Consider the following 55499-nt stretch of genomic DNA (forward strand, 5'->3'; position numbering starts at 1 on the left):
AAATTCCGACCAGGATCTTTCCCCCGTAGCTGGCGATCGGCAGTGAGAAGTGGACACGGTCTCGATTCCAAAGCCGTTTCCCATGCCATTCGCACCGGTAGTCGAGCTTGCGGTAGCGGACCAGTCGCTGATTCCACGCCTGGGTGTCCTTGTGTGTGGAGGGGCTCTCGGGGGAGACATCCAGACCCCGGCCAGCGAAATCTTGGATTACCTTGTTTCGATCACCCTGGTGACGGGCCAGCGAATCAGCGAAATGATCGTTAATGCCCTCCAATGTGATGAGCAGCCACGGAAGGACTTCGGTGTACGACGCACTGAAGCGCCCGAAGTTGAGTGCTTCTGCAAAGATTAGATTCGGGAAGGCCGCCGGTGCCAACTCGAAGAACTTTTCCGGGTTGGATGCCTCTCGCCGCAGAACCCCGCGCCAGAAATCTGGAATATGGTTAGGTGACGTCAGTAAGTGCAGCTCGAGATCTGTCGGCTCCAGTTCCCTGCGTACAGTCAGCCATCCGCGATTCTCGTGCATCGACGAGGCGATCAGAGTCGACATCGCGTGACCCTCGGCCGCCAACGCAAGCGCGTGGCAAAACCCGAATGAGCGTTCGGCAGCAAGTCCGCCGATTTCGACCTGCTGAGGAATGTCCCGATCCTCCGGGTGGAGGAGTCTGCACTTATCGATCAGTTTCGCGAGACGCAATCGGGTGTCACGGGGCACCTGCAGGTTGTGTGTGCCGTGAAGGTCGTATATGTGGACTGACTCCCAGCATTCGATTTCGTATGCGTGGTCCATCAGGCCGACGTGCTTGCCGACCGTCAGCGGTTGCAGGATGTCTGAGAGGTTGTCAACCTCGCTGGCGAGCTCGATCCCAGACCGGCCGCACCAGTTGAGACTGTCCTCGTCGATGACCACTCGGTATCGGTCAGCGGCGTCGGCGGACATGAGCCAGCGCTCCCAAGTCGGTTTCAAGCTGATCGAAGAACCCTGCGGGCCAGTTACTCATCTCGCCCAGCTCATTGACGTTTATCGGCAGAGGACCGTTCTCATCGAAGTAGTGCACGACCATATCGGCGGGGGCGAGCGATAGGTCCTGCGCTACGCCGAGCCGTGCACCATTGAGGACATGGTCGCTGTGCGTCTCGACGATGACTTGCGCCCCGCTCCCTGCGACCCGGGCGAGGAATCGCCCCAGGCGCGACTGACCCATGGGATGCAGATGGGCCTCCGGGTTTTCAATGAGCAGCAAGTCGCCCCTGCGAGCGAGTAGACCTGCAACGATGATCGGCAACGCGTACGAGACACCGAACCCGGTATTGGCCGGCCTGATCGTCTCAGCGATTTGATCGGTTTCCTGGAACCGGATCGTACTGGCCATTACCCCTGGCGCAAGCTGCGCGGTAATACGCACCGGCCGGATGATGTCGGATGCCCATGCCTCTGCCTGCAGTCGAAGTTGCGGACTTTTCGCCTTCGCGTGGCGCAAGGCTTGCGGCACTGACCGACGGTGGCTGGCCGACCGGGTTTCTCGTAAGGCCAAAACCTGTGCAGTGAACTCGCCCCGCACACCCACACCGATGTCGTTCGGTTGCTGAGCGGAGACGGCCAGAAACTCTCGCGGTCCCAGTCTTTCGGCAGCCAGATAGGTGAACGCAGCCGGTGCGTTGCCGATCCCCGGCGCTGCATCGCTCGGCGAGCCTACGATCTCCAGATAGAGCGCCTCGTCGTTATGCTCGGGTACAGAGAGCTGATACTCCCACACCTTTGCGACAGCGGAGTTGTGGATCGCGATCTTGATCGTCGGTCCAGTTGCAGACCTGCTTAGGACATCAGCCGCCGTGCCCAACGCAAGCTCGTAAGGTCCGTTGAGTTGGATCGCTCCAGCGCTTGGGACGGCGGCAAGCCGCGCAAGTAGCAAAGCTTGCAGCACGGTACTTTTCCCGCCTCCGTTGACGCCAGTTAGGATAGTTAGCGGGCGCATCGGAAGGGATGCGTGGCTGAAGCATTTCAGGTTGGTGATGTCGAGTACGTCGATCACGATCTGCCCCGGGCATCTTCGTCAGCAGCATGGAAGCGGTAGGAAACTCGCCGCCTGTCGGCGGTTGATGATGTGATTGATTCGAGATACTGCATGTCGTAGGTCATTCGATCTCGTGCGGCTGTAACGATCTCTTTCTGGCGTGTCTTTAGATCATCCGCCCGCTGCTTCGCCATCACGATCGACCACGTCTCGAATAGCGCCCGATTGATCGGTCGGCGGCCTGAGGCGTTTACTGGCCACTTTCTGAATGCGTGCTCGCCGAACACCAAGTACGTGTTTGACATCGCCCGGCGGAATGCTTCCTCCAGTTCCAGGACCTTGTTATCGGCGAAGTCGTTTGGGTCGTCCAGGAGTCGGGTAGTGCGCATGAGAAAGCCCTCCATCACCGGATATCTCATGTATTCGTCGAGGCCGAAGATTTGAAAGGCTGCGAATCGCAAGGCCATCTCACGGTCGTTCATGCGAATGTGATCCGTCAACCCGTTGGTGGCTCGATCGAACTCAGGTGTGTGTGTCATGCGTTTTAGAATCTCGCGGCTGCGGGTCTTGCTCATGCAGTGCCTGATCTCCTGGGCGTTGAGTGGCGTACCGCCCGTATTGATGCGTCGGAAGATGTCATACATGACGTCCGATGGCGTCGTCGGATCAATGACATTCACGACGAGTTGTGTGTTGTGGATTCTGCGCTGCCAGACCAGATCTAGGTCGTCGAATCGGCGGCCGTTGGCATCATGCAGGTACTCGAGCGACTGCAGGGCGAACTGTGGCCCGCGAACAAACGCATGTAGGGTTGAGAGGCGCTGCAGGCCGTCGACCACATGCAAGACACCATCGGAGTCTTCGGCGAAGTAGAAGGCTGGCAGCGGGATCTGTAGCAGGAGCGACTCGACGAGCAGCGACTTCTGCTGTGCCCTCCAAACCTGGCCGCGCTGGAAGTCGGGGGCGAGCTCAAGCGAGCCTTCGTCGATCTGGTCCAGAATGTTCCGGAGTGAAAAGGAACTTGTGGTGACCCTTATGCTCTCAGGATTCCACGGCCGGTCGATTCTCGCGTCGTCGGTGTTAGCTTGCTCGACCTCAACACCGGTGGCTTGTCCCTCGAAAACATCTTCGACTACAGCGGGTGGCTGCTGAGCGCTCTCCGAAACCATGGCGGCATCCTACGGCGGTTGTGTAAGACTTGCGGCAGCCGTCGGCTGCGCCGTCGACACTCCTGGCGTGCGCCATGAAGCTATGGCGCTGCTAGCTGAGGATGTAAATCCGTTCGCTTCGACAGCGGAGGACTGGCTAGGGTCCTCCTCGTGCATCGCATCATCACTCCGCCGGCCGCCGCTTAGCGGACGGCTGTTGTCGTGCCCAGGTCGTCGGCCTGGGCTTCTTCGGGCTGTTCGCAGACGCCTCGACCATTCGTTGCGAACAGCTTCCCGGAGTGTCCGATGCACCACCGTCTCTCGGCGAGGCATGCCCTCGTCGCCGTCATCGCCGCCGCCGTCGCCTGGGGCACCGGTGGCCCGACCGGCGCCCTTCTCACCCAGCAGGGCCTCACACCACTCGCCGTCTCCTTCTGGCGCCTGGCATCCGCCGCCCTCTGGCTGATCCTTGCCCGCCTCCTCACTCGCCGTGGCCCAGCTCGTCCGTTGGTGGCGGCCGGCTCAGTGCGTCATGTGCTGAGCGGCTTGGGTTTGGCCGTTTGCCAGCTCGGCTACTTCACCGCCATCCCGCGCGTCGGCGTCGGTACGGCCACGGTGATCGCCTTGGGTGCCGCGCCGATCCTTGTCGCCGTCGCCGCCCGCGAACGACTGACGCCGGCCCTGTTCGCGGCCGTCGCCGGCCTCGGCCTGCTGTCGGCAACCGCCGGGACGGCCAGTCTCACCGGCATCGCAGCAGCCGTAGCCTCTGCCGCGGGCTACACGCTGACAACGCTCCTGAACCGCAACACCCCAGACCCCGTCACCGCCGCACTCCTGGGCTTCATCGTCGGCGCCGTCTTCCTCGCCCCCTTCGCCACCCTCCCGGCCACGCTCACCGGCTGGCTACTGATCGCGTACTTCGGCCTGATCCCGACCGCGTTCGCGTACACGCTTTTCTACACGGGCCTGAAGACCCTGAAAGCCTCGACGGCTGCCACCGTCGCCCTGCTGGAGCCGGTCGTCGCCGCGGCCATCGGAATCCTCGCCTTCCACGAACACCTCACCGCCCCAGCCCTCGTGGGAGCCGCAATCCTCTTAGCAGCAATCGCCGCTCAGTCCCACCGCGCCCGCAACTGAACACCCCAGCGCCGCAGACCGGCGCCGCCACCAACCGAGGCGGCGCCTGTCCGCGGGTGAGTCGGCTGCCCAACCCGGCCCGGTCGCCGAACTCAACCCTCACGGGCGCGCCGACTGCCCAACGTGACCACCGCTGTCCGTACGAGCCGGCAACCACACCCGGCGGATCAGCTGACCGCCGAACCTGGCCACTGCCGCCGTACCGAACCCCGCGCGTGACCGCCCAACCCGGCCACTGCCGCCGTACCCAACCCAGGCGGGAGACCCACCGCCCAACCCGACCACCGCCGCCGTACCCGACCCCCGCGGGTGACCTGACCGCCGAACCCGACCACCGCCGCCGAGCGAAGCGACGGCGCCAGGGGGTGCGGGTGGCAGAGCCCCCGCCGGCGGCAAGCGAAGCGCAGCCGCACAACACGACGAAGGCGACCCGGTCCACGCTCTCCGCGGACACGAGTCGCCTATCGACTTCGTGGACGATACTGGGATCGAACCAGTGACCTCTTCCGTGTCAGGGAAGCGCGCTACCGCTGCGCCAATCGTCCGTCTGGAACCTGATTGAGGTTCTCGAGGTGGAGACGGGATTCGAACCCGTGTACCCGGCTTTGCAGGCCGTTGCCTCGCCTCTCGGCCACTCCACCACTGAGGCCTTTTCCCTTGTGAGGACGGTGGCCTGCCGAACCCTCTCCGAGCGGACGACCGGGTTCGAACCGGCGACCTCAACCTTGGCAAGGTTGCGCTCTACCAACTGAGCTACGTCCGCGCTTCGCTCCGGGGCGTTTCCGCTCGGTGCGAGAGCAGAACAGTAGCGCACTTTCCGCCCGGACAAAAACCGGATTCCGCTGTGTCGCGACGAGCGCGAGGAGCGCCCCATCCGTCACACGAGTCCCATCCGTTCTGTCCACTCGCCACGCCGCCGGATCACCCCTTCAACGTCACCAGATCGACGTTTTCCAGGTACTCCGGGTCGCCCCGGAGATCGATCGCCGCGACACGCCCGCCGGCCACGGTGAAAGAGAACACAATCAGCGGTTCGCCCCGCCGCATCCACACCAGCCCGGGCCAGCCGTCGACGAGAACCAGCTTCGCCGCCGCGGCCCGCCCGGAGAACTCGTGTGCGACGCGCTCCGCGCCCGCGAGCACCTCCGCCGCCGGCCCGCCGTACGCCGCGGCGCCCGCATCCGCGCGGACGACGACCTCCGGGTCGAGCACGCGCAACAGTCCCGAGAAGTCGGCGCCCCGCGCCGCGGCGAGGAACGCGGTGACGACCTCTTTCTGTCGCTGTACGTCGACGTCGGCCGGCTCCGGCGTACCGCGGACGCGCCGTCGCGCCCGGCTGGCGATCTGTCGCGCGGCGGCCGGCGACTTCCCGATGATCGGCGCGATGTCCTCGAACGGCACGGCGAAGAGGTCGTGCAGCACGAACGCGAGCCGCTCGGCCGGCGACAGCGTCTCGAGCACGACGAGCAACGCCAGCCCGACCGAATCCGCCTGTACTGCTTCGAGTTCAGGATCCGGTACGACGTCGTCCGCGAGCCCCGGCGCGTGATCGCCGACCGGCAACTCGGGTCGCCCGCGCCGCGCACGCAGCATGTCGAGACAGATCCGCCCGACCACGGTGGTCAGCCAGCCGCCCAGATTGTCGATCGTCGCGCTGTCGCTGCGGCTGAGCCGGATCCAGGTTTCCTGGACCGCGTCCTCGGCCTCCGGCTCGGACCCCAGGATCCGGTACGCGACGGCCCGCAGCCGGTCCCGGTTCTGCTCGAACCGCGTCGCCAGCCAGTCGTCCCCGCTCATCACGACCACATCCTTCACCTGTCACACTGACCGGCCGAGCGCCGTCAGATGATTGACGGACCACGAGCGCCGCATGTGACAGAGGAGCAAGCGATGACGGCAGCACCCCGCCCGTTGGACGTGCGCAAGCAGGACACTTTGGCCCGTCTCGAGCAGGACGTCGACGCCTGGGTGTCCACCGCTTCGCCGGACGGTACGCCGTACCTGATGCCGCTGTCGTTCCTGTGGAGCGACGGGACGCTGCTGCTGTCGACCGCGCGGACCAACCCGACCGGCCGCAACCTGCTGGCGAACCCCGTCGTACAGCTGACGCTGGGGGAGGTGCGCGACGTGATCCACGTGACCGGCACCGTCGAGGTCGCCGAGCCGTCGGACGCCGAGGGCGAGGCGTTCGCGGCGAAGGCCGGCTTCGATCCGCGCCCGCTCGCCAACTACCCCTTCTTCCGCGTGACGCCGATGCGGATCCAGGCCTGGCGCGAGGTGAACGAGCTGAAGGAGCGCGTGCTGATGGACGACGGCGCTTGGGTCGTCTGAGCCACGGGCCCGGGTTAGTCTCCGGTCATGGCGCAGGGGGACATCGACAAGATCGCTGAGCAGACCGGGTTCTCGGGGGTCGTCTGGACAGACCGAGGAGGCCAGGTCGAGTTCGCGAAAGCCTATGGGCTGGCGAACCGCGCCTACCGCGTTCCCAACTCGCTGGAGACCAGGTTCGGCATCGCCAGCGGGAGCAAGGGATTCACCGCCCTCGCGGTGCTGTCCTTGGTGGAAGACGGCGTGCTGGCGCTGAGTACGACCGCGCGATCCCTGCTCGGCAAGGATCTGCCGCTGATCGCGGACGACGTCACTGTCGAACATCTGCTCACGCACACCTCCGGTATCGGCGACTACCTGGACGAAGAGGCCGACACCGAGATCACCGAATATGTGATCGGCGCGGCGCACGAACTGACTACCACTGAGGCTTTCCTGCCCTTGCTGGACCGGCATCCGACCAAGTTTCGCGCCGGTGAGCGGTTCGGCTACTGCAACGGCGGCTTCGTCGTCCTTGCCCTGCTCGCGGAACGGGTCAGCGGCGTCGGGTATCACGAGCTGGTCCGGGAGCGCGTGCTCGGCCCAGCCGGTATGACCAGGACCGAGTTCCTCCGCTCCGACGAGCTACCCGCCGACGCGGCCGTGGGGTATCTGCCGCTGGACGTGCCCAACCTCATCTACCGCGGGTGAGCTGACTGGCGGCGTGGGTGAGCGGGCCGGCAACCCCAACTCATGCTGGTGAGGCGTCCCTGCGAACCTGACGCGTGCGGGTGAGGTGACCGCGCGGACAGCGCAGGTAAGTCGTCCGGCAATCCCAACCCACGCAGGTGAGCTGACCGCCCGACCCGACCACCGCCGCCGAGCTGACCGCCTGACCCGACCACCGCCGCCGAGCTGACCGCCCAAGCCAACACCGCCGCCGAGCGAAGCGACGGCGCCAGGGGGTGCGGGTGGCGGAGCCCCCGCCGGCGGCAAGCGAAGCGCAGCCGCACAAAACGACGAAGGCGACGCGGCTCGCGCTTTCCGCGAGCACACGCCGCCTATCGACTTCGTGGGCGATACTGGGTTCGAACCAGTGACCTCTTCGGTGTGAACGAAGCGCGCTACCACTGCGCCAATCGCCCGGGGTGGTGCTGATGTTTCTTATGTGGTGTTGCGGGTGAAACCATAGCGCATGATGAAGCGACGATCTAATCGGGCCGGGCTACTCTTGCTGCAGGACGGAGATCCCGTCGCGTTGGAGACGTGATTGTGACTTTCTCGCACGACACCGAGCAGGCGCTCGGGACGCTGGTCCGGCTCGTCAACACCATGCCAGGACCGAACAGTCAGGTCGACTCGCTGGAGACCCTGGAGGATCTGGAGAAGTTCGTCCAGGAACGGGAGTTCAGCGCGGTCGACATGCTGACGGAGAAGGACCTGGCCGAGGTCCGGGACCTGCGCCCGCTGTTCGCGCCGGTGTTCACCACGGATTCCGACGCGTCCGCGGCGACGATGATCAACGCGATCATCGCGCGTGGGACGTCGACTCCGCGGCTGACCAACCACGACGGGCATCCGTGGCACATCCACTACTCCCGCGACGGCGCGTCGCTGGCCTGCCGGATCACCGTGGAGTGCGGGATCGCGCTCGCCCAGGTGATCTCCGCCGGTGAACGCGAACGCCTGCGCCGCTGCGAGGCGCCGGACTGCGACGACGCCTTGATCGACCTGTCACGTAACCGTTCGAAGCGGTACTGCGATGCCAGGACATGCGGCAACCGCTTGCACGTCGCGGCGTACCGCGAGCGCCGCAAAGCCTCCGGCGAATAACCCGGGCTCGAACACGCGCCGGCCTGGGGAGGATCGTCCGCCCGATCAGGGACGAATTCCTCCCCAGGCCGGCGTCTGTCAGGGGTTTGTCAGGGGTTGGGGTTCTCCGCGGAGCGTTCCGCGAAGATCTTCGCGACCTGTGCGGTGATGGTGCCGGGCGCCGGCAGGTCGCGGTCGTCGACACGCTGGATGCCCTGGACGTCACGAGTTGTCGATGTGAGGAAGATCTCCTCTGCCTCGAACAGCCGCTCCAGCGGCACGTCGCGCTCGACGCCGCCGAACCACTCCAGCACGAGCGCACGCGTCACACCGGCCAGTGCGCCCGACTCGAGCGTCGGCGTGACCAGCTCACCGTCGTACACGCAGAAGATGTTCGAGCCGGTGCCCTCGCTGAGGTTGCCGATCGTGTTCGCGAAGATCGCCTCGCTGCCGCCGCGTTCCTTCGCGTAGGCGAGCGCGCGGACGTTCTCGGCGTACGACGTGGTCTTCAGACCGGCCACGGCGCTGCGCTCGTTGCGTACCCACGGCACGGTCACGATCGCCGACACCGGCGACGGACGCTTGATCTCCTGCGTCGCGACCACAACGGTCGGCCCCGACGTGCCGCGGTCCGACGACAGCGGTGAGACCCCGCCGGTGTACGTGATCCGCAGCCGGCCGAACGGGATCTCCGGGTCGGCCTCGACCACGGCGTCGATCCCCGCCTCGATCGCGGCGACGTCCGGCGCCGGGAGGCCGAGCCCGACCGCCGAACGGACCAGCCGGTCGAGATGCCGCCGGACCGCGAACGGGCGGCCGCTCTCGATCTTGATCGTCTCGAAGACGCCGTCGCCGGTGGTCAGCCCGTGATCAAGCGGCGAGACGGTCGCCTCGTCGTCGAGCAAGGCGCCGTTGAGCCAGATACGCATGTGGTGCTCCTTCCGGGAATCACCTTAGTGCGCAGGCGATCCGGGGCCGCGAGGCAGCCCGGAGGTGAGCAGCCGATGACCGTACGTCGACCGGTGGGGGACCCCGGTTTTTGAACTGGGGCGGAGATGGGCTAATGTTCTTCTCGCGCCGGGGACATCGAAACCGGGCGCAATGCGGACGTAGCTCAGTTGGTAGAGCGCAACCTTGCCAAGGTTGAGGTCGCCGGTTCGAACCCGGTCGTCCGCTCGGAGAGGGTTCGGCAGGCCACCGTCCCCACAAGGGAAAAGGCCTCAGTGGTGGAGTGGCCGAGAGGCGAGGCAACGGCCTGCAAAGCCGTGTACACGGGTTCGAATCCCGTCTCCACCTCGAGAACCTCAATCAGGTTCCAGACGGACGATTGGCGCAGCGGTAGCGCGCTTCCCTGACACGGAAGAGGTCACTGGTTCGATCCCAGTATCGTCCACGAAGTCGATAGGCGACTCGTGTCCGCGGAAAGCGCGGACCGGGTCGCCTTCGTCGTGTTGTGAGGCTGCGCTTCGCTTGCCGCCGGCGGGGGCTCCGCCACCCGCACCCCCTGGCGCCGTCGCTTCGCTCGGCGGCGGAGGTCGGGCTGAGCAGTCAGCTCACCCCGGGGGTTGCGTCCGCTAGTTCTCCGGCTGTCGTCGGGTCGGGCGGGCGGCTCACGCGCCCGGTTAGGCCTTGCTGGTTGCGTGCGGTTCGGTGGTCGGCGTTCGGGGCTGGGCGTCTGTATCGCTCGGCTCGTAGGTGACCCTGAGCCGGGACGGGTGGTCGGCTCGTCTGCGGGGGTTGGGGATCTGCGGCTCGACAGTACGTATGTGTCCACTGTGACCGGGTGCGAGGCTGGCGGAGCGTGAGGGCGGCCGGGGACTGCCGGTATCTCCTGTCGAGCTGCCGGTTTACAGGGTGGGCGGGTGAAGGAAGCGGCGGTTGGTGGTGGGGGTGATTTCTTGCATGCCGGCGGATCGCATGACGTGGGCCGATGCGTGGTTGCGGGGGTGGCATTCGCCCCAGACGGTGCCTACCTGCAATTGGGCGAGGGCGGCGGCCAGGGCCTCGGTGGCGTAGCCGTGGGAGCGGTGGGCGGGGTGGATGGCGTAGCCGAAGCTCCAGTCGGCGGCGGGGTCGTCGCTGGCGCCCACGCCCAGCCAGCCGACGGGGTTGGCGTCGGATCGGCGGGTGAGGATCAGTTGTAGGTGCGTGCCGTCCTGACTGGAGCCGTTGGCGTGAAGGTCCAGCCATTCACGGACGGCCGGTACGTCGCGTGGGCCGTAGTCGTCCATGAAGCAGGCGAGGCGGGAGTCGGTCCACAGCTCGCACAGCATCTGGAAGTCGGACTCGATCGGCCAGCGGAGCGCCAGCCTACGGGTGATCAGCGGCAGCTCCATACAGCGGCAAGCTACCGAAGTCTTCGCCGATCGGCCACCTTATTTCGAGCAGCATCAAACAGGTGTACGATCTACATCAAACAATGCAGAGGATGGTGAGATCGTGCGGGCGCTGGAACAACCTTCGTCGGACGGACCGGGAGCGATGCGATTCGTGGACGTCGCGGTGCCGACGCCGGGGCCGGGTGAGGTGCTCGTGAAGGTTGGTGTCGCCGGCGTGAACTTCGCCGACGTGATGCAGACGCGAGGCACGTACGACGGTGGGCCCAAGCCGCCGTACGTCGCCGGTTTCGAGGCGGCTGGGGAAGTGCGCGCGCTGGGGGAGGGCGTGACGACCGTGGCCGTGGGGGATCGCGTGATCGGGACGGGGGCCGGGGCGTTTGCGGAGTACATGGTGATGGCCGAGGACGCGTTGGTGCCTGTGCCGGCCGGGTGGAGTGATGAGGAAGCGCTCGGGCTGGTGCTCAACTGGGCCACCGCGCTCGTGTCGCTACGACTGGGGCAGCTCGGAGCGGGTGACAACGTGCTGATCCATGCGGCGGCCGGGGGTGTCGGGCAGGCTGCGGTGCGGATCGCGAAGTACTACGGCGCGACCGTCATCGCGACGGCGTCCGCCGCGAAGCACGACGTCGTACGGCGGCTTGGCGCGGATCACGTCATCGACTACCGGAACGCCGATCTGGTCGCCGAGGTGCGGAGGCTGACGGACGGCCGCGGGGCTGACATCGTGCTCGAATCCGTCGGCGGTGACACGTTCCGGCTGAGCGTCGAGGTCGCGCGCCGGGTGACGGGGAAGGTCGTCGTGATCGGTGCCGCGGCGGGCGAAGCCGCGATCAGCAACTGGGAGCTCAACTTCCGGCACCCGGTGCACGTGATCGGCCAGCACCTGACCACCACGATCCGGCACGCGCCGGAGCTGTTCGCGAAGGTCCTCGCCGAGCTGGACGAGCTGATCGAGGCCGGCGTCTACCCACCCGGCCGCCCGACCGTCTACGACCTCGCCGACGCTCCGAAGGCGCTGAGTGAACTCGAGGCCCGCGCCACAATCGGCAAACTCGCACTCAAGCCTTAGTCGACGATCGACTGCGCGACCCGGAAGCCCAGGTCCTCGATCGCGAATGTCGGGTGCGAGCGTCGGCGGACGGTGGAGCCGATCGAGCGTTCTTCGTCGGCGAAGCCGCCGCCGCGGAAGATCCGGTACGAGCCGTAGGTTTCCGGGTCGTACAGGTCCCAGCACCACTCCCACACGTTGCCGAGCATGTCGTGGAACCCCCACGCGTTCGGCGTCCGCAGGCCGACCGGATGCGGATGTCCGCCGGAGTTCGCGGCGTACCAGGCGATCTCGTCGAGTGGCCCGTAGCGATAGCCGGGCCTGCCGGCGGTGCACGCGTACTGCCACTCGGCCTCGGTGGGCAGGCGGTAGCCGGGCGAGGACCGATCCCACGCGACCTGCTCACCGTCAATCGCATACGCGGGCGGCAACCCGGCGTCCGCCGACATCTGGTTGCACAAGGCAACTGCGTCGTACCAGCTCACGCCGGTGAGCGGCACGCCGTCCCGCGCGACTGGGTACGGAGCAAGCCGGAACGCCGGCAGATCCACAGGCCAGCGCCTGCCGACCCGATCGTCGCGCAGGAACAGCAGTCCAGCTGGTACGTCGAGCATCCCGCAACCGTAAGCGGATCAGTAGAACTGGCGGACCTTCGGCCACAACGTGGACCAGGCCTCGGCGGGCGCGGAGCACAGGACGAGCGCGGTCCCGTCCTCGTCGTTGGCCACGATGCTGTCGATCGTGCCGACCTGCTCGCAGTCCCGGAAGTACGACTCGAAGATCGGCGTCCGTTCGATCTCGACGAGCAGGACCGGGCCGGTGTTGGTGTCCGGTGGTCGCGCCCAGTCCCAGAAACTCATGTGCGGGGAGTACGGCGACGGCAGCCCGTGACCGGGCCCGTAGCGCACGAGTGCACCGGCCTCGCCGTAGTTCCCGCTGAACAGCGTCGCGGTCGATCGATCACCAGGAGGGATCCGATCCCAGGCATCGGCGACGGACGCGGCGAAGGCCGGCCAGCCGATCTGCTCGCCCTGCTCCTTGTTCACCGGAATGACGAAGTCCGCGGCCGACGCGGGCAGCACCGGAAGGGTGAACACGGCGGAGGTCAGCGCGGTCAGAGTCAGACCTACTACGGCTACAACTCGGTGCCGCTCGATCCAGCGAAGTGTCGGCTCACAGCCAGCCGCCACGAGCACCAGCAGCAGCGGCAGGGCGTAGTACGACTTGCCGCCGGCCGCTAGGACGATGACGCACAGCACCGGGTAAGCGAGTGCGACGGGCCGCGCCCACGGCAGCTCACGCCAGATGCGGCGGAACCCGGCGATCCAGACCGGGACCAGGAACGGTGACAGCTGCAAGATCTGGAGTGGGACGAACATGATCCGGTTCTCGGTGCCGTCGTCTTCACTGATGCCGCCGGCCACCTTGAGCTGCGGCCAGTCGTGCTGGAACTGCCACAGCACGTTCGGCAGGGCGATGAGCCCTGCCACGGCCACACCTGCGAGGAGCCACCACGAACGCAGGACGCCGCGCGGACCGACGATCAGCAGCGATACGAACAGGGCGCCGATCGGCAGCACGACGAGGTACTTGTTCTCCAACGCGATCCCGGCCGTCACACCGAGTGCGAGCCACCAGCGGCCGTCGCCCGTCCGTAGCAGCTTCACCGCGAACAGGCCGATCAGCATCCAGGCGAGCAGGTCGTACGTCGCGGTGGACACGAGATGCCCGACGCCGAGGACGAAGCCGGAGACGGCGGCGCAGACCGCGGCCAGGATCTGCCCGCGTCGTTCGCTGCCGAACTCGCGGGCGATCAGGGCGACGACGACGATCGTCGCGACGGTGCTCAGCGTCGACAGCACCCGCAGCCCCATCACGGTGTCGCCGAAGACCGCGGTCGAGACGCGCGCGATGAACGGGGTCAGCGGCGGCTGGTCGACGTACCCCCAGCTGAGGTGCCGGCCGGCGACCACGAAGTACAGCTCGTCGCGGTGGTAGCCGTAGCGGCCGGACAGCGCGGTCAGCACCGCACCGACGATGAGCGCAACGGTCGTCACGGGCCGGGCCGCGAATGCGGCCACCGGAGGGCGCGTCATGACGGAATGGTGCCAGCCGCAAGGGTTAGCCCGCATCCTCGGGATCGCCAGTTGGGTGGTCAGCATCGGAGCGCGGAGATTCACGTCGAGCGAGGCCGTCCAGCGCTCGACCGAGGCGTCCGGGAAGCACGGCTGCAGCACTGCGCCGCCGCCGGCGTTGTTGACCAGGATCTGCGGCCGGCACGCCATCAGCTCGCGCACGGCGTCGTCGTCGCGCAGATCGACCTGGACGAACCGCGCCGTCGGCCCGATCAGCGCGCGGGTCTGCTCGCCGCCTGCCGCGTCGAGGTCGGCGACCACCACCGCCGCGCCCGCGGCGCCCAGCCGGGCGGCGATCGCCCGGCCGATCCCGACGGCCGCTCCGGTGACCACTGCAGTCTTGCCTGCGATGTCCATGGTCGGCACGGTGCCACCGCCCACCGACAGTTCCCGTGGATGATTGGATATGTCAACCGGACAAGTCATGAGGGGTAGGCGCTGTGGCACTGCTGTACGAGCGGATCTGTGCTCACGTGCTGGAGCAGCTCCGCCGCGGCACGTTGCGGCCGGGCGACCGGGTGCCGTCGGAGATGGAACTCGCCGCGCAGTTCGCGGTCAGCCGGATCACCTCCAAGCGAGCCCTGGAGGTGCTGCGGGAGGCCGGCCTGGTCGAGCGTGTCCGCGGCAAAGGGACGTTCGTCGTACCCCGGCTGCCCGACCTCACCGAGCTGACCGTCCCGCTCCGGTCGAACCCGCGGCGCGAGGCGCTGTCGATCGCCTACATCGTGCCGTCGATGTCGGAGGCGTTCGGGCTGGATCTCCTCAACACCATCGAGGAGCGCTGCGCGGAGCACGGCGCGCATCTGCTGGTGCGCCGGACCCACGGCCGTCAGACCGACGAGGAGAAGGCCGTCGACTCGCTGGTGGCCACGGTGGACGGTCTGATCGTGTTCCCGGTGTACGGCGACTTCTACAACGCCAGCCTGCTGCGGCAGGTGCTGGACGGCTTCCCGGTCGTGCTGGTCGACCGCCAGCTGTCCGGTATCCCCGTGTCCGCCGTACTGACGGACAACGTCGCCGCCGCTCGAGCGCTAACGCAGCGGCTGCTGGCCCAGGGACATGAGCACATCGCGTTCGTCGCGCCGCCGCCAGTGAACACGTCGTCGATCGAGGAGCGGCTGGAGGGTTTCCGCTCCGCCTTCGACGATCGTGGCCGTCCGTACGAGCTGACCGACCTGCGCAGCACGCTGCCCGGTTCGACGACCACCGAGAGCGTTCGGGCGGACATGGACACCATCCGGGCGTTCCGCGAGCAGCGGCCCGAGGTGACGGCGTACTTCGCCTGTGAGTACAACCTGGCCCGCATGGTCGACAGGGCGCTGGGCGGCGATCGGGTGGTCGCGTGCTTCGACTCGCCGGGCGACTCCATCGGCGGACCGCCGTACCTGCACGTGCGCCAGAACCAGACGGAGATGGGCCGGCTCGCCGTGGACCTCCTGCTCGCCCAGCTGCGCGGCGAACCGGTGCCGACGCTGTCGTACGTACCGTTCGAGCTGATCGACGCGGAGACCTGACTTTCGGCAGTACGGCGCGCGTGCTGCGACTGTGTAGCGTCTACGCCATGAAGTGGCGGCGCCTGGGGGACGCGGGTCTGTGGGCCGCGCTGAGCCTTCTCGTGCTCGCGGAGAGCGGCGCGCGCCACGATCCGTACTGGTTTCGTGCCGCCTGCCTCGCTGTCCTGGCCGTCGCTGTCTTCGGTCGGCGGATGTGGCCGCTGGTCGCTCTGTGTGTCGTGGCGTGGACGGAGATCGTCGTCCTCGCCTTCGCGCTCGGTACGACGAACGGCGTGCAGATCGCGCTCGTACCGGCCATCAGCTTGCTGAGCTATCTCGCCGGTCGCAGGGAGACACAGCTCAAGCATTTCGTCCTGCTCTGCAGCTGGTCGCTGCTCGGGATGCTGGTGCTTGCCCTGACGATGCGCAGGGGAGCGCAGGCGACAGAGGCGATCCTGACCTGGCTGATGCTGCTCCTGCTCGCATTGCTCCTGGTTGTGCTGCCTTGGTTGATGGGCCGGTACCGGGCGCAGCAGGCCTTGCTGGCGTCGGCCGGCTGGGAGCGGGCCGAGCGGATCGAGCGCGAACAGCGGATGGAGATCGACCAGGAGCGGCTGCGCGAGCGGTCCCGGATCGCCGAGGACATGCACGACTCGGTCGGTCACGAGCTCAGCCTGATCGCGCTGCGCGCGGCCGCCCTCGAGCTCGACCCGTCGCTCCCGGAGGAACACCGGCGGGCCGCGGGTGACCTCCGCGAGTCGGCGGCGACCGCTACCGAGCGATTGGGCGAGATCGTCGGCGTACTGCGGGACCAGGACGCACCGACCGTGCCGCACGACGAGACGGTGCGTGCGTTGGTGGACAGGGCGGCAGCGTCCGGTCTGGCGGTGCGGCTGACAGAGGTGATCGACGGCGTACTGGCGCCGATGGTCGACCGCGCCGTACACCGCGTCATCCAGGAGTCGCTGACGAACGCGAGCAAGCACGCACCTGGTGCGACCGTCACCGTCAGCGTGACGACGCACGAGGACGACGTACGGGTGACGGTAGTGGACACCGGTGCCACCCGGGCAGTGGCCGCGCCGTCAGGTGGGCGTGGGCTCGACGGGTTGCGTGAGCGGGTCCGGCTGGCCGGCGGCTCGCTCGCTGCAGGACCGCGTCCGGGTGGCGGCTTCGAGGTCAGCGCCACGATGCCCCGCGCCGGCGGCCGACCGGAGCCGCCCACTGCCGCGGTGGAGCGCGCCACGGTACGGCGTAGCGCACAGCGTGGCCTGATCACCGCGATTGCCGCGCCCGTGCTGCTGGGCGCGGTCGTCGGTGCGGTTGCCCTTGGCTACTACCTCGTCGCCGGCTACAGCGCGATCCTGCGTCCGGCGCAGTACGACGCGCTCACCATCGGCCAGTCCGAGGTGGACGTCGCGAAGGTGCTGCCGCGGATGCAGATGATCGACCCGCCGGGGGAGGGCTATCAGGCTCCGGCCGGCTGGAGCTGCCGGTACTACCGCCCGGCGGCCCCGTTCTCCGCCAATTACGTCTACCGCTTGTGTTTCGCCGACGGCGCACTGGTCGCCAAGGCCGTCGTACAGAGCGGATCTGTTCCACCGACACCGGAAGGCAATCGATGATCAGGGTGATGCTCGCCGACGACGAGGCGATGGTGCGGGCCGGGGTCCGCGCGATCCTCGGCACCGACGACGAGATCGAGGTCGTCGCCGAAGCGGCCGACGGCGTCGAGGCCGTCGACGCGGTACGGCGGCACCGGCCGGACGTCGCCGTACTCGACATCCGGATGCCGCGGCTGGACGGACTCGCCGCCGGTGCGGAGATCCGGCGGACCGTACCGGAGACGGCGGTAGTCGTCCTCACCACGTTCTCGGAGGACGCCTACATCGCCCGCGCGCTCGGCGACGGCGCGAGTGGCTTCCTCCTCAAGTCGGGCGATCCGCGCGAACTCATCGCCGGGCTGAAGGCGGTCGCCGATGGCGCAGCCTACCTGTCTCCCAAGGTCGCGCAGCGGGTGATCGCCGAGCTGAGCGCCGGCGCCGGCGGCGGCGCGATGGCGCGGGCGGCGGCCGCCAAGGAGCAGGTCGGCACCTTGACGCCGCGCGAGCTCGAGGTGCTCGGACTGCTCGGTGCCGGACTGTCGAACGCCGAGATCGCCGCGCGGCTGTTCCTGGTCGAGGGGACCGTGAAGGCGTACGTCAGCGCGATCCTGCTGCGGCTGCGGGTGAAGAACCGGGTCCAGGCCGCGATCGTCGCCTACGAAGCCGGGCTGGTGACGGGCTGACGCACAGTGGGGCACTGGTGCGGAACCGTCACCGGACGCTCCGGGTGGTGACGTGGTGAGGACACCCGGTCATGGGATAGTGGACCCTCCCGGGGGGCCTCACATCCTCCGGGCACCCAGCAAGCCTCAGGGGCCACGCGCCCCCTCTCACAGAATCGGGGATCCAGGTCGTGACCGACTCGCACAACTCCGGACAGCACAAGGACCGGGAAGCGGCGGCGGCCGAGGTCCGGAGAATGTGGCAGCCGACCCCCTCCTGGACCCAGCCGGACCCGAACCAGTCGCCCGACGCCGACCAGGTCGAGGAGCCCGACGAGCAGGAGGACGCGATCTCGCGGACAGACTCGTGGGGAGTGGCTCCGAAGCCCGTGGACCAGCCGGCGCCGTGGACCCAGCCGCAGAGCCAGCCCGCGCCGTCCTGGACGCAGCCGGCCGCCGAGTCCGGTGCGGCGTCGTGGAGCCAGCCTGAGGAGCAGGACGACGAGTTGGCTGTTGACGGCGAGGCGACGGCGACCGGGGCGGCCGACAGCGCTGCTCCGGAGGCCGGCCAGAGCACCCCGGTGTTCGGGGGGTCCTCGTTCCACGGCTCCGGGCACGACCAGGGCGGTCAGCCGCAGGGTGGCCAGCTCCCGCAGGGGCCGGCGCAGCACGCCGCCGGCCAACCCGGCCAGACCGGTCAGCCAGGCCAGACCGGTCAGCCTGGCCAGCCCGGTCAGCCTGGCCAGCCCGGTCAGCCCGGCCAGCCGCTGTCGCAGGCTGCTCAGCAGTTCTTCCCGCAGGGCGTCCCTGGTCAGCCTGCGCAGCAGCCGCCGCAGAACCTGTCGTACCGTGCCGACGAGCTGATCCAGGCGCTGCCGTTGCCGCGGGAGGCTCCGGCCGAGCGCGGTGTGCGCAGCGTGCTGAAGCTGCGCCCGGGTAGCTCGGAGCGTTCCGAGCGGATCGCGCGGGCGACCGCCGCGACGGCCTTCCGGCGTCCGGTGACGATCGTCGTGGCGAACCCGAAGGGCGGCTCCGGCAAGACGCCGACCACGCTGCTGCTGTCCGGTGCGCTCGGTCAGGCGCGCGGCGGCGGGGTCGTGGCCTGGGACAACAACGAGCTGCGCGGCAACATGCACCTGCGCACCCACGACACGAACTCGCGCTCCACCGTCACCGACATGCTGCAGGCGATGCCGATGCTGACCCAGCCGGACGCGCGGCTCGGGGACGTCGCGGCGTACCTGCGGCACCAGGTCGCCGGTCAGTACGACGTGCTGACGTCCGCGACCACGACGTACGCGCAGATCGAGGCCAAGGACTTCGATCAGATCCACCGCCTGCTGAGCCGGTTCTACAAGGTGCTCGTGATCGACACCGGCAACAACGAGGGCTCCAGCAACTGGCGCGAGGCGATGAAGGCGGCCGACGCCCTCGTCATCCCGATCAAGTGGAAGAGCCTGTCCTGCGCGGCCGCCGTACAGATGCTGGAGGAGCTCGACAACCAGGGCCCGGAGGCGCAGCGGCTGATCCGCCGCGCGATCATCGCGGTCTCGAACGGTCCCGGCGACGTGAACAAGGAGGTCGAGAAGCAGCTCCGGCCGTACTTCGAGTCCCGCGCCGCCGCCGTCGTCGACATCCCGACCGACATCCACATCGCCGCCGAAGGCCCGCTCGACCACTCCGCGCTGCAGCCCGGCACCCGCCGCGCGGCGCTCGAGCTGGCCGCCAGGGTGTCCGAGCAGATCACGATCGCGCTGAACACCCCGCGCTGAGCGGGGTCAGCACTCCCCGGAGCTGGTTCCGGCCGGCACGAGGGCGCTGATGCCGAAGACAGTGCTGCTCCTGCTGTGCTTGGCCTGGCAGAGCTGAAGTCCGTCGACGTAGGCGCGCGCTCCGGCTGCCTCTCCGGCCGCGAACCACCGCGTCGCCAGCGGTCTCCGGTCGCCGGTCGGCTCACCGTCGCCGGTGAGTGCCGCGAAGATGTGCTCCTGGAGGGTGCGAGCCGCCGTCCAGGAGCCGGCCCGGATCCCGATCACGTGGATGCCGTCGACGCTGCTGATCGCGGTCGCCAGGTCCGTGCCCCGGATGCAGTTCTGGACGGTGCTGCTGTTGGAACCGGTGCAGGTGAACCCGTCGGCGGTGGCGGCGCCGGCCACCTGCTCGGCGGTCCCGGCGAACGCATGATCGGGGAGCGTCGGCCACTTCCAGCCCTTCCGCTCCAGATCCATTCCGCCGAAGCCCTCGAGCCCGGCGCTCAGCACGGTGGCCGATGCCCAAGCGGTCCGGTGCTCGCCGCTCTTGGCGAGCAGGCCGGTCAGCTCACCGGCGCCACTGGCTCCGGCGAAGTCCCCGACGATGGCCTCGAGGTCCGGCTTGGCCTGCGGGGCGTCGGCCGACTCGGTGTACGCGATGTCGAACGACGCCGAGACCAGCTGACCGTCCGGCGTCGCGGTGAAGTCCGCCTTGACGTCGTGGGTGGCGTCCTTGCGGTAGCAGCCCCGGACCACCAGCGGCTTGTTGTCCGGGTACAGGTCGGAGCACACCAGCCCGCGCTTGCGCAGTGCCTCAGTCAGGACCTGCGCCTGGCCTGTCGCCTGCCCGGCGGTGTCCGGTACGACGTACTGCGCGTCCGGCCCGCCCTGGTCCGAGCTGCAGGCCACGAGGAGCAGCGCCACCGAGGCGACGAGGATCTTGGGACTACGGAGGATTCCGGGCACGACCACACAATGTGACAGTCCGCGGGGTCGGTCAGCGGTCGATCAGGTCGGGCTCACGCTCGACCTGAGGTTGAGCTTTGCGGAGGCGGTGGCGGACCAACTCGACGACGAGTGTGACCGCCAGCGCGAGGCCGATCCCGAGGACGACGCCCTTCAGCGGGTTGTCCTCGAAGGCCTTGCCGCCGATGTAGCCGACGAGGGTGCAGTAGAGACCCCAACTGACGGCGGCCAGGGCCGCGAAGGGCGTGAAACTGCGCAGCGGGTAGCGGACCGATCCCATCGTCAGCGTGACCGCCGTCCGGCCACCGGGGACGTAGCGGGCGACCACCAGGACCAGACCGCCACGCTCGGCCAGCGCGCGGCGGGCCCACAGGACAGCGGCGTGCCGCTTGGTGCCCGGTTTCATCCGATCGAGCAACCGTCCGCCGGCGCCGCGACCGAGCGCGTACGACACGTGGTCGCCGACGAACGCGCCGATCGCGGAGACCGCGATCACGGCGTACAGGTTCGGCTCGCCGGTGGCTGCGGCGAACACGCCGGCGGTGACGACCAGGGTCTCGCTGGGGATCGCCGGGAAGAACCCGTCCAGCGTGGCGAACCCCCACACCGCGAGATAGATCCACCACGAAGACATCAACTCTTCGGCGAAGTGCAGGAGCGCGTCACTCATAGCTCTGAACCTAGAAATTCCACCCCGTGCGCCACATCGGACGAGTGGCTGGTCCCGCCCCCTACTTTCGTCAGGTGAGTCGATACCATCTGCACGTGAACGAAGGAGCGAATGTGTCGGAAGTCAAGGTCCGTCTGATCGGCGTCGAGGGCGAGGCTGAGCGGAGTGTGACCGAGACGACGACGATCGGGGAGCTGTTCGCCGGGATCTTCGGCCAGGACCGCTCCGCCATCGCCGCCCGGGTCAACGGTGAGCTGCGGGACCTGTCCCGGGTGGTCGCCGATGGCGACGAGATCGAGCCGGTCAAGGCGTCGTCGGAGGACGGCCGGGCGATCATCCGGCACTCGACCGCGCACGTCCTCGCCCAGGCGGTGCAGGACCTGTTCCCGGAGGCCAAGCTCGGCATCGGCCCGCCGGTGGAGAACGGGTTCTACTACGACTTCGACGTGCCGACGCCGTTCACGCCGGAGGACCTGACCAAGCTCGAGAAGAAGATGCAGCAGATCATCAAGGAGCGGCAGCGGTTCAGCCGCCGGGTGGTCTCCGACGACGACGCACGCACCGAGCTGGCGTCGGAGCCGTACAAGCTCGAGCTGATCGGCATCAAGGGCTCCGCGGCGGACGCGGCCGAGGGCGCGAGCGTCGAGGTCGGCGGCGGCGAGCTGACGATCTACGACAACATCCGGCGCGATGACAGCGTCGCCTGGAGGGACCTGTGCCGTGGTCCGCACGTCCCCGCCACGGGGTACCTCGGCAACTTCAAGCTGATGCGCACGGCGGCGGCGTACTGGCGGGGGAGCGAGAAGAACCCGCAGCTGCAGCGGATCTACGGCACCGCGTGGGAGTCGCGCGACGAGCTGAAGGCGCACCTGACCCGGCTCGAAGAAGCTGCCAAGCGCGACCACCGCAAGCTGGGCACCGAGCTCGACCTGTTCAGCTTCCCGGACGAGATCGGCTCCGGCCTGGCCGTCTTCCATCCGAAGGGCGGTGTGCTGCGCAAGGTGATGGAGGACTACTCCCGCCAGCGGCACGTCGAGGACGACTACGAGTTCGTCTACTCGCCGCACATCACCAAGGGCCAGCTGTTCGAGACCTCCGGGCACCTCGACTGGTACGCCGACGGCATGTACCCGCCCATGCACCTGGACGAGGAGCGCGGCGCGGACGGGCAGCTCCGCAAGCAGGGCCAGGACTACTACCTGAAGCCGATGAACTGCCCGATGCACAACCTGATCTTCGCCGCCCGCGGCCGGTCGTACCGGGAGCTGCCGCTGCGGCTGTTCGAGTTCGGCACGGTCTACCGGCTGGAGAAGTCCGGCGTCGTGCACGGCATGACCCGCGCCCGCGGCTTCACCCAGGACGACGCGCACATCTACTGCACCCGGGAGCAGATGCGCGACGAGCTGCGCAACCTGCTCACGTTCGTGCTCGGCCTGCTCGCGGACTACGGCCTGGACGACTTTTACCTGGAGCTGTCCACCAAGAACCCGGACAAGTTCGTCGGCTCCGACGAGGTCTGGGAGGAGGCCACCGCGACGCTGCGCGAGGTCGCCGAGGGCTCCGGTCTCGAGCTGGTCCCGGACCCGGGCGGCGCCGCGTTCTACGGCCCGAAGATCTCCGTCCAGGCCAAGGACGCGATCGGCCGGACCTGGCAGATGTCGACGATCCAGCTGGACTTCAACCTGCCCGAGCGGTTCGAGCTCGAGTACACCGCGCCGGACGGCTCCCGGCAGCGGCCGGTGATGATCCACCGCGCGCTGTTCGGCTCGATCGAGCGGTTCGTCGCGGTGCTCACCGAGCACTACGCCGGCGCCTTCCCGCCCTGGCTGGCCCCGATCCAGGTGGTCGGCATCCCGGTGACCGACGGGCACGTGGACTACCTGTTCGACGTCGCGAAGCAGCTGAAGGCGGAGGGGATCCGGGTCGAGGTCGACGCCTCCGACGACCGGATGCAGAAGAAGATCCGGAACGCCCAGAAGGCGAAGACGCCGTACATGCTGATCGCCGGCGACGAGGACATGGCCGCCGGGTCGGTCTCGTTCCGGTACCGCGACGGCACGCAGAAGAACGGCGTACCGATCGCGGACGCAGTGGCCGAGATCGTCGAGGCCGTCAAGAAGCGCATCCAGGTATGACGGAACACCCCGGCGCCCCTGACTCGCCGTACGACCCCGAGGAGTTGGTACGGCAGGACGGCATCGGGGTGCCGGACCCGTTCATGCGGTTGTGGACGCCGCACCGGATGGCCTACATCGAGGGCGAGAACAAGCCGACCAGCTCCGAGGCCGGCTCGGGCTGTCCGTTCTGCCGGCTCCCGAGCTTGCCGGACGTCGACGCGCTGATCGTTCACCGCGGCGAAGCGGCGTACGCCGTGCTCAACCTGTACCCGTACAACCCGGGGCACCTGATGGTCGTGCCCTACCGGCACGTGGCCGACTACACCGAGCTGACCGACGCCGAGGTCGCGGACGTCTCGACGCTGACCCGCGAGGCGATGCAGGCGGTCCGGACGGTGTCGGCGGCGCACGGCTTCAACATCGGCATGAACCAGGGCGAGATCGCCGGCGCCGGCATCGCCGGTCACCTGCACCAGCACGTCGTACCCCGCTGGTCGGGTGACACCAACTTCATGCCCGCGATCGCGCACACGAAGGTCCTTCCGCAACTCCTCGCCGATACCCGCGCCCTGCTCGCGAAGTCCTGGCCATAAGAAACGCCCCACCCGCGGCCCGCGGGTGGGGCGCTGTCACAGGTTCACTCGCCGGCGAGGTCCTGGCCGGTGAAGTTCTTCCAGAGGAAGTAGGTCGGGTCGTCGAAGGTGCCCGCGGCCTTGCCGAGCGACTCGATCGTCGTGGCGGTGCCGTTGGCGTGACCCACGTGGTACAGGTGGCCGGAGCCGCTGTCCTTGTCGATGCCCAGCAGCAGCGTGCCGTTGCCGCACGGCGCCGCGACCAGCGACTCGAAGCCCTGCCAGGTGGAGCTCCGGACCTCCTTCACCACGCCCGGGATGACCTGCCCGCCGGCCAGCGGCAGGTGCGCGGTGTACAGCTTGCCGCTGGTCAGCGTCATCAGGAACGTGTCGTACGTCGCGGTCTGGCTGATCAGCGTCATCGCCTTCACGCCGCCGTACCCGGACTGGTAGCCGGTGACCTGCCGGCTCGGTACGCCGTTGGTGTACGCCACGTTGCGGCGGTACAGCGTGCCGTCGTTGTGCAGCGAGTACTCCGTGTCCCGCTGCGTGGTCGCGGTGACGACGGTCGAGCGGTCGAGCGACCGGTACACGTCCCAGCCGCCGCCCACGCGGGTGACCTGCTTCTGCGAGACGGTGCCCCCACCAGCCGGTGTCAGGTACGACGTGTCGTACAGACCGGCCCCCATGATGACCGGGCCGGTGTGCGCGTCACCCCCGACCTCCGTCGCTCCGAACCGCATCGTCGCGCTCAGCCGGACCTGCCCGTCCGGGTAGATGTCCTTGGCAACGATCTTGTCGTCGACCTTGGCGCCGTCGGTCCCGAAGGTCTGCAGCCGGTGGTCGCCCCCCGCGGTCACCGAACCGACCTTGATGCTGCACGTGGCACCTGCCGTGCTCGCGCCGCCGGTGGGCTGTGCCGCGGCGAATCCGCTGCTCAGCAAGCCCATCCCGACCGCCCCGGCAGCAACGACTCCGGCGTACTTGGCCCACTTGATCATTTCTTTCCCCCTGCTTCTCGGTATCGGACGGCAGGTTGGATGCGGTCATGACCGGAAAAGTTCGGCCCGCCTCCGAAGAGCCGTTCAGCGCAGGAAGAGAGGCAGCATCGGGTCGACCAGGGTGGTCAGAGTGTCGAGGGTGACCTCGCGCGGCGGGTTGGTCAGGGCGGTCACCCGGACGACGCGGCGGCCCTGGCGGAAGACGAGTTCGCCGGCCTCAGGGAGGTAGTAGCCGGGCTGGCCGATCGGGGCGAACCGGGGCGGGGGCACCTGCTGCGCCTCCGGGATGGTCGCCTGGTCGAACGCCTCCACGATCGACACGGTCGCGTCGTACGTTCCCCAGACGCAGGTCAGCGCACCCTTCACCCGGTAGTCCCGCCGCAGCTGCACCCGCAGCTGGATGAACCGCTCCGCGGCCGAGGTCGACAGCTGACAGGTCTCGTCCGCCTGCCGGGCCGACCGCAGGGTCCGCGGTACGGCGTCCCGCGCGGCCAGCGCGATCGCGACGGCGCGGGCCTTCTCGATGCCGTCGGCGGGATCGCGGTCGATGCCGCCGGCGGGCGTGATCCGCACCGCACGGTCGCCGACCCGGAAGACGATCCGCGACTCGCTGATGGTTGCTTCCGGCCCGAGCTCCGGGAGCTCGGCGACCGACCCCGGGTTCTCCACGAGCCGGCTGAGCGTGTCCGGCTGGATCGGCAGCGCGCTCACGCCGATCGTGACCGGCAGGTCCCCGAGCAGCAGCGTGCAGAGGTCCATCGCGGGGAGTCCGCCGTCGTTCCAGGCGTTCGGCTTCGCCGTGACCGGGCCGCGGAACTTGGCGGTCAGGGTGCGCGTGATCGCCGTACACACCTGCGGACCGGGCGCTCCCGACGTACCGTCCAGGCCCTCGGCCTGCGGGGGAGCGATCACGGTCGGGACGATCACCCTGGGTGGCACCGGGGCCGGAGCGGTCCCGTTGGCGCGCTGGGCGACCGAGCACCCGCTGGCGACGAGCAGGAGGACAAGCGCGCCCGCGAGCTGCCTGCGACCCATGGCGGCCACCTCCTCACCCTCCAGCATCCCCTGCCAACGGACGCCGCGCAGGCCGAAACCTGTGCCTTGTCACCCGATGGTGACCCGGGTGAACTACGATCGCGTCGCCATGCTTAACAGATTCCGGCAGTTCTGGACCAAGGTGATCACGCCGATCGCCACCCTCCTGCTCAAGCTCGGCGTGAGCGCCGACATGGTCACGCTGGTGGGCACCATCGGTGTGTCCGCGGGAGCGCTGATCTTCTTCCCGCGCGGCCAGCTGTGGATCGGCGTCCTGGTGATCACGGCGTTCGTGTTCTCGGACCTGATCGACGGCTACATGGCCCGGACGTCGGGGACGTCGTCGAAGTGGGGCTCGTTCCTCGACTCGACGCTGGACCGGATCGCCGACGGCGCCGTGTACGGCGGCCTGGTGATGTTCTACGCGAACTCGCAGGCCGGCGACTCGACGCTGATGGCGGCCGTGACGCTGTGGGCGCTGGTGATGGGGGCGGTCACGTCGTACGCGCGGGCCAAGGCGGAGAGCCTCGGGCTGAAGGCGAGCGGCGGCCTCGCCGAGCGGGCCGACCGGCTGGTGTTCACGCTGGTCCTGGCGTTCTTCTCGGACATCTTCGACCTGCCGATCCTGCTCGAGATCGTGATCTGGTACGTCGCGGCGGCGAGCACGATCACCGTCATCCAGCGCTCGCTGTCCGTGCGCAGGCAGGTGCTGGCCGACCCGTCGAACTCCGGACTCGACACGCCGCCGACGGACCCCAAGGCCTGATGGAGAGCGGTCGGCAGCGGGCCGTCGACCTCGCTTTCGCGCTCGCCTGGACCCTCGTCCGGCGCCTGCCCGAGCGGACCGTCACCTGGCTGTTCCGGCAGGCGGCCGACCGCACGTTCCGCCGCAACGGCCGCGGCGTACGGCGGTTGCGCGGCAACCTGGCCGCGGTCCGGCCGGACGCCACCGAGGCGGAGCTCGACGAACTCACCCGCGCCGGCCTGCGGTCGTACTTGCGCTACTGGCAGGAGGCGTTCCGCCTGCCCGAGTGGACCCGCGAGGAGATCGTCGGCAGCGTGCGGACGGTCAACGAGAAGGTGCTCCGGGACGCGTACGCCGCTGGGCAGGGTGTGATCTGCGCGCTGCCGCACCTGGCGAACTACGACCACGCCGGCGCGTGGGCCGGGCTGACCGGCATGCCGGTGTCGACGGTAGCCGAGCGGCTGCAGCCGGAGTCGCTGTTCGACCGCTTCATCGCCTACCGCAAGAAGCTCGGCATGGAGGTCCTGCCGCTGACGGGTGGTGACGAGGACGTCACCGGCGTGCTCGCGGACCGGCTCCGCGGCGGCGGTTTCGTCTGCCTGGTCGCCGACCGCGACCTGTCCGAGCGGGGTGTGCCGGTCACGTTCTTCGGCCGCCCGTCCCGGATGCCTGTCGGCCCCGCCGCGCTGAGCCTGAAGACGGGCGCGCCGCTGATCCCGGCGACGCTGCACTACGAAGGCCGCGACCTGGTGATCACCTTCCACGACGTCGTGGAGCCGGACGGCGGCGCGGCGGCGATGACCCAGCGGTGCGCGGACGCGTTCGCCGAAGGGATCGCCGCGCATCCTCAGGACTGGCACATGCTGCAAAGGATCTTCCTGGAGGAGTGACAATCGCGTTGTGAGGATCGGCGTGGTGTGCCCGTACTCGCTGGGCACGCCCGGCGGGGTGCAGAACCACGTCCGCGACCTGGCCGAGGCGCTGCTGGCCGTCGGGCACGAGGTCTCGGTCCTCGCCCCGGTCGACGATCAGGCGCCGGACGCGATCCCGCCGTACGTCGTCTCGTCGGGGCGCGCGGTCGGCGTGCCGTACAACGGGTCGGTGGCCCGGGTGACGTTCGGTCCGCGGACGGCGGCCCGGGTCAAGAGCTGGCTCGCCGACGGAAGCTTCGACGTCGTCCACGTCCACGAGCCGACCACGCCGAGCGCGTCGATCATCGCGCTGTGGTCCGCGGACGGGCCGTTCGTCGCCACCTTCCACACCTGGCAGGTACGGTCCCGGGCGATGAGCGCGGCGGCCGGCCTGTTGCGGCCGGCGTTGGAGAAGATCGACGCCCGGATCGCGGTGTCCGAGAACGCCCGCTCGATGATGGTCCAGCACATCGGCGGTGAGGCCGTGGTGATCCCGAACGGGCTGTACACCGCCCGGTTCAAGGGCAGTCCGCGGCCGGAGTGGATGGGGGAGGACGGCACGATCAGCTTCCTCGGCCGGCTGGACGAGCCGCGCAAGGGCCTCGGCGTGCTGCTGGCCGCCGTCCCCGCGTTGCTCGCCGAGAGGCCGCGGTTGAAGATCCTCGTCGCCGGCTCGGGGCAGGCCGAGGAGACGCTGCCGCCGCGGTACCACGACAACGTGCTGTTCCTGGGCGCGATCGACGACGGGGCCCGCGCCGACATGCTGGCCGGCTCGGACCTGTACGTCGCTCCGCATCTCGGCGGCGAGAGCTTCGGCATCGTCCTGCTCGAGGCGATGGCAGCAGGCGCCCCGGTACTGGCGAGCGACCTGCCCGCGTTCCGGCAGGTCCTGGAAGGCGGGCACCTGGGGGAGCTGTTCGAGCCGGGAGACTCCGGCGAACTGGCGGCCCGCGCCCTACGTCTCCTGCGCAGACCCGACAAGCGCGAGGAACTGCGCGCGCTGGGGCTGGCCACCGTGCCGAAATACGACTGGTCGGTCCTGCTTCCCGAGCTGGTGTCGGTCTACGAGCTGGTCGCCCGGCGGTAGCGCTCGGCCAGCCGGTCGAGGTACGCCGTCAACTCCGGCGGACCGTCCTGAATCACGAAATCCACATCCAGCAGCGCCAGGTGTATTGCGAGGCTCTGCACCGTGTCTGAGCCCGTCTGCAGCAGACAGCTCCGCTCGTCGATCGGCTCGATCGTCCCGACGGCAGGCGTCAACTGCTCGGCCAGGACAGCAGCGGGCACGGCGACCGTCACCGACGCTCGGTAGCGCCACGCCGCCGCGGACACGCGACGCGACACGTACGCCGCCACGTCGCCGCCCTCGGGCAGCTCCCGCGGACCGAAGCGCGGCCCGGTCGGGATCCGCGGACGGACCCGGTCGACCCTGAACGTCCGCCAGTCCTGCTTCTCGAGGTCGAAGGCGACCAGGTACCAGCGTCGGCCCCAGTTGACCAGCCGATGCGGCTCCGTCCGCCGAAGGGTCGGCGATCCGGAGTGCGACAGGTAGTCGAAGCGCAGCTGCTCACGGTCCCGGCAGAGCGCCGCCAGCTGCGTCAGCAGTTCGGGGTCGACCTGCGGTCCGGGCTCGTCCGGCGGCACCTGCACGGTGAAACTCGCCAGCGTGTTGACCCGGCGCCGCAGCCGCGAGGGCAGGACCTGTTCGAGCTTGGTCAGCGCCCGCAACGACATCTCCTCGACACCGGCGATGCCGGCCGCCTTCCGCAGGCCGATGACCACTGCCACGGCCTCGTCGTCGTCCAGCAGCAACGGCGGCAGCGCGGCGCCGGCGCCCAGCCGGTACCCGCCGACGGATCCACGGGTGGCGTCGACCGGATAGCCGAGGGACCGGGACCACGCGAACATCGTGTCCTGGCACGAGTTCGACCGCGGCAGCCACTGGGCCACCCAGGACGCGCCGGACCTGCTGCTGCAGGACCTTCGCGAGTTCTTCGCCGGGCGTTAAGGCACAGGACCTAGGCGAGCTTGGCGGCCGTGGCGTTGATCTCGTCCAGATCCCCGGGCGTCGGGTGCCAGGGGAGCTGGAGCGGGTCGTCCTTGTAGCGCGGGATCACGTGCAGGTGGGTGTGGAACACCGACTGCCACGCCTCGGCGCCGATGCAGCTGAGCAAGTTGGCTCCGTCGGCGTCGAGGCGGTCGATCACGCGGGCGACCAGGGACTGGGCGAGCAGGGTCGCGCCGGTGAGGTCCTCGGGAGCGGCTTCGCGGAGATCGGCCGAGTGCGCCCGCGGCACCACCAGCAGGTGCCCGGTCGTGCCGGGGTTGATGTCCATGAAGGCGATCGCCCGGTCGTTCTCAGCGACCTGCGTGGAGGGGATGGTGCCGGCCACGATCCCGCAGAAGATGCAGTTCTCGCTCATCCGCACAGGCTATACACTGCGCGAGCCGAACCCCTGCCCATCTGTGTCGTACTAGGAGCCCGATGCCGGACGAACTCCTGCGCCCGACCGTCGGTGCCGGCGTGGACATGTCCGCGCGCCCCTGGCGGCTGATGTCCCAGACATACGTCGCGTTCTTCGGCGGCGTGCTCGCGTCCACGGCGGTGGCCTACCTGAACGCCGGCCGGCTCGGCGTCGACGCCGCGAAGCGCCGGCTGATCCTGTTCACCGGCCTGGCCGGTCTCCTGGCCGTGATCGGCGTCTTCGTCCTGCTGTACGTCGACAGCGGCGTCACGTCCGGTCTGCGGGTGAGCATCCGCGTCGTCGCGGTGCTGTGCTGCCTGGCCCAGCTCCGGCTGCAGCGCCCGATGGACCGCGCGTTCCAGCTGCGCGGCAGGGACTACGGATCGCTGTGGGGCGTAGGGATCGCAGCGACGATCGGCGGCGCGGTCGCCGAGGCCTTGATCCTCCTCCTGGTGACGGTGGTGTTGTGAACGATCCGAGTGAGGCCCGCCTGCGGATGGCGGCGCACTGGCTGCAGATCGGCCGCCCCGAGCGGGTGCTCGACGAGCTGCAGGGGCTGTCCGGTGACGCCGCGGTCGACTACCGCGCATACCTGTTCCGCGGCGCGGCCCTGCATGCGCTCGACCGGAACGCCGAGGCGATCGACGTCCTGCGCGACGGCCTCACCCTGCACGGGCCGTTCCCGGCGATGCTGTACGTCCTCGGGTCGTCGCTGCGGTCGGAGGGACGTCTGCCCGAGGCGGAAGCGGCGTTCCTGCAGGGCCTGAGCCTCGACCCGAACGATCCCGACCTCCTGATCGGCTACGCGCATGTCTGCCTCGCGGCCGGACAGGCCGCGAAGGCGAGCGCCCTGGTCGAGCGGGCCGCGTCCCACGCGCCGGAGAGCGTCGCGGTCTCGGCGGCGCGCGCCCAGGTGGCGTTCGCGCTCGGCAAGGACCGCGACATGCACCGGCACAGCACCGAGGCCCTGGCACACGACCCCGAGGACCCGAACGCGCGAGCCCTGCACGGTACGGCGTCGATGCTCACCGGCGACTCGCGGTCCGGGTACCGCTCGCTCGCCTCCGCGGCCGCCGCCCAGCCGGGAGACGCGGACCTGCGCGCCGCCGCCCGCGAGGCGAAGATGTTCAACCACCCGCTGATGCTGCCGCTGCGGCCGTTCGCGCGGTTCAACCCGCTGGTCGTCTGGGTCGCCGCGGTCGCAGTCATCTACGGCCTGCGGATCGCCGGGCTCGGACCACTGTCCTTCGCGTTCGCCATGTTCTGGCTGGGCTTCTGCGTCTACTCCTGGGTGGTCCCCCCGCTGGTCCGCCGCTGGATCAACCGAAAGTGGGGCTCATGACTGTATTGAATTCCGCGACTCCGTCGCGGGGGTCATGGGGCTGTTGCTCCCGGTCTTCCCTCGTCGCTCTGGTCGCTTCGCTCCCGCCGCTCCTCAGTCCAGACCGGGAGGCCCCATGACCAACGACCGGATCGACGCGCTGCGCAAGGCCGTCGACGGCAATCCGGATGACGTGCTGCTGCGGCTCGTGCTCGCGGAGTCGCTGGTCGCGGCCGGCGAGACCGAGGAGGCGCTCGACCAGTACGTCGTCCTGCTGGACCAGCGCGGCCTCCCGGACGACCAGTTCGTTCCGGTCGGCGAGCTGGCCGCGGCGAACGGGCGCCTTGCCCTGCTGCGGAACCTGCTCGAAGCGGCGCGGCAGCAGGGCGTGGTCGAGGGGACCGGGCGGCTCCAGCAGCTGGTCGACGGCATGATCTCCGAGCGCAGCGGCGTGCGAATCAAGATCGGCCCGGAGGACCAGCAGGACCCGCTGGTCCTGGACACCCCGAAGGAGACCACCACCTTCGACCAGGTGGGCGGCATGGAGGAGATCAAGCGGGTCATCCACCGGATGGTGATCCTCCCGCTGAGCCGCCCCGAGCTGTACGAGAAGTACGGGCGGAAGTCCGGCGGCGGCGTGATGCTCTACGGACCGCCCGGCTGCGGCAAGACGCTGCTGGCCCGGGCGACCGCGGGGGAGTGCGGGCTGCCGTTCGTCAACGTCCGGATCGAGGACGTGATGGACCCGTACCTCGGCGTGTCCGAGCGCAACCTGCACGCCGCGTTCGAGCGCGCCCGCGCCAATGCGCCGTGCGTGCTGTTCCTGGACGAGCTGGACGCGCTCGCGTTCGCGCGGCACAAGCACGGCGGGTCCGAGGCGCGCCGGCTGGTCGACGTCCTGCTGCAGGAGCTCGACGCGATCGGCTCGGAGAACGAGGGCCTGCTGGTGCTCGCCGCCACCAACGCGCCGTGGGACGTGGACGAGGCGATGCTCCGCCCCGGCCGCTTCGACCGGGTGATCTTCGTGCCGCCGCCGGACGAGCCGGCCCGCGCCGACATCCTGTCGGTGCTGACCAAGGACGTGCCGGCTGACGGTCTCGACCTGAAGGCGCTCGCCGCGCAGACCGCGATGTTCAGCGGCGCCGACCTGCGCGCGCTGATCGAGCGCGGCGTCGACAAGGTCATCGACGAGGCGCTCTCGACCGGTGGCGAGCCGCCGCTGGCGATGCCGCACCTCACCGACGCGCTGACCGCGGTGAAGCCGTCGACTCTCGACTGGCTGCACCGCGTGCGCTCGTACATCGAGTTCGCCAACCAGAGCGAGCGGTACGACGACGTGGCGGCGTACCTCAAGTCACGTGACGTACGCCGCCGCCTGAGCTAACTCTTCAGCTTCGCCGCCGCCGACTCGGGCATCGGCTCGTAGCGGGAGAACTCCCGGGTGAACGACGCCGAACCGTGGGACAGCGAGCGGAGGTCGATGGTGTAGCGGGTGATCTCGACCTGCGGCACCTCGGCCTTCACCAGCGTCCTGTTCTCGCCGATCTTGTCGGTGCCGAGCAGCCGCCCGCGCCGGCCGGACAGGTCGCTCATCACGGCGCCCACCAGGTCGTCCGGCACCAGTACGGAGACCAGGTCGACGGGCTCGAGCATCGCCACCCGCGAGGCGGCCGCCGCCTCCCGCAACGCCAGGCCGCCGGCCATCTGGAACGCCATGTCCGACGAGTCGACGCTGTGCGCCTTGCCGTCGAGCAGCGTGACGCGGATGTCGACCATCGGGTACCCGGCCGCGACGCCCTTCTCCATCTGCGCCCGGACGCCTTTCTCCACGCTCGGGATGAACTGCCGCGGCACCGCACCGCCGACCACCTTGTCGACGAACTCGAACCCGGTGCCCTCCGGCATCGGCTCGACTTCGATGTCGCAGACGGCGTACTGACCGTGGCCGCCGGACTGCTTCACGTGCCGGCCGTGACCCTTCGCCGGCCCGCCGAACGTCTCCCGGAGCGGGACGCGCAGCTCGACGGTGTCCACGGTCACGCCGTACCGGTTGGCCAGGGCGTCCAGGACGACGTCCGCGTGCGCCTCGCCCATGCACCACAGCACGATCTGGTGGGTCTCCGGGTTCTGCTCGATCCGGAGCGTGGGATCCTCGGCGGCCAGCCGCTGCAACCCGACCCCGAGCTTGTCCTCGTCGGTCTTCGCGTGCGCCTGGACGGCGATCGGCAGCAAGGGCTCGGGCATGGTCCACGGCTTCAGCAGGAGTGGATCCGCCTTGTCGGAGAGCGTGTCACCCGTCTCCGCCCGGGTCAGCCGGCCGACCGCGCACATGTCGCCGGCCACCACCTGGTTCGCGGGCCGCTGGCTCTTGCCGAGCGGGAACGACAGCGTGCCGATCCGCTCGTCCTCGTCGTGGTCCTCGTGCCCGTGCGACGATCCGTTGTGGGCGCCGTTCTGGGCACCGAAGAACGACGTGAAATGGCCCGACACGTGAACCGTCGCGTCGGGCCTGATGGTGCCGGAGAACACCCGCACCAGGCTGACCCTCCCGACGTACGGGTCCGACGTCGTCTTCACCACCTCGGCCAGCAGCGGACCGGCAGGGTCGCAGGTGATGCCCTGGCGGGCGACGCCGTGCGGCGTGAAGACCTCCGGGATCGTGTGCTCGGGCGGCGACGGGAAGCCGCTGGTGATCACCTCGAGCAGCTCCAGCGTGCCGACGCCGGACGCGCTGCAGACCGGGACGACCGGGAAGAACGAGCCGCGCGCGACGGCGCGCTCGAGGTCCTCGATCAGCACCTTCTGGTCGATCTCCTCGCCGCCGAGGTAGCGCTCCATCAGCGACTCGTCCTCGGACTCCTCGATGATGCCCTCGATCAGCGAGCCGCGCAGGTCCTCGATCTGGTCGCCGTACGACGGGTCCGGCGCGGAGGTCGTCCGCTTGCCGCCGGCGTATTCGTAGTACGTCTGGGAGAGCAGCCCGATCAGCCCGTCACCAGCCGGCAGGTACAGCGGCAGCACCTTGTCGCCGAACGCGGCCTGGGCGGTGCCGAGCGCGTTCTGGTAGTTCGCCCGGGCGTGGTCGAGCTTGGTGATCACGACCGCCCGCGGCATCCCGACCTCGTCGCACTCCTGCCAGACCGTCCGGGTCGGCTCGTCGACGCCCTCGCTCGCCGAGATCACGAACAGCGCACAGTCCGCGGCGCGCAGACCGGCCCGCAGCTCGCCGACGAAATCGGCGTACCCGGGCGTGTCGATCAGGTTCACCTTCACCGTGCCGTTGACACCGGCGTGCGGGAGCGAGGCGAGCGACAGACCCACCGAGCGCTGCTGCCGGATCTCTGCGTCGTCGAAGTCGCACACCGTGGTTCCGTCCAGGACGGTGCCGGGTCTGTTCAGGACTCCGGAGGCCACCAGCAGGGCCTCGACGAGGGTGGTCTTGCCGGCGCCCGACGGGCCGACCAGGACCACGTTGCGGATGGCGGCCGGGCTGTCCACAGCGGGCGCGGCTCCGGTGCCTTGGGAAGTGTTCGTCTTGTCTGCCATGACGTTCCTCCTGGTCCACCCACGATTCCGCTAACCGTCACTTCGCACAAGGCCCATCAGGTCCCGGATTCGTGACCGCCTCCGCCAGCCGGACCCCGCTCCTGGGTAGGGTCACGGGCATGCGTAGGGCACTCGGGGTAGTCGTCGGCCTGTTGTTCGCGGTCCTGGCACTGGTCGGCTTCGCGGTACCGGCGAGCGCCGGCCCGGCGGAGGCCGGGGACGAGATCGAGAACTTCGCGATCGACTACCAGGTGTCCACGGACGGCGTGCTGCACGTCACCGAGACGATCGACTACCGCTTCGCGGACACCGGCCGGCACGGCATCTACCGCGACCTGGTGATCCGCGAACCCTACAAGGACGACAAGTCGAAGGACCAGGAGTACCGGGTCTCGAACATCAAGGTCTCGTCGCCCACCGGCGCGCCGGCCAAGTTCACCGAGGACACCTACACCGGGAACAAGGGCCGCTACCAGGAACTGCAGCTCAAGATCGGATCCGCCGACGAGACGATCCGCGGCACCGAGGCGACGTACGTGATCAAGTACGACGTGCGCGGCGCGCTGCGGCACTTCGACGACCACAGCGAGCTGTACTGGGACGCGACCGGCACGGCCTGGAGCGCCGACATCAACCAGGTCGACATCAAGGTGACCGTTCCGGGCGGCGTCCAGAAGACCTCCTGCTTCCAGGGCCGGATCGGCTCGACCGAGGAGTGCACGAGCACGGTCAGCGGCGAGCAGGGCGTCTTCGGCGCGACCGACCTCGCGCGTGGCGAGGGAATGACGATCGTCGCCGGGATCCCCGCCGGCGCGGTCCAGAACGACACCCCGATCGTGGTCGACCCGCCGAGCTGGCTCGAGCGCAACGGGGTGTCCTGGCTGTCGCTGATCGGCTCCGGCATCGTGACCGCGGCCGCGATCGCGCTCGCCGCCCTCTACGCCAAGCTCGGCAACAAGGACCAGCGGTACGCCGGGATGCCGCCGGGCACGTTCCCGCCGGACGGTCTCACCGCACAGCCGGTCAAGGACGACCTGAGCGAGGACCAGATTCCGGTCGCGTTCGCCCCGCCGAAGATCCCGGTCGCCGAGGGCGGCCTGCTGATCGACGCGAAGGCGACGACCACCGAGACGGCCGCGACGCTGATCGACCTGGCGGTCCGCGGCGGTGTCCGGATCGACAACGACGGCGACTCGCAGAAGGCGGTGCTGCTGAACCCGGCGGCCGCGACCGCGCCGCACGAGCAGGCGCTGATGCTGGGCCTGTTCCCGGGCCTGCAACCCGGCACGGAGGTGCAGTTGCGCCGCGGCGCGGTGGGCGACAACACCATGCGGAACGCGCACAACGCCATGATCAAGGCGCTCCGCGACCAGGTGAAGGCGCGCGAGTGGTACCTGCGGATGCCGCGGGCCGGCGGCGGCTCGGCGTTCAAGAACGGCTTCGGCTGCGCGTGTCTGGCGATGATCGGCATCTGGGTCGTCGGCGGCGGGATCTTCGGGACCATCGCGAGCGCCGCGACCGGCGGTTTCGGCCGGGCCGTCGTGGTGGCGGTCCCGGTGCTCGCGGTGATCGTTGCCATCGGCATCTGGATTGCGATCCGGGGCCGCGGGCAACGGAACCCGGCCGGCCGGGCGGTGACCGACCAGCTGATCGGCTTCCGGAAATACCTGGCCACCGCAGAGGCGGACCAGTTGCGCTTCGAGGAGGGCGAGGACATCTTCTCGAAGTACCTGCCCTGGGCGATCGCCTTCGGCCTGGCCGACCGCTGGCAGAAGGTGTGCGAGCAGCTCGTCGCCGCGGGCCGGATCCCGGCGGACCCGTACTGGTACTCCGGCCCGTCCTACTACACGTCCGGCTGGACCGCCGCGGCTGTCGGCTCCACCGTCGCCAGTAGCTTCGACCCGCCGCCCACGCCGTCGAGCTCGGGCGGTGGCGGCGGGAGCTCGTCCGGCTTCAGCGGCGGCTCGTCCGGCGGCGGTGGCGGCGGCGGTGGCGGCGGGAGCTGGTAACCGGGACCGCGCGCCGGCTCAGACCGCGCCGCCGGCGGTGGCCGGGGCGGTCGGGTCCGCGGCGGCGTCGCCGACGGCCTCGCGGGCCAGGAAGTCCTCGAGGTGGAAGAGGTTGTCACCGGCCCGCTTGGCGACGTTCACCAGCGTCTTCATCGTGGACACCTCCTCGACCTGCTCCTTGAGGAACCACTGCATGAACTGCTCACCGATGTAGTCGCTCTCGTCACGCGCCGTCCGCGCCAGCGTCTCGATCTGCTTGGTGACGGTGATCTCCTGCGCCAGCGCGAGCTCGAGCGGCGCGAGCGCGTCCTCGAACTCGGACTCCACCTCGCCGACGGACGGGATCCGCGGCCGGACGTCCTTGTCCAGCAGGTACTGGACCATCATCATCGCGTGGTTGCGCTCTTCCAGCGACTGCTTGTAGAAGTGCGCGGCCAGCCGGGGCAGATCCTGCTCGTCGTACCAGACAGCGACCGCCACGTACTGCTGCGAGGCGGTGAATTCGTTCCGGATCTGTTCCTGCAGGAGTTTCTCGTACGTGCTCATGCCGTCAATCTAACGGCCGTCCTGCGATTGCACACCCTTGGCGAGCCTGACCTAACCGGCGCGTTTCCGTCCCAGCTCGACGACCTCCACGGCACCGCCGGGCAGGCCGATCCGCACCGTCGTCCCGTCGACGGTCACATCGATGCCCTCGGCAAGCGCTTCCGGCCGCAACGCGTCCCGGGTCAGCAGCACGGCGTTCACCAGCACCAGCGGCTCGCCGCGATGCGGTGCGGTCAGGTACGGCGTCGCCGAGTGCGCCCCGAACGGGTTCACGCCGAGCCCGCGGTGCACGCCCGCCTCGTCGTACCCGTGCAGGCCAACCACCGCGGACACGAGGCCGTCGGCGTTCCGCGCCGCCGCGGCCACGACGCTGACCGTTGCCACCGGCAAAGACTCGCCGGCGACCGCGAAGCCGCCGCTGCGCACGAGCGCCCCCGCCGGACCCTCGACCAGCGCACACCGGATCTCCCAGCCGCTGTGCACCACGGACGTGATCTCGATCGCCCACGGCCCCTCGGAGCCGAGCCAGGCGTTGTGCCACGACGACGCCGTCCGCCCGTCGACGCCGAGCCGCCGGATCCGCCCGCGACCGCTGGCCGGCCCGTCGGGGGAGACCAGCGAGATCAGGTTGTCGACGTGCGGCTCGTGATCGGACAGGTCCGGCCCCGCGTGGTTCGCGTACGCCAGCCGGTTGTAGTGCGGGTCGCCCGCCGGCTCCATGCCGTCCGGCTCCGCCACCGGTGCGTGGTCGGCGCCGTGGTTGACCAGTTGCACCACCTGGTCGTGACGGCTCCCGTGCAGGATCCAGCCCGGCTCCGGCATCGCCTTCAGTTGGTCCGCGTCGTCGAGCGGGACGGAATCCTCCGGGTCCGACCAGACCGGGTGCTCCGGCGGCAGGATCAGCCCGACGAACCCCTTCGAGGCCCAGTACGGCGAGCCAGGTCCGGAGTACTGCTGCGTGGCCGGCAGGAACGTGTCGTACCACCCCAGCGTCAGCACGCCGCGCCCGTCCGGCACGCCGTGCTGCACGAAGTGCCGCGCGATCCCGGAGCACAGCCGCCGCGTCTCGCCCGGCGTCAGCGGCGTCGAGTCGAGCAGCGCGCCCATCCAGTACGGCGCCGCGGCCGCCATCCGGTAGGTCAGCGACCGGCCCTGGTAGATCGGGGCGCCGTCGTTGCCGACCAGGTGGACGGCGTCGTCCAGGAAGAGCTTGATCCGCTCCTTGTAGAGCTTCAGCCGGTCCTCGTACTGCGCTCCCGGCGTGGCGGCGGCCATCCGCGCCCACAGGCCGGGGTACAGGTGCATCGCCCAGCCGATGTAGTTGTCGAAGTTCTGTCCGTCGCCGTCGGAGTACCACCCGTTGCCGACGTACCAGTCCTCGATCCGGTCGAGGCCCGCATCGATGTCGCTCTGCTCGAAAGGCGCTCCGACGGAGGCGAGGAACTGCTCACTGACGACCTGGAACAGCCGCCAGTTGTTGTCGTGCGTCGTCGAGTTGTTGAACCCGCCGAGCCACTCCGCGACGTGTTCCTGCGCACGGGTGTCGAGCCGGTCCCAGATCCACTCGCGGGTTTCGTGCAGCGACACCGCGATCGCCGCGGCCTCGACCATCTGCTGCGACCTCGGGGTCAGCCGCAGCCACGCTTCCGGGTGGTCCGGGTTCGCGCCGTTCGCGACACCGCGCGCGTAGCGCTCGATCAGCTGCTCGCAGCCCTTGCCCTGGACGCCGGCGATCCGGAACGCGGCGAGCATGAACGACCGCGCGAAACCTTCCAGCGCGTCCGACGCCGTACCGGACCGGCTCGGCCGGCCGGGCAGCTCGACCAGGGAGGCGCCGGGGGAGAAGTACGGCACGAGCGAGTCGAGCAGGTGGTCGGCCAGCGCCTCCCAGTGTGCCCGCACCCACCCGGTCTGGCGCGACAGCTCACGGTCGGTGTCGGGCAGGATGAGGCGCGGCAATGACGCAGTCATGCGAGTCTCCCGAGCTCGGTGGGACTGATGGCGTGTTCGAGCGGCCGGCCGGTCGCGAGGCGTTCGAGTTCGCCGACCGCGAGTTCGCCGAGCCGGGCGATCTCGTTGCCGACGGCGCCGGCGACGTGCGGGGTGACGAAGACGTTCGGGAGGTCGAGCAGCGGCGAATCCGGCGGCAGCGGCTCGGGGTCGGTGACGTCGAGGATCGCGTCGATCCGGCCGGTCGCGCACTCGCGGATCAGCGCCTCGGCGTCGATGATCTTGCCGCGGGCGGTGTTGATCAGCGAGGAGCCGTCCTTGAGCAGCCCGAGCAGGCGCGCGTCCACCAGGCCGACCGTCTCCGGGAGCAGCGGAGCGTGCACGCTGAGGATGTCGCTGCGCCGGAACAGCGTGTCGTTGTCGACCAGCTCCGCGCCCAGCGCCGCGGCCTCGTCCGCGGTCAGGTACGGGTCGCTGATCAGCACCTCGAGGTCGAACCCGCGCAACCGCTCCGCGACCATCTTCCCGATCCGGGACGCCCCGAGCAGACCGACCGTCGTTCCGTAGCTGCCCGGCATCCCGTGCGGGTCCGCCTTGCGCCGCTCCAGCCGGTACTGCGCCGCGAGCCGGAACGCCCGCTTCCCGGCCAGCACGATCGCCGCGACCGTGAACTCGGCGACCGGCTGCGCGTTCGCGGTGGCCGCCGACGAGACCTGGATGCCGCGGTCGAACGCGGACGGGTCCACGATCGCCTTCACCGAGCCGGCCGCATGCAGGATCGCCTGCAGCTTCGGCGCCGCGTCGAGCACCTCCGGGCCGATCCGCGGGCAGCCCCAGCCGGTGAGCAGCACGTCGACGTCCGGGAGCGCGGCCCGGACGTTGGGGTCGGCGAGGAAGCTGGTCCCGGGGCCGACCGGCAGCACGGTGGCGATCGCGTCGAGGCGCTGCCGGACCCGCGGCACGAGGACGCGGTCCCGGCTGGCGTCGTTCATCGCCAGCATGACGGTCAGGGCGGAATCTGGTTCGCGGCTCACGACGACAACCTAGCAAGCGCTTTCCGCGGCTGTCTCGCCGACCGCCGAGTCTTGGAACATCCTGAATCTTTCCGGCGGCCGGAATTACCGCGCGACGTCGTGGCGTTGGGCAAGGTAGAACAGCCTCTCGGCCATTGCGAAGGAGACGACGATGCTGCGACCGGACGACCTCTACGAGATCGTCGACGAGTCGGTGGCGACCGGCCCGGCGGCGACGCCGAAGGTGCTGGTGCACTCGCTGGACGGGTTCATGGACGCCGGCCAGGCCGGCCGCGTGACCGCGGACCACCTGCTCGAGGTGCTGGACCACCGGTTGCTCGCGCGCTTCGACGTCGACCTGCTGCACGACTACCGGGCCCGGCGGCCCGAGGTGACGTTCGCCGAGGACCGGTTCACCGACTTCGACCCGCCGCACCTCTCGCTGCACCTGGTGACGGACGACGCCGGCGTCGAGTTCCTGCTGCTCGAGGGCGTCGAGCCGGACAACCACTGGGACCGGTTCGCCGGCGCGATGCGCCAGCTCATCGAGCTCTACAACGTGACGCTCACGATCGGCGTGCATGGCATCCCGATGGGCGTGCCGCACACCCGGCCGCTCGGCCTGACCGCGCACGCGACGCGACCCGAGCTCGTCACCCGGTCGAACATCTGGGACGGCGAGATGCGGCTGCCCGCGAGTGCCGGGACGATGCTGCAGGTCCGCCTCGGCGAGGCCGGCAAGGACGCGATGGGCTTCGCGGTGCACGTGCCGCACTACCTCGCCGAGAACCGCTTCCCGGGCGCCGCGCTGGCGCTCGTGCACGCGATCTCGGCAGCGACCGGCCTGCTCCTCCCTAGCAAGGCCCTGCTCGACGAGGCCGCCGTCACCGGCCGGCTGGTCGACGAGCAGGTCGAGGCCTCCGAGGACGCCAGCGCGGTCGTCAAGGCGCTCGAGACGCAGTACGACGCGGCCGAGGGCTCACTCAGCCGCAAGAGCCTGCTCGCCGACTCCACCCCGTCCGCCGACGAGCTCGGCGCCGAGGTCGAGCAGTTCCTCGCCGAGTTGAACCGCGACGACAACGACTGACCCGCGGCGCCACCGCCCGCCCGGCCCACTCCTGCGGCCGGCCGGGTCCGGGCCCGCCCACCCACTCCGCATTTGGCTGGTAGACCAGGCAAATTGGGGGTTCTGCACCCTCATTCAGGGTGCAGAACCCCCAACTTGATGGGTCTGCCAGCCAAATGCGGAGCGCGGCGGCGGGAGGTACGTGATGGTTTCCACAGTGGGTACGGCGGTATGTGGCGGCTGATGCTGTCAGGATGAGGCATGCCTGAGTCGTTGGAGGATCTGGTCGAGCTGCTCGACCTGGAGAAGATCGACGTCGACCTGTTCCGTGGGCGTCAGCCGCAGACCTCGATGCAGCGGGTGTTCGGCGGACAGGTGCTCGGCCAGGGGCTCGCGGCGGCCGCGCGGTCCGTCGACCCCGAGCGCGTCGTGCACTCGCTGCACGGATACTTCCTGCGCGCCGGTGACACGTCGGTGCCGATCGTGTACCGAGCGGAGCCGACGCGCGACGGCGGGTCCTTCAGCAGCCGCCGGGTCGTGGCGTCGCAGCACGGGAAGCCGATCTTCTACATGTCCGCGTCGTTCCAGCGGCCGGAGCCCGGCCTGGATCACCAGGACCCGATGCCCGACGACGCCGTACCGCCGGAGGAGGCGCCGCGGCTGGCGACCGTCCTGGAAGCGCAGTCGGGCCGGCCGGCTGCCGACTGGGATCGTGAGTGGGCGGCGCTCGACGTGCGGCTGGCCGGTGTCACCGGTCGCCAGTTCTGGATCCGTGCCGCCGGCAAGCTCCCGGATGATCCGGCGCTGCACGCCTGCGTGCTGGCCTACGCCAGTGACCTGACGCTGCTCGGCGCGAGTCTGCTCCCGCACGGCATCGTGATCGGCGACCGCCGCGTGCAGCCCGCTTCGCTCGACCACGCGCTCTGGTTCCACCGCCCGTTCCGCGCCGACGAGTGGCTTCTGTACGACCAGTCCTCGCCGTCGGCCTCCGGAGCTCGAGGGTTCGCCACCGGCCGGTTGTACACCGAGCACGGCAACCTCGTCGCCTCGGTCGCGCAGGAGGGACTCATCCGTCCCGTCGGTCTCGACTCCGATCTGCTAACGTAGAAACGTGTTCAAGCGCGCAGTAGTGACGACGACGCCGGAGTCTGTCCCGGCGCGCTGACACCTGACTGTCGACCGAAGCCCCGGGGCGAGTGCCCCGGGGCTTCGTCGTTCCCGCGGTCCCTCGCCCCTTCTCAGACGAGGAGACCACCATGTACGACCACCGCAAAGTCGGCCGCGAACTCGGCCTGTTCGACTCCGACCCGCTGATCGGCGCGGGTCTGCCCTACTGGTTGCCCGCGGGCGCCGCGGTACGCCGCGCGCTGGAGAGCTACATCGCCGAGGTCGAGCGAAGAGCCGGCTATCAGCAGGTGTACTCGCCGGTGCTCGCCAAGAAGGAGCTGTACGAGATCTCCGGCCACTGGGCGAAGTACCACGACGACATGTACCCGCCGATGGAGATGGGCGGTGAGGAACTGGTCCTGCGGCCGAGCATCTGCCCGCACCACGCCCTGATGTTCCGCTCCCGCTCGCACTCGTACCGCGAACTGCCACTGCGGATGTCCGAACTGGGCGGACAGTACCGCGCCGAGCTGTCGGGCGCGATTGGCGGCCTCAGCCGGGTCCGCGCGATGCAGCTGAACGATGCGCACATCTTCTGCCGGCTCGACCAGGTCGCCTCCGAGGCCGCCTCGGCGCTGGACCTGATCAACCAGGCGTACGCGGACATGGGCATCAGCGCCTCGCGCTACGTGCTCGCGCTGCCTGCTGTCGACGCGGAGTTCAACAGCCCGTCGAGCAAGTACGTCGGTGACGCGGACAGCTGGGCCGAGGCTGCCGAGATCCTGCGTGAGGTGCTGAAGAACGCGGGCGTTCCGTTCGAGGACGCGCCGGGGGACGCGGCGTTCTACGGGCCGAAGATCGACATCCAGATGGAGGATTCGGCCGGCCGGGAGTTCAGCCTGTCGACCGTCCAGATCGACTTCCACCAGCCGGCCGCGTTCGGCCTCGAGTACATCGGTGCCGACGGCAACAAGCACCGGCCGGTGATGGTGCACCGGGCGATCGTGGGGAGCATCGAGCGCGCGATGGCGCAGTTGATCGAGGTGCACGGCGGCGCGTTCCCGGCGTGGCTGGCGCCGGTCCAGCTCGTCGTCCTGCCGATCTCCGACGACGAGGAGAAGCTCGCCGTCGAGGTCGCGCGGCGCGCGTCGGATCGCGGGCTGCGGGTCGAGGTCGCGCACGCGGACGAGGGCAGTCTCGGTGCCCGGATCCGCGAGAACCGGCTCGCGCCGTACGCCGCCGTCATCGGCGCCCGCGAGGCCGCGGCCGGTGCGCTGGCGGTCCGGAAGCGCGACGGCAGCCGGTGGGAGCCCGCGCCCATCGGTGCCGTGCTGGACCGGATCCGCGGCGAGGCGGAGCCCCAGGCCATCGCAATGGCCCGCGCCGAGGAGGTGTGAGCGTGAACGCCCGCCGAGGAGCGCGATTGTGATGGCCTGCAGGTTCAGGTCGCCTGCAGCTGCCCGATCAGATGCGTCACGTCGTGCCCCTCGTCGTACAGCGCGAAGTCGACCGTCTTGCCGGACTGCTGGTGGCCGAACCCGACGCGGGACGGGAGCAGCAGCGGCTTACGGAAGTCCACGCGGACCGTGAAGGCGTCCGGCAGCTCGCCGGCCCGCTGGATCGACGCCAGCGCGGCGGCCTTGGCCCACATGCCATGTGCGATCTGGCGCGGGAACCCGAACGCCTGCGCGGTCAGCTTGAACAGGTGGATCGGGTTCCGGTCGCCGGACGCCGCGGCGTACCGGCGGCCGAGGTTGCCGCGCAGGTCCCACCATGCGGTCGGGCTCAGCACCGGGTCGGGCAGCAGGTCGGCGTGCGCGTCGGGCGTCCCGGACGAGCGGCTGAGCAGCGTGGTGAGATCGCTCCACACCAGCTCGTTGCCGACGAAGATCTCGCTGATCACGTCGAAGACGGTGCCCTTGGGGTGCGGGCGCTCCGGCGTACTGTGCACGCGGATCGCCGGCTCGGCGTGCAGCGGGATCGGCTGCTTCTGCGTGATCGTGTTGGACAGGTGCACGATCCCCATCGGCTTGTACGGGAACGACGGGTCGGACATCAGGTCCAGGTGCAGCGGGAACGCGAGCACGTGCGGGTACGTCGGGGGCAGCGCCGGACCGGCCTGGAAGCCGGTGACCTCCCGGTAGGCCTGGAGGTGGTCCTGGTCGATCGCGGACCGGGGCAGCTCGAGCGTCAGCCCGTCCTCGTCCGGCTCGTAGTCGGCGCGCCGCAGGGTGGCTTTGACGGTTCGCGCGTACAGCGAGCCGAGGCCGGGCGAGTCGTCGTACCGTCGGGTCGGCATGTCAGGCGCCCAGCATGCTCTGGCCGCAGACCCGGACGACGTTGCCGGTCACCCCGGCCGAGGCCGGATCGGCGAACCAGGCGATCGTCTCGGCCACGTCGATCGGCAGGCCGCCCTGCTGCAGCGAGTTGATCCGCCGCCCGACCTCGCGGATCGCGAACGGGATCTTCGCGGTCATCTCGGTCTCGATGAACCCGGGCGCGACGGCGTTGATCCGGATCTGCCGCTCGGCGAGCACCGGTGCCAGCGCCTGCACCAGACCGATCACGCCGGCCTTGGAGGTGGCGTAGTTCGTCTGGCCGTTGTTGCCGGCGATCCCGGCCATCGACGACACCCCGATGATCGAGCCGCCGTCGCGCAGTGCTCCGGAATCCACGAGGTGCTTGGTGATCCGCTCCGGCGCGCGGAGGTTCACGTCGAGTACGGCGTCCCAGGCGTCGGTGCGCATGTTGACCAGCCGCCGGTCGCGGGTGATGCCCGCGTTGTGGACGACGATGTCGAGACCGCCGTGCTGCTCCTGCGCGTGCGCCGCGATCCGCTGCGCCGCGTCGACCGCGGTGACGTCGAGGAGGAGCTCGGTGCCGCCGATCCGGGAGATCACCTTGCGCAGCGGGTCCGCGTTCTGCGGTACGTCGACGCCGATCACGGTCGCGCCGTCGCGGGCCAGGGTGCCGGCGATACTCGCGCCGATGCCCCGAGCCGCGCCGGTGACCAGGGCGACCCGGCCGCTCAGGGGCCGAGTCGGGTCGTTGCTGACCAGGGGACCGGTGCCGATCCGCGCGACCTGGCCGTCGACGTACGCCGACTTGGGGGAGAGGAAGAAGCGCAGCGTCGAGTCGAGCTGCTCGTGTGCGTCCGGGGCGACGTACACGAGATTGACCGTGGCGCCGCGCTTCACCTCCTTGGCCAGGCTCCGCGTGAAGCCTTCGAGAGCGCGCTGCGCGACCTGCTGCTCGGGGGAACTCGCGAGCTCCGGCGTACGGCCGACGACGATGACGCGGCCGGCCGGAGCCAGCTGGCGGACGAGCGGCGAGAAGAAGCGCTGCAGGCTGGTCAGGTCCGCGGTCGAGGCCGCCCCGGTCGCGTCGAAGACCAGCGCCTTCGGCCGGATCTCGCTCGACGCGACGCCCTCGGTCGCCGTACTGAACGCGGCACCGATGTCGCGCAGCAGCGCCTGAACCGCCTTGCCGGCGTCGGTCTCGCCGATCGCGCCGAAGACGACCGGCCCGTCGATCACCGGTGCGCCCTCGGTCCAGCGGGGCAGCGGCAGCGGGTCGGGCAGACCCAGGTTCTTCACCAGCGTCTTGCCGAGCGGCGTCCGGGTGAAGGTCTGGTAGCGATCCGTCATCTCAGCTCCTACTTCTCGAGGATGGCGACGACACCCTGGCCGCCCGCGGCGCAGATCGAGATCAACCCGCGGCCGCCACCGTTCTCGTCCAGTTGCTTGGCCAGCGCGGCGACGATCCGCCCGCCGGTCGCCGCGAACGGGTGGCCCGCGGCGAGCGAGCTGCCGTTCACGTTCAGCTTGTCCCGGTCGATCTCCCCGAGCGGCGCGTCCAGGCCGAGCCGCTCCTTGCAGAAGATCGGATCCTCCCACGCCTTCAGGGTGGACAGCACCTGCGACGCGAACGCCTCGTGGATCTCGTAGTAGTCGAAGTCCTGGAGGCTCAGCCCCGCTCTGGCCAGCATCCGCGGTACGGCGTACGCGGGGGCCATCAGCAGACCCTCGGCGCCCTTCACGTAGTCGACCGCGGCGGTCTGGGAGTGGGTCAGGTACGCGAGCGGGCGCAGCCCGTGCTGCTCCGCCCACTCGTCGGTGCTCAGCAGAACCGTCGAGGCACCGTCGGTGAGCGGCGTCGAGTTGCCGGCCGTCATCGTCGCCGTCTCGCCCTTGCCGAAGACCGGCTTCAGCTTCGCGAGCTTCTCCAGGGTGGTGTCAGGCCGCAGGTTCTGGTCCTTCTCGAGGCCCAGGTACGGCGTGATCAGGTCGTCCTGGAAGCCGCGGTCGTACGACTTCGCGAGGTTGAGGTGGGATCGCAGGGCCAGCTCGTCCTGCGCCTCGCGGGTGATGCCCCACTCCAGCGCGGTCAGCGCCGCGTGCTCGCCCATCGACTTGCGCGTGCGCGGCTCGGCGTTGCGGGGGATCTCCGGTACGACGTCCTTCGGGCGGACCCGGGCCAGCACCTTCAGGCGGTCCGGGTACGTCTTCGCGCGGTTCAGGTCGAGCAGGATGTTGCGCAGCCGGTCGTTCACCGCGACCGGGGCGTCGGACGCCGTGTCGACGCCGCCCGCGATGCCCGCGTCGATCTGGCCGAGCGCGATCTTGTTGCCGACCAGGATCGCCGCCTCCAGCCCGGTGCCGCAGGCCTGCTGGATGTCGTACGCCGGGGTGGTCGGGGCCAGCTTGGACCCGAGGACCACCTCGCGCACCATGTTCCAGTCGCGGGCGTGCTTGAGGACCGCGCCGGCGACGACCTCACCGACCTCCTGACCGCCCAGGCCGGCGCGGTCGACCAGACCGTTCAGCGCGGCGGTGAGCATGTCGGAGTTGGAGGCGTGCCGGTAGGTCTTGTCCTGCCGGGCGAAGGGGATCCGGTTGCCGGCGACCACGGCCACCTTGCGCGGTTCGGTCACGATGTCTCTCCTGCTCTAGCGGAGCGGGTGGTTGTCCTGGTGCTCGTCGTACTGCTTGTTCTGGCCGCGGTCTTGTGGTTCACCGTCTTCTGGTTCAGGGCCTTGCGGCCCACCGCGGTGGCGAGCGTGGCGGTGATCGCCGTCGAGCGGACGGTGCCGACGTCGGCATGATGCACCACCGGGTGCCCTGGTCGGCTGCCCGACACGATCAGCCCGACCCTTGCCATGTGCAACGATCCGAGCGTCTGGGTGTAGAGGTGGTTCGCCAGGTAGGCGGTGTCGACCTCGTCGAAGACCCCGGCGCGCTGGCCCGCCTCCAGGACCTTCGCGATCCGGTCGAGCGCGGCCGCCATCGCCGTACCGAGCTTGATCATCACCGGCTCGGTGATCTCTCCGAACAGCTCCTCACCGGTCCTGCGCAGCAGGCTCATCGCACAGTCGGTGAACGCCGGGTAGTCCAGGCAGAAGTCGACGAACGTCTCGCTCAGCGCCTTCAGCCGGTTGAGCGGCGCGCGGCGCGGGTTGTCGGCTTCTTGCAGTTGCTCGTCCAGCTCGGCCAGGTAGTCGACCAGCGTGAGCGCGAACAGCTCTTCCTTGCCGGCGAAGTGCCGATAGATCAGGGCCTTGTTGATCCCGACCCGCTTGGCGATATCGTCGATCTGAGCGTCGATCGTGCCGCGCTCGTCGAACAGCTCGCGGGTCGCGCGGATGATGTCCCGCTCCCGGTCGCGACGACGCTCCGCCGTGGTCCGGCGGCGTCCGATCGCGAGCAGCGCGGAGCTCATACGTCGATCTTAGCCACAGTGGTACCCATTGGTGCAAACGACAGTTACACTCGTCGGTAACTTCCCGGATTCGTGAGGATGGTTGATGAGCGACCCTGTGGTGTCCGCAGACGTGATGGCGCTGGCCGGCGAGCTCGGCGCCGAGCGCTCCAAGCCCGAGTGGAACACGTTCTCGCTGGCGATCAACGACGAGCAGCGCGAGATCCGCGACTGGGCCCACACCTTCGCCGCCGAGGTCATCCGGCCCGCCGCGGCCGAGTGGGACGAGCGCGAGGAAACGCCGTGGCCGATCATCCAGGAGGCCGCCAAGGTCGGGATCTACGGCCTGGACACGAACGTCAACCTCTTCGTCGACCCCAGCGGCCTGCTGATGCCGCTCGTCCACGAGGAGCTGTTCTGGGGCGACGCCGGCATCGCGATGTCGCTGAAGGGCACCGGCCTGGCCTCGTCCGCGATCTTCTCCAACGGCACGCCCGAGCAGTGGAGCCAGTGGATGGGCCGCTGCTACGGCACGCCCGACGACGTACGGGTCGCCGCCTTCTGCTCCTCGGAGCCGGGGGCAGGGTCGGACGTGTCCGCGATCCGTACACGCGCCGTCTTCGACGAGCGTTCGAACGAGTGGGTCATCAACGGGCAGAAGGCCTGGGCCACGAACGGCGGCATCGCCGACATCCACGTCGTCGTCGCCACCGTCGACCCGTCGCTGGGCACCAAGGGCCAGGCCGCGTTCGTCGTACCCAAGTCCGAGGTCCGCGGCCTGGAACAGGGCACAAAATTGCGGAAGCACGGCCTGCGCGCCTCGCACACCGCGGACGTCTTCTTCGACAACGTCCGCATCCCCGCCGCCAACGTTCTGGGCGGCAAGGAGAAGCTGGACGAGCGCCTCGCCCGCGCGCGTTCGGCTGGAGCGTCCACCGGCCGCAATGCCTCCATGGCGACCTTCGAGATGACCCGCCACATCGTCGGCGCCCAAGCCGTCGGCATCGCCCGCGCCGCGTACGAGGTCGCTCTCGACTACGCCAAGACCCGCGAACAGTTCGGCCGCCCGATCGTCGACAACCAAGGCATCGCCTTCAAACTCGCCGACATGGCGATGGAAATCGACGCCGCCCGCCTCCTGGTCTGGCGCGCCGCCAACATGTCCGCCGCCCTCATGCGCGGCGAAACCCCCGACTACCGCCACGGCGAAGGCTCCATGGCCAAACTGAAGGCCGGCGAAGTAGCCGTCCACGTCACCGAACAAGCCATCCAAATCCTGGGCGGCAACGGCTATACCCGCGAATACCCGGTCGAACGCATGCACCGAGACGCCAAGATCTACACCATCTTCGAAGGTACGTCGGAGATCCAGCGCCTGGTGATCGCCCGCGCGATCTCCGGCATGCGCATCCGGTAGACGTTTCCGCAGGTCACAGGCTGATTCCAGGGTCATCGAGAGACTGGCCGCCGTCGGGCTCCCAGCGGGTTGCGGGGGACCGGCCGGCGGCCAGCCCCGTCACAGCTCCGTGAGATTCCATCGAGAATAGACGGGACAGCCGCGAGTCGACGGCCTTCCGCGCTCGCTCGTGCGACGAAGGCAGCATGTGGGTGTACAGCCGCAGGGTGAATCCGGGATCGCCGTGCCCCAGGTACTGCGCCAACTCCTTGATGTTGACGCCGTCCGCCAGCGTGATGCTCGCGTAGTAGTGCCTGAGTGCGTGCATGCCGTTCTCGCGACTGGAGAAGTACTGCCGCCTGCCGCGCGCGCTCTTCGTCGGCTCTGGTATGACGCCTGCGTGGAAGAGAGCCGGCTTCCACACCAGCTCGTCGTACGTCCGCGCCCGGATGTGCTTGTCGTCAGTCCAGCGGAACAGCAGGTTGACCGTGTGCGGCTTCCCGTCGACCTTCTCCCACGGCAAGGTGTAGGCCCGCGGCTTCGCGCTCTCGATGTACTCCCTGAGCATCACGGCTACACCTTCTGACATCGGCACAGTCCGCTCGGTGTCATTCTTGGGTAGCGCGAAGACGAACTCCCTCCCGAGCTTCTTCACCTGCCTGCGGACGTGGATGACCATCTCGTCGAAGTCGACGTCTTCCTCAGCGAGCCCGAATAGCTCACCTTGCCGCAGCCCGCACGCAGCACCGATCGAGGCGATCGGCCTGTACTGCGGCGGATGCCGCTCCACGATCCGCAGCCCAACCTCGTCGCTCCAGGCGGCGGTCTTCCCGCCCTTCTCCGCCGGCACCTTGACCACTCGCGCCTTCGCCGGATTCCGCTTGATCGCCTCATCATCAACGGCAACCTCCAACGTCCCGTGCAACACCAGGTACGCCGTACGCGCCGTAGACGCCCCGAACCGCGCATCCAGCCCCGCCACCCATGCCGCAATCTCAGAAGGCTTGATCGTCCGCAACTGCCGCCGCCCAAACACAGGTATGACGTGCAACCGCAGAGAAGACTCGTACTTCATAGCTGTCGCTGGATCTACCACCCGCGAGGCAAGCCACCTCCCCGGCAACCTCCTCAAACCGAACCTTCCCTGCCTCCGGATCGATGTACTCCCCACGCTCCCGATCCGTCTCCATCGCAGCCCCATGCCGCTCCGCAGCCGTCTTCGTCCCAAACGCCTTGGACCGCTCCCGCCCCTCCGGATCCACCCACCCCGCCAACCACCGCTTCCCGCGCCCCCACTTAGCAGTGCGAACCCGCCCAGCCGTTCCGTCGGCCTCCTTCACCGCCCGAGTCCACTGATCCTTCACGTAGGCCATGCCGCACCTCCATCGCGTCGATGTGCGCAGCTCAACGTTTGGAGTGTGGAGAGAATCGACCGCTGTCCGGGCGTACGGCGATGGTTCGCGACGACTTAGTCGCGTGCGGACTTGAGCGCTGTCGAGTTCAGACCGTCCACCCCCGACCACCGTGCGCATGGACTCGCCTACCGATCTAACGGAATGTCCAGGGTCGTCCGGGTCGACCCGAGGCCGCTGTTAGTAGGCGCGTTCGTAGGTCGCCTTACTAAGCCCGTCAGCACGAAGCTTCCGGTGGGTGTCAAGGCGGTCGCGGGAAGCCGCACCCCGGACCCACTCCGACATAGTCGGCTCTATCGGCCCCGTCATCCCGGAGTCGTGAGGGACTAGCGGGGATGTCCTCGGTCGCCTGATGCACGACATTTGGCCGCCAGGTGATCTGCGACAGTCGAAGGCACGGATCGCGGCAGTCCGGACGTAATCTCGGGAGCTCTGCGTCGGACCGCGCTTTAGGATCGAACGGTGATCACAGGCCACAACATCGGTGCCCGGATCGTGTCCGAGTTTCCCGATGCGCGGGACTCCGTCGCGGAGGTCATCGAGATGTACGGGCAGGACGTCGTCGGGCCCGCGATGTTTTCCTACGTATCGGTGGGCTTCTTTCACCCCGTGTTTCATCCGGCCATCCAGTCCAACGACGTAGCCCGCATCGAGCAGTGCTACCGCTTCCTCGAAGAACTCCTGGACAGCTCCGATCCCGATATCGTAGACGCGGCCGTCATCCGGGTAGTGCCATGGACTCTCGGGCCGGACTGGATCGACGCGACACGTAGATTCGGTGGCCCGTTGCTTCAGGCCGAAGCCGACCTAGGGCGGGAAGGACGGCGGGCTCGATAGAGACGGCAACGTCGGCGCCCCGGGTGGCCGCCAGACTTCTAGCTTGTCGCGGATCAGCAAGTGGATTCCAGGGACTACCGGGAGGCAGCGAACCGTCGTACCGGAAGGAGTCGAGTCCATGAGTGATAGCGACGTGAGCTCGCACGAGGCGGGTGCCAAGGTTCCGAAGGACCCTGAAGGCCCGGTCCTCGGGGAAGTTCAGCCAACGCCCGAAGACGAAGCGGCTCAAGCAGTGATGCAGTGGCTCACCGAGAATCCCGACACCAACGCGGGCAGCGTTCGCATTCTCGCTGACCACAAGACCGTCGTGGTCTATTGGAAAGGCGATCCTCCGGCTGAGCTGCAGCAAGTCGTGGCGAGTCAGCCAGTGCCGGTGACGATCCGCAAGGCGGCCTACAGCAGGGCCGAGCTTGTGGCCGGCGCCAGATCGCTGATGGATGCCAACAAGGGTGTCTTGACTTCGGCGGGGCCGAGCCATGACTTCTCTGGTGTGGGGATTACGCTCAGCTCCAAGGCGCCACAGACAGCGCTGGCAGCGGTACGGGCCCAAAGCGCGGTACCGATCGAGTTCCGCGGGGTTCTGGACGTTACGTACGGCCGCCCATCGTCGCGGACCCTCGATTAGCGACGTCGAATCGGCAGGTTGCGCGTCTGTTCGGAGATCACCAAGTCAGCTCGCGTCTCATGCCCGTCGGGCGCTTTCCGCTGAAACAGGATCAACCGAACGGTTAGCCGCGGGTCTGCGCTCGACCGTGCGTCGCGCTGCGTCCGCTCAGGCGCAGGGGCGCCGAGCGGACGCAGCTTCGGGGCGGAAACGCCGCCTGACTCAGTGAGGTGGATCGGGCAGCGCTCCTGGTGGAGCGGCGGAACGGACGCGGGGTGCAGGGGACTTGAGGAGAACGACGGATGTCCCCTCAGCACGTCCGCTCCGCCGGCTTGGTGGCGATCAGGACCTCGTGGGTGCAGTGGCGGAGGTGGTCTCTGATCTGCACCGGGTTCCCAAGTACGGCGAGGTGGTGCAGTGTCGGCACGACGAGAGGTTGTCCGTCGGCCTGCAGAAGCGATTCGAGAAGGTCGAACGCCGCGCTGGGAGGCCCGGGCTCTTCGACGTACACCTTGGTGAGCTGCAGCCCGTGCTCGGTCGCGAACGCCTTCAACTGCCGACGGATCGCAAGGAGCTCGCCGGTATTGCGCACGAACGACATCGAGACGAATCCGAGGGCTGGCGTGGCCGGCATATGCAGCACTCGTTCCTTGTGGTCGAGGTGCCTAGTCGGCGGCCACGATTGTGATGCCGTTGGACTCCAGTCGCTGTCGTACTGACGACGGGTCGCCGGCGACCTCCAGATGCTGCACGTCGGGCGTGATGATCATTCGCTGCACTTCCTGCATCACGACTGCGAGCAGATCGTGGAAGGCCTCGGGCGATGTCTCGATCTCCTCGATGTGAATCGCCACAAGTTCCGCACCGCGAGTCCGAGCGGCGTCGACAATGAGCCTCCGAGCGTTGGCCAACTCGATATCGTTCATGAGGAAGTGCTTCCGGATGTAGCCGTACGCCCGCATGGCGTCGCCCCGCTCGTGGTGATCCGTGCCTGGAAGAGTGCTAGTCATCTGTCCCACCGCCGCGTCATTCGTTCCGGCCGGACAGGTCTCGCAGCAGGTCGGTGATCATTGCGATCATCAGGACCGCAGCCAGGCAGGTCACGATGAACAGTGGTGTCGTCATGGTGGGCGTCCTTTGTCGGGTCTTCGTAACGCTCTGTATCCACACCATGGCGCTGTGAGGGTGGCCACCACTACAGGCTGTGCTCATCGAGCCGACCTATCGGCGGTGCCGATAGACGCACCGGATGCGCTCGGGCTAACTTCACAGAGCCGCCTAGGGACAAGGAGTGACGATGACGGCAACGCATCCGGTGCTCAAGTCCTCCTGGTGGGATCAGCCGGAGATGCGTCCTGTCCTGGCGTCACGTGACGTCGCAGGCATCTTCCGCTGGCTGCAGCGGCACGGCTGGAGCCAGACCCAGATCGGTGCCCCGCACGTGTCAGTCCCAGGGCGAAGTCTCAGAGATCCTCAACGGCCGCCAGGTCAAGGCGTACGACGTCCTTGAACGCATAGCTGATGCATTCGAGATTCCCCGTGGACGAATGGGGCTCGCATACAGCTCATCTGGCCGTGGAGAGAGCGATGAGTCGCGCGAACTGACCAGCGACGACCGCAGGAACTTCGCCGGTGCGGTGGCGAGCGTGGCCTTCGGTGCGGTCAATGAGCAGGCTCGAAAGTGGCTGCCCGACGTACCCAGCGGTGTGGCCTCTGTGCCGTCGGCGATTTCCGCGACCGACGTCGAACAAGTCGTGTCGATGACCGCCGAGTTCCGGAAACTCGATCAACGCTACGGCGGGGGAGCAGCGGTCGACGCTGCACGTGGTTTCTACGGCTATGCGCGGCGGATGATCCACTCCACCGCCGATCAGCGCACGCACCGGGACCTCAAAGTGTCCCTGGCCGACTTCAGCAGCATGCTGGGTTGGTCGTTCCATGACATCGGTGATCAAGCCGCGGCTCGACGCTTCCTGATGAACGCACTCGTGCTTGCCAAGGACGCGGACGAGCCCTCGCTGGCCGCGTCGATCCTGTACCGCCTCGGCCGGGTGAGCATGCAGGAAGCCCAGCCCGTGGAGGCCTTGAAGATGCTTCAACTTGGCCAGCTCGCGGCACAAGACGCCGGCGATCCAGCTGAGGTCGCGAGACTCCACGCCAACGAAGCCCTGGCCTACGCGATGCTCGGCAAGCACGATCATGTAATCGATGCTCTCGCGCGTGCAGAACACGAGATGGGCCGCGCTGATAAGCGTCGAGTATCCCCATGGACCACGCTGTACTTCACTCCTGGGGACTACACGGGGCATCAGGCACTGGTGTACAACTCCCTGTCGGGCTACGCGAAAGACGATGCACAAGCCCGCGAGTACGCCGTACGCGCGGTCGCATTCGCACAGCAAGCAATCACCGAATCTGGGCCCGACAGATCGCGTCGAAGCCGGACCTTCGATCGGATCATCTTGTCGACGAACCTCCTGCGTACGAACGAGCTGGACGCCGGCATCGACGTCGCTCGTGACGTGATCAGCGAAACGCAGCATTTCCGCAGCGGCCGCGGTATGAGCCGCCTCGCCGAGATCGGCACCGCAGCCTCACAACACACAGAAAACTCGGATGCTGCGGACCTGGTCCACCAGCTCGAAACCGTCCGTACAACCGCGCCGAAGGCACTCACCGCATGACCAATCTGTCTCCAGAGCTCGACCAGCGGCTCAAACACGCCCTCAAGGGCATCTGCCAAGAAGCTGGCCTACTCCCGGAGGAAGCCGAACTCATCAAGTACACGAACAACGCCGTCTACCGCTTTCCCAGCCAAGGTGTTGTCGTCAGATTCGGAGCCGGCGACCTCGCCAGCCAACGGGCCGACCACGTCGCCCGAATCGCCACCTGGCTGGAACGCCACAACGCACCCGCTTCAAGGCTCGCGCCTGGTCTGACCCAGCCCGTCCTGTTCGAGAACTACTCAGCCACGATCTGGAAGCTCCTCGAAAGCAGCAACCCAGCATGGACCGGAGCCGAGCTGGCTGCTCCACTACTCGGCTGGCACAAGCTCGAACCGA

The 55499-nt window shown here is 68.8% G+C and carries 51 protein-coding genes and 7 tRNA genes (2 of these 58 only partly in view); 29 read left to right on the forward strand and 29 right to left on the reverse strand.

Going from position 1 to position 55499, the window contains the following annotated elements:
• The 3 genes in view from ABZX12_RS07620 to ABZX12_RS07630 are tightly spaced (each overlapping or abutting the next) and all read right to left on the reverse strand, a layout consistent with a single transcriptional unit that may run on beyond the window.
• A protein-coding gene (locus ABZX12_RS07620; RefSeq protein ID WP_355690807.1) for a hypothetical protein crosses the window boundary here: on the reverse strand, positions 1-940 show its 5' portion. The gene continues 20 nt to the left of window position 1, outside the view; only the first 940 of its 960 coding nucleotides appear in the window; it begins with the start codon at positions 938-940; the stop codon falls past the left edge of the window.
• Positions 921-2033 carry a DUF3696 domain-containing protein gene (locus tag ABZX12_RS07625; protein WP_355690809.1) on the reverse strand — a complete coding sequence of 371 codons (1113 nt, stop codon included), beginning with the start codon at positions 2031-2033 and terminating at the stop codon, positions 921-923. The genes ABZX12_RS07620 and ABZX12_RS07625 overlap by 20 nt, the downstream gene beginning before the upstream one ends.
• Positions 2030-3184 (reverse strand): DUF262 domain-containing protein, encoded by a 1155-nt coding sequence (locus tag ABZX12_RS07630; protein ID WP_355690811.1) that lies wholly within the window; start codon positions 3182-3184, stop codon positions 2030-2032. Before ABZX12_RS07630 ends, ABZX12_RS07625 begins: the two co-directional genes overlap by 4 nt.
• Before the next feature lie 285 nt (positions 3185-3469).
• Here ABZX12_RS07630 and ABZX12_RS07635 point away from each other — a divergent pair, with 285 nt between their 5' ends.
• Positions 3470-4300: a DMT family transporter gene (locus ABZX12_RS07635; protein WP_355690812.1), complete on the forward strand. Its 831-nt coding sequence runs from the start codon at positions 3470-3472 to the stop codon at positions 4298-4300.
• A gap of 473 nt (positions 4301-4773) precedes the next feature.
• Here the strand turns inward: ABZX12_RS07635 and ABZX12_RS07640 are convergent.
• The 4 genes from ABZX12_RS07640 to ABZX12_RS07655 form a co-directional block, all read right to left on the reverse strand.
• Positions 4774-4845, reverse strand: a tRNA-Val gene (locus ABZX12_RS07640).
• 25 nt (positions 4846-4870) lie between these two features.
• A tRNA-Cys gene (locus ABZX12_RS07645) sits at positions 4871-4941 on the reverse strand.
• Between the two features lie 49 nt (positions 4942-4990).
• A tRNA-Gly gene (locus tag ABZX12_RS07650) sits at positions 4991-5063 on the reverse strand.
• A gap of 158 nt (positions 5064-5221) precedes the next feature.
• Positions 5222-6097 (reverse strand): sigma-70 family RNA polymerase sigma factor, encoded by an 876-nt coding sequence (locus tag ABZX12_RS07655; protein ID WP_355690814.1) that lies wholly within the window; start codon positions 6095-6097, stop codon positions 5222-5224.
• Positions 6098-6190: 93 nt separating this feature from the next.
• Here ABZX12_RS07655 and ABZX12_RS07660 point away from each other — a divergent pair, with 93 nt between their 5' ends.
• Positions 6191-6631, forward strand: coding sequence for a pyridoxamine 5'-phosphate oxidase family protein (locus tag ABZX12_RS07660; RefSeq protein ID WP_355690816.1), 441 nt, complete (start codon positions 6191-6193; stop codon positions 6629-6631).
• Between the two features lie 27 nt (positions 6632-6658).
• Positions 6659-7318 carry a serine hydrolase domain-containing protein gene (locus tag ABZX12_RS07665; RefSeq protein ID WP_355690818.1) on the forward strand — a complete coding sequence of 220 codons (660 nt, stop codon included), beginning with the start codon at positions 6659-6661 and terminating at the stop codon, positions 7316-7318.
• Between the two features lie 362 nt (positions 7319-7680).
• On the opposite strand, the gene ABZX12_RS07670 is transcribed toward ABZX12_RS07665, so the two are convergent.
• A tRNA-Val gene (locus ABZX12_RS07670) sits at positions 7681-7752 on the reverse strand.
• 127 nt (positions 7753-7879) lie between these two features.
• Between ABZX12_RS07670 and ABZX12_RS07675 the strand changes: the two genes are divergently transcribed.
• Positions 7880-8440 carry a CGNR zinc finger domain-containing protein gene (locus ABZX12_RS07675; protein ID WP_355690820.1) on the forward strand — a complete coding sequence of 187 codons (561 nt, stop codon included), beginning with the start codon at positions 7880-7882 and terminating at the stop codon, positions 8438-8440.
• 89 nt (positions 8441-8529) lie between these two features.
• Here the strand turns inward: ABZX12_RS07675 and ABZX12_RS07680 are convergent, their stop codons facing one another.
• Positions 8530-9348 carry an aminotransferase class IV gene (locus ABZX12_RS07680; protein ID WP_355690822.1) on the reverse strand — a complete coding sequence of 273 codons (819 nt, stop codon included), beginning with the start codon at positions 9346-9348 and terminating at the stop codon, positions 8530-8532.
• Positions 9349-9522: 174 nt separating this feature from the next.
• Between ABZX12_RS07680 and ABZX12_RS07685 the strand changes: the two genes are divergently transcribed.
• The 3 genes from ABZX12_RS07685 to ABZX12_RS07695 all read left to right on the forward strand — a co-directional run bounded on the left by ABZX12_RS07685 (position 9523) and on the right by ABZX12_RS07695 (position 9812).
• Positions 9523-9595: transfer RNA gene (locus ABZX12_RS07685), tRNA-Gly, on the forward strand.
• Between the two features lie 49 nt (positions 9596-9644).
• Positions 9645-9715, forward strand: a tRNA-Cys gene (locus ABZX12_RS07690).
• 25 nt (positions 9716-9740) lie between these two features.
• Positions 9741-9812: transfer RNA gene (locus ABZX12_RS07695), tRNA-Val, on the forward strand.
• 454 nt (positions 9813-10266) lie between these two features.
• On the opposite strand, the gene ABZX12_RS07700 is transcribed toward ABZX12_RS07695, so the two are convergent.
• Positions 10267-10755: a GNAT family N-acetyltransferase gene (locus tag ABZX12_RS07700; RefSeq protein ID WP_355690824.1), complete on the reverse strand. Its 489-nt coding sequence runs from the start codon at positions 10753-10755 to the stop codon at positions 10267-10269.
• 145 nt (positions 10756-10900) lie between these two features.
• Here ABZX12_RS07700 and ABZX12_RS07705 point away from each other — a divergent pair, with 145 nt between their 5' ends.
• Entirely contained in the window at positions 10901-11827 is a 927-nt protein-coding gene (locus tag ABZX12_RS07705; RefSeq protein WP_355690826.1) for a zinc-binding dehydrogenase, read from the forward strand.
• On the opposite strand, the gene ABZX12_RS07710 is transcribed toward ABZX12_RS07705, so the two are convergent.
• The gene (locus ABZX12_RS07710; protein WP_355690828.1) at positions 11824-12420 is read right to left on the reverse strand and encodes an SUMF1/EgtB/PvdO family nonheme iron enzyme; all 597 of its coding nucleotides are present in this window, start codon (positions 12418-12420) and stop codon (positions 11824-11826) included. The two genes, ABZX12_RS07705 and ABZX12_RS07710, sit on opposite strands and share 4 nt — an antisense overlap.
• 18 nt (positions 12421-12438) lie before the next feature.
• Complete coding sequence (locus ABZX12_RS07715; RefSeq protein ID WP_355690830.1) at positions 12439-14298, reverse strand: SDR family NAD(P)-dependent oxidoreductase; 1860 nt, start codon at positions 14296-14298, stop codon at positions 12439-12441.
• Positions 14299-14381: 83 nt separating this feature from the next.
• On the opposite strand from ABZX12_RS07715, the gene ABZX12_RS07720 reads away from it, so the two are divergent.
• The 4 genes from ABZX12_RS07720 to ABZX12_RS07735 all read left to right on the forward strand — a co-directional run bounded on the left by ABZX12_RS07720 (position 14382) and on the right by ABZX12_RS07735 (position 19472).
• Entirely contained in the window at positions 14382-15455 is a 1074-nt protein-coding gene (locus ABZX12_RS07720; protein WP_355690832.1) for a GntR family transcriptional regulator, read from the forward strand.
• A 47-nt stretch (positions 15456-15502) separates the two neighbouring features.
• The gene (locus ABZX12_RS07725) at positions 15503-17059 is read left to right on the forward strand and encodes a histidine kinase (RefSeq protein WP_355690833.1); all 1557 of its coding nucleotides are present in this window, start codon (positions 15503-15505) and stop codon (positions 17057-17059) included.
• Positions 17056-17721, forward strand: coding sequence for a response regulator transcription factor (locus ABZX12_RS07730; RefSeq protein ID WP_355690835.1), 666 nt, complete (start codon positions 17056-17058; stop codon positions 17719-17721). Before ABZX12_RS07725 ends, ABZX12_RS07730 begins: the two co-directional genes overlap by 4 nt.
• 170 nt (positions 17722-17891) lie before the next feature.
• Positions 17892-19472 (forward strand): AAA family ATPase, encoded by a 1581-nt coding sequence (locus ABZX12_RS07735; RefSeq protein ID WP_355690837.1) that lies wholly within the window; start codon positions 17892-17894, stop codon positions 19470-19472.
• Between the two features lie 6 nt (positions 19473-19478).
• Here the strand turns inward: ABZX12_RS07735 and ABZX12_RS07740 are convergent, their stop codons facing one another.
• On the reverse strand, positions 19479-20417 hold the full coding sequence (locus tag ABZX12_RS07740; RefSeq protein WP_355690839.1) for a hypothetical protein: 939 nt from the start codon (positions 20415-20417) through the stop codon (positions 19479-19481).
• A gap of 31 nt (positions 20418-20448) precedes the next feature.
• Positions 20449-21087, reverse strand: a complete 639-nt coding sequence (locus ABZX12_RS07745; protein WP_355690841.1) for a DedA family protein — start codon at positions 21085-21087, stop codon at positions 20449-20451.
• A gap of 113 nt (positions 21088-21200) precedes the next feature.
• Here ABZX12_RS07745 and thrS (ABZX12_RS07750) point away from each other — a divergent pair, with 113 nt between their 5' ends.
• Both thrS (ABZX12_RS07750) and ABZX12_RS07755 read left to right on the forward strand, forming a co-directional pair.
• Positions 21201-23222: a threonine--tRNA ligase gene (gene thrS, locus ABZX12_RS07750; protein ID WP_355690843.1), complete on the forward strand. Its 2022-nt coding sequence runs from the start codon at positions 21201-21203 to the stop codon at positions 23220-23222.
• The gene (locus ABZX12_RS07755) at positions 23219-23797 is read left to right on the forward strand and encodes an HIT domain-containing protein (RefSeq protein WP_355690844.1); all 579 of its coding nucleotides are present in this window, start codon (positions 23219-23221) and stop codon (positions 23795-23797) included. The genes thrS (ABZX12_RS07750) and ABZX12_RS07755 overlap by 4 nt, the downstream gene beginning before the upstream one ends.
• 44 nt (positions 23798-23841) lie before the next feature.
• On the opposite strand, the gene ABZX12_RS07760 is transcribed toward ABZX12_RS07755, so the two are convergent.
• Positions 23842-24777: a hypothetical protein gene (locus tag ABZX12_RS07760; protein ID WP_355690846.1), complete on the reverse strand. Its 936-nt coding sequence runs from the start codon at positions 24775-24777 to the stop codon at positions 23842-23844.
• 84 nt (positions 24778-24861) lie between these two features.
• Positions 24862-25812, reverse strand: coding sequence for a hypothetical protein (locus ABZX12_RS07765; protein ID WP_355690848.1), 951 nt, complete (start codon positions 25810-25812; stop codon positions 24862-24864).
• 109 nt (positions 25813-25921) lie between these two features.
• Between ABZX12_RS07765 and pgsA the strand changes: the two genes are divergently transcribed.
• The 3 genes from pgsA to ABZX12_RS07780 are packed head-to-tail and all read left to right on the forward strand — an operon-like array spanning position 25922 to position 28555.
• A complete protein-coding gene (gene pgsA / locus ABZX12_RS07770) occupies positions 25922-26578 on the forward strand; it encodes a phosphatidylinositol phosphate synthase (protein WP_355690850.1) in 657 nt (218 codons plus the stop codon).
• Positions 26578-27447: a phosphatidylinositol mannoside acyltransferase gene (locus tag ABZX12_RS07775; protein ID WP_355690851.1), complete on the forward strand. Its 870-nt coding sequence runs from the start codon at positions 26578-26580 to the stop codon at positions 27445-27447. The genes pgsA and ABZX12_RS07775 overlap by 1 nt, the downstream gene beginning before the upstream one ends.
• Before the next feature lie 10 nt (positions 27448-27457).
• A complete protein-coding gene (locus ABZX12_RS07780) occupies positions 27458-28555 on the forward strand; it encodes a glycosyltransferase family 4 protein (protein ID WP_355690853.1) in 1098 nt (365 codons plus the stop codon).
• On the opposite strand, the gene ABZX12_RS07785 is transcribed toward ABZX12_RS07780, so the two are convergent.
• Together ABZX12_RS07785 and ABZX12_RS07790 are read right to left on the reverse strand one after the other, a co-directional pair.
• A complete protein-coding gene (locus ABZX12_RS07785; RefSeq protein WP_355690854.1) occupies positions 28531-29376 on the reverse strand; it encodes a WYL domain-containing protein in 846 nt (281 codons plus the stop codon). The genes ABZX12_RS07780 and ABZX12_RS07785 overlap by 25 nt on opposite strands.
• Positions 29377-29486: 110 nt before the next feature.
• A complete protein-coding gene (locus ABZX12_RS07790) occupies positions 29487-29891 on the reverse strand; it encodes an HIT domain-containing protein (protein ID WP_355690856.1) in 405 nt (134 codons plus the stop codon).
• A gap of 62 nt (positions 29892-29953) precedes the next feature.
• On the opposite strand from ABZX12_RS07790, the gene ABZX12_RS07795 reads away from it, so the two are divergent.
• The 3 genes from ABZX12_RS07795 (at position 29954) to ABZX12_RS07805 (ending at position 32638) form a co-directional block, all read left to right on the forward strand.
• Entirely contained in the window at positions 29954-30403 is a 450-nt protein-coding gene (locus tag ABZX12_RS07795; protein ID WP_355690858.1) for a hypothetical protein, read from the forward strand.
• Positions 30400-31275 carry a tetratricopeptide repeat protein gene (locus ABZX12_RS07800; protein WP_355690860.1) on the forward strand — a complete coding sequence of 292 codons (876 nt, stop codon included), beginning with the start codon at positions 30400-30402 and terminating at the stop codon, positions 31273-31275. Before ABZX12_RS07795 ends, ABZX12_RS07800 begins: the two co-directional genes overlap by 4 nt.
• A 115-nt stretch (positions 31276-31390) precedes the next feature.
• On the forward strand, positions 31391-32638 hold the full coding sequence (locus ABZX12_RS07805; RefSeq protein ID WP_355690862.1) for a tetratricopeptide repeat protein: 1248 nt from the start codon (positions 31391-31393) through the stop codon (positions 32636-32638).
• Here the strand turns inward: ABZX12_RS07805 and ABZX12_RS07810 are convergent.
• Complete coding sequence (locus tag ABZX12_RS07810; RefSeq protein WP_355690864.1) at positions 32635-34800, reverse strand: elongation factor G-like protein EF-G2; 2166 nt, start codon at positions 34798-34800, stop codon at positions 32635-32637. The two genes, ABZX12_RS07805 and ABZX12_RS07810, sit on opposite strands and share 4 nt — an antisense overlap.
• A gap of 119 nt (positions 34801-34919) precedes the next feature.
• Between ABZX12_RS07810 and ABZX12_RS07815 the strand changes: the two genes are divergently transcribed.
• Positions 34920-36809 (forward strand): DUF2207 domain-containing protein, encoded by a 1890-nt coding sequence (locus tag ABZX12_RS07815; RefSeq protein ID WP_355690866.1) that lies wholly within the window; start codon positions 34920-34922, stop codon positions 36807-36809.
• A gap of 18 nt (positions 36810-36827) precedes the next feature.
• Here the strand turns inward: ABZX12_RS07815 and ABZX12_RS07820 are convergent, their stop codons facing one another.
• From ABZX12_RS07820 to ABZX12_RS07830, 3 genes are read right to left on the reverse strand one after another with little or no spacing between them, the layout of a single operon-like run.
• Positions 36828-37355, reverse strand: coding sequence for a ferritin (locus ABZX12_RS07820; protein ID WP_355690868.1), 528 nt, complete (start codon positions 37353-37355; stop codon positions 36828-36830).
• A gap of 51 nt (positions 37356-37406) precedes the next feature.
• Complete coding sequence (locus ABZX12_RS07825) at positions 37407-39326, reverse strand: DUF2264 domain-containing protein (protein ID WP_355690870.1); 1920 nt, start codon at positions 39324-39326, stop codon at positions 37407-37409.
• Positions 39323-40339 carry a hydroxyacid dehydrogenase gene (locus ABZX12_RS07830; RefSeq protein WP_355690872.1) on the reverse strand — a complete coding sequence of 339 codons (1017 nt, stop codon included), beginning with the start codon at positions 40337-40339 and terminating at the stop codon, positions 39323-39325. Before ABZX12_RS07830 ends, ABZX12_RS07825 begins: the two co-directional genes overlap by 4 nt.
• Positions 40340-40490: 151 nt before the next feature.
• Between ABZX12_RS07830 and ABZX12_RS07835 the strand changes: the two genes are divergently transcribed.
• The 3 genes from ABZX12_RS07835 to thrS (ABZX12_RS07845) all read left to right on the forward strand — a co-directional run bounded on the left by ABZX12_RS07835 (position 40491) and on the right by thrS (ABZX12_RS07845) (position 43888).
• Positions 40491-41405, forward strand: a complete 915-nt coding sequence (locus tag ABZX12_RS07835; RefSeq protein WP_355690873.1) for a PAC2 family protein — start codon at positions 40491-40493, stop codon at positions 41403-41405.
• Positions 41406-41645: 240 nt separating this feature from the next.
• Positions 41646-42491: an acyl-CoA thioesterase II gene (locus ABZX12_RS07840; protein WP_355690875.1), complete on the forward strand. Its 846-nt coding sequence runs from the start codon at positions 41646-41648 to the stop codon at positions 42489-42491.
• An 89-nt stretch (positions 42492-42580) separates the two neighbouring features.
• Positions 42581-43888 (forward strand): threonine--tRNA ligase, encoded by a 1308-nt coding sequence (thrS, locus tag ABZX12_RS07845; protein ID WP_355690876.1) that lies wholly within the window; start codon positions 42581-42583, stop codon positions 43886-43888.
• A 44-nt stretch (positions 43889-43932) separates the two neighbouring features.
• Here thrS (ABZX12_RS07845) and ABZX12_RS07850 read toward each other — a convergent pair whose 3' ends face one another.
• Genes ABZX12_RS07850 through ABZX12_RS07865 form a run of 4 tightly spaced genes read right to left on the reverse strand, consistent with a single transcriptional unit; the run spans position 43933 to position 48209 of the window.
• Entirely contained in the window at positions 43933-44790 is an 858-nt protein-coding gene (locus ABZX12_RS07850; RefSeq protein ID WP_355690878.1) for a MaoC/PaaZ C-terminal domain-containing protein, read from the reverse strand.
• Between the two features lies 1 nt (position 44791).
• Entirely contained in the window at positions 44792-46138 is a 1347-nt protein-coding gene (locus tag ABZX12_RS07855) for a 3-oxoacyl-ACP reductase (protein WP_355690880.1), read from the reverse strand.
• 8 nt (positions 46139-46146) lie between these two features.
• Positions 46147-47424, reverse strand: coding sequence for an acetyl-CoA C-acetyltransferase (locus ABZX12_RS07860; protein ID WP_355690882.1), 1278 nt, complete (start codon positions 47422-47424; stop codon positions 46147-46149).
• Positions 47421-48209 (reverse strand): TetR/AcrR family transcriptional regulator, encoded by a 789-nt coding sequence (locus tag ABZX12_RS07865; RefSeq protein WP_355690883.1) that lies wholly within the window; start codon positions 48207-48209, stop codon positions 47421-47423. The genes ABZX12_RS07860 and ABZX12_RS07865 overlap by 4 nt, the downstream gene beginning before the upstream one ends.
• A gap of 85 nt (positions 48210-48294) precedes the next feature.
• Between ABZX12_RS07865 and ABZX12_RS07870 the strand changes: the two genes are divergently transcribed.
• Positions 48295-49605 (forward strand): acyl-CoA dehydrogenase family protein, encoded by a 1311-nt coding sequence (locus ABZX12_RS07870; RefSeq protein ID WP_355690885.1) that lies wholly within the window; start codon positions 48295-48297, stop codon positions 49603-49605.
• 13 nt (positions 49606-49618) lie between these two features.
• On the opposite strand, the gene ABZX12_RS07875 is transcribed toward ABZX12_RS07870, so the two are convergent.
• Positions 49619-50755, reverse strand: coding sequence for a site-specific integrase (locus ABZX12_RS07875; RefSeq protein ID WP_355690886.1), 1137 nt, complete (start codon positions 50753-50755; stop codon positions 49619-49621).
• Between the two features lie 703 nt (positions 50756-51458).
• Here ABZX12_RS07875 and ABZX12_RS07880 point away from each other — a divergent pair.
• The gene (locus ABZX12_RS07880) at positions 51459-51833 is read left to right on the forward strand and encodes a hypothetical protein (RefSeq protein ID WP_355690888.1); all 375 of its coding nucleotides are present in this window, start codon (positions 51459-51461) and stop codon (positions 51831-51833) included.
• A gap of 118 nt (positions 51834-51951) precedes the next feature.
• The gene (locus ABZX12_RS07885) at positions 51952-52458 is read left to right on the forward strand and encodes a hypothetical protein (RefSeq protein WP_355690889.1); all 507 of its coding nucleotides are present in this window, start codon (positions 51952-51954) and stop codon (positions 52456-52458) included.
• A 289-nt stretch (positions 52459-52747) separates the two neighbouring features.
• Here ABZX12_RS07885 and ABZX12_RS07890 read toward each other — a convergent pair whose 3' ends face one another.
• Both ABZX12_RS07890 and ABZX12_RS07895 read right to left on the reverse strand, forming a co-directional pair.
• A complete protein-coding gene (locus ABZX12_RS07890) occupies positions 52748-53071 on the reverse strand; it encodes a hypothetical protein (RefSeq protein ID WP_355690891.1) in 324 nt (107 codons plus the stop codon).
• Between the two features lie 31 nt (positions 53072-53102).
• Positions 53103-53447: a hypothetical protein gene (locus ABZX12_RS07895; protein ID WP_355690892.1), complete on the reverse strand. Its 345-nt coding sequence runs from the start codon at positions 53445-53447 to the stop codon at positions 53103-53105.
• 537 nt (positions 53448-53984) lie between these two features.
• Between ABZX12_RS07895 and ABZX12_RS07900 the strand changes: the two genes are divergently transcribed.
• Positions 53985-55121 (forward strand): hypothetical protein, encoded by a 1137-nt coding sequence (locus ABZX12_RS07900; protein ID WP_355690894.1) that lies wholly within the window; start codon positions 53985-53987, stop codon positions 55119-55121.
• Positions 55118-55499, forward strand: partial view of an aminoglycoside phosphotransferase family protein gene (locus ABZX12_RS07905; protein WP_355690896.1) — the 5' end (the start) only. 509 nt of this gene lie beyond the right edge of the window; only the first 382 of its 891 coding nucleotides appear in the window; it begins with the start codon at positions 55118-55120; its stop codon lies off the right edge, out of view. Before ABZX12_RS07900 ends, ABZX12_RS07905 begins: the two co-directional genes overlap by 4 nt.

Source organism: Kribbella sp. NPDC003505 (assembly GCF_040610875.1).
Classification (GTDB): domain Bacteria; phylum Actinomycetota; class Actinomycetes; order Propionibacteriales; family Kribbellaceae; genus Kribbella.

Coding starts and splice junctions, on each gene's coding strand:
- ABZX12_RS07630 (WP_355690811.1), bottom strand. CDS start 3,184: ATGGTTTCGGAGAGCGCTCAGCAGCCACCCGCTGTAGTCGAAGATGTT.
- ABZX12_RS07635 (WP_355690812.1), top strand. CDS start 3,470: ATGCACCACCGTCTCTCGGCGAGGCATGCCCTCGTCGCCGTCATCGCC.
- ABZX12_RS07655 (WP_355690814.1), bottom strand. CDS start 6,097: ATGAGCGGGGACGACTGGCTGGCGACGCGGTTCGAGCAGAACCGGGAC.
- ABZX12_RS07660 (WP_355690816.1), top strand. CDS start 6,191: ATGACGGCAGCACCCCGCCCGTTGGACGTGCGCAAGCAGGACACTTTG.
- ABZX12_RS07665 (WP_355690818.1), top strand. CDS start 6,659: ATGGCGCAGGGGGACATCGACAAGATCGCTGAGCAGACCGGGTTCTCG.
- ABZX12_RS07680 (WP_355690822.1), bottom strand. CDS start 9,348: ATGCGTATCTGGCTCAACGGCGCCTTGCTCGACGACGAGGCGACCGTC.
- ABZX12_RS07700 (WP_355690824.1), bottom strand. CDS start 10,755: ATGGAGCTGCCGCTGATCACCCGTAGGCTGGCGCTCCGCTGGCCGATC.
- ABZX12_RS07705 (WP_355690826.1), top strand. CDS start 10,901: ATGCGATTCGTGGACGTCGCGGTGCCGACGCCGGGGCCGGGTGAGGTG.
- ABZX12_RS07710 (WP_355690828.1), bottom strand. CDS start 12,420: ATGCTCGACGTACCAGCTGGACTGCTGTTCCTGCGCGACGATCGGGTC.
- ABZX12_RS07715 (WP_355690830.1), bottom strand. CDS start 14,298: ATGGACATCGCAGGCAAGACTGCAGTGGTCACCGGAGCGGCCGTCGGG.
- ABZX12_RS07725 (WP_355690833.1), top strand. CDS start 15,503: ATGAAGTGGCGGCGCCTGGGGGACGCGGGTCTGTGGGCCGCGCTGAGC.
- ABZX12_RS07730 (WP_355690835.1), top strand. CDS start 17,056: ATGATCAGGGTGATGCTCGCCGACGACGAGGCGATGGTGCGGGCCGGG.
- ABZX12_RS07745 (WP_355690841.1), bottom strand. CDS start 21,087: ATGAGTGACGCGCTCCTGCACTTCGCCGAAGAGTTGATGTCTTCGTGG.
- ABZX12_RS07755 (WP_355690844.1), top strand. CDS start 23,219: ATGACGGAACACCCCGGCGCCCCTGACTCGCCGTACGACCCCGAGGAG.
- ABZX12_RS07760 (WP_355690846.1), bottom strand. CDS start 24,777: ATGATCAAGTGGGCCAAGTACGCCGGAGTCGTTGCTGCCGGGGCGGTC.
- ABZX12_RS07765 (WP_355690848.1), bottom strand. CDS start 25,812: ATGGGTCGCAGGCAGCTCGCGGGCGCGCTTGTCCTCCTGCTCGTCGCC.
- pgsA (WP_355690850.1), top strand. CDS start 25,922: ATGCTTAACAGATTCCGGCAGTTCTGGACCAAGGTGATCACGCCGATC.
- ABZX12_RS07775 (WP_355690851.1), top strand. CDS start 26,578: ATGGAGAGCGGTCGGCAGCGGGCCGTCGACCTCGCTTTCGCGCTCGCC.
- ABZX12_RS07785 (WP_355690854.1), bottom strand. CDS start 29,376: ATGTTCGCGTGGTCCCGGTCCCTCGGCTATCCGGTCGACGCCACCCGT.
- ABZX12_RS07790 (WP_355690856.1), bottom strand. CDS start 29,891: ATGAGCGAGAACTGCATCTTCTGCGGGATCGTGGCCGGCACCATCCCC.
- ABZX12_RS07795 (WP_355690858.1), top strand. CDS start 29,954: ATGCCGGACGAACTCCTGCGCCCGACCGTCGGTGCCGGCGTGGACATG.
- ABZX12_RS07805 (WP_355690862.1), top strand. CDS start 31,391: ATGACCAACGACCGGATCGACGCGCTGCGCAAGGCCGTCGACGGCAAT.
- ABZX12_RS07810 (WP_355690864.1), bottom strand. CDS start 34,800: ATGGCAGACAAGACGAACACTTCCCAAGGCACCGGAGCCGCGCCCGCT.
- ABZX12_RS07815 (WP_355690866.1), top strand. CDS start 34,920: ATGCGTAGGGCACTCGGGGTAGTCGTCGGCCTGTTGTTCGCGGTCCTG.
- ABZX12_RS07820 (WP_355690868.1), bottom strand. CDS start 37,355: ATGAGCACGTACGAGAAACTCCTGCAGGAACAGATCCGGAACGAATTC.
- ABZX12_RS07825 (WP_355690870.1), bottom strand. CDS start 39,326: ATGACTGCGTCATTGCCGCGCCTCATCCTGCCCGACACCGACCGTGAG.
- ABZX12_RS07835 (WP_355690873.1), top strand. CDS start 40,491: ATGCTGCGACCGGACGACCTCTACGAGATCGTCGACGAGTCGGTGGCG.
- ABZX12_RS07840 (WP_355690875.1), top strand. CDS start 41,646: ATGCCTGAGTCGTTGGAGGATCTGGTCGAGCTGCTCGACCTGGAGAAG.
- ABZX12_RS07850 (WP_355690878.1), bottom strand. CDS start 44,790: ATGCCGACCCGACGGTACGACGACTCGCCCGGCCTCGGCTCGCTGTAC.
- ABZX12_RS07855 (WP_355690880.1), bottom strand. CDS start 46,138: ATGACGGATCGCTACCAGACCTTCACCCGGACGCCGCTCGGCAAGACG.
- ABZX12_RS07865 (WP_355690883.1), bottom strand. CDS start 48,209: ATGAGCTCCGCGCTGCTCGCGATCGGACGCCGCCGGACCACGGCGGAG.
- ABZX12_RS07870 (WP_355690885.1), top strand. CDS start 48,295: ATGAGCGACCCTGTGGTGTCCGCAGACGTGATGGCGCTGGCCGGCGAG.
- ABZX12_RS07885 (WP_355690889.1), top strand. CDS start 51,952: ATGAGTGATAGCGACGTGAGCTCGCACGAGGCGGGTGCCAAGGTTCCG.
- ABZX12_RS07890 (WP_355690891.1), bottom strand. CDS start 53,071: ATGCCGGCCACGCCAGCCCTCGGATTCGTCTCGATGTCGTTCGTGCGC.
- ABZX12_RS07895 (WP_355690892.1), bottom strand. CDS start 53,447: ATGACTAGCACTCTTCCAGGCACGGATCACCACGAGCGGGGCGACGCC.
- ABZX12_RS07900 (WP_355690894.1), top strand. CDS start 53,985: ATGGGGCTCGCATACAGCTCATCTGGCCGTGGAGAGAGCGATGAGTCG.